General features: G+C 66.8%; 54 protein-coding genes (2 of these 54 cut by a window edge). 24 read left to right on the top strand and 30 right to left on the bottom strand.

Going from position 1 to position 56650, the window contains the following annotated elements; genetic code table 11:
- The 10 genes from KQH53_19305 to KQH53_19350 form a co-directional block, all read right to left on the bottom strand.
- Nucleotides 1-1066, bottom strand: the 5' portion of a protein-coding gene (locus KQH53_19305; protein ID MCB2228830.1) for an AMP-binding protein. 467 nt of this gene lie to the left of the window's left edge; 1066 of the gene's 1533 nt are visible here — the first part of the coding sequence; it begins with the start codon at nt 1064-1066; its stop codon lies beyond the left edge, outside the window.
- A gap of 2 nt (nt 1067-1068) precedes the next feature.
- Complete coding sequence (locus KQH53_19310; GenBank protein ID MCB2228831.1) at nt 1069-1491, bottom strand: VOC family protein; 423 nt, start codon at nt 1489-1491, stop codon at nt 1069-1071.
- Nucleotides 1492-1507: 16 nt separating this feature from the next.
- A complete protein-coding gene (locus tag KQH53_19315; GenBank protein ID MCB2228832.1) occupies nt 1508-1903 on the bottom strand; it encodes a cobalamin B12-binding domain-containing protein in 396 nt (131 codons plus the stop codon).
- A gap of 16 nt (nt 1904-1919) precedes the next feature.
- Nucleotides 1920-3593: a methylmalonyl-CoA mutase gene (locus tag KQH53_19320; protein MCB2228833.1), complete on the bottom strand. Its 1674-nt coding sequence runs from the start codon at nt 3591-3593 to the stop codon at nt 1920-1922.
- A 47-nt stretch (nt 3594-3640) separates the two neighbouring features.
- Nucleotides 3641-4414: an SDR family oxidoreductase gene (locus KQH53_19325; protein ID MCB2228834.1), complete on the bottom strand. Its 774-nt coding sequence runs from the start codon at nt 4412-4414 to the stop codon at nt 3641-3643.
- Nucleotides 4415-4427: 13 nt separating this feature from the next.
- Nucleotides 4428-6467 carry a tripartite tricarboxylate transporter permease gene (locus tag KQH53_19330; GenBank protein ID MCB2228835.1) on the bottom strand — a complete coding sequence of 680 codons (2040 nt, stop codon included), beginning with the start codon at nt 6465-6467 and terminating at the stop codon, nt 4428-4430.
- 206 nt (nt 6468-6673) lie between these two features.
- Nucleotides 6674-7645: a tripartite tricarboxylate transporter substrate binding protein gene (locus tag KQH53_19335; GenBank protein ID MCB2228836.1), complete on the bottom strand. Its 972-nt coding sequence runs from the start codon at nt 7643-7645 to the stop codon at nt 6674-6676.
- A gap of 93 nt (nt 7646-7738) precedes the next feature.
- On the bottom strand, nt 7739-8704 hold the full coding sequence (locus tag KQH53_19340; GenBank protein ID MCB2228837.1) for a 3-hydroxyacyl-CoA dehydrogenase family protein: 966 nt from the start codon (nt 8702-8704) through the stop codon (nt 7739-7741).
- Between the two features lie 102 nt (nt 8705-8806).
- On the bottom strand, nt 8807-9826 hold the full coding sequence (locus KQH53_19345; protein ID MCB2228838.1) for a LacI family transcriptional regulator: 1020 nt from the start codon (nt 9824-9826) through the stop codon (nt 8807-8809).
- Nucleotides 9827-10348: 522 nt separating this feature from the next.
- Nucleotides 10349-11620: an MFS transporter gene (locus KQH53_19350; protein MCB2228839.1), complete on the bottom strand. Its 1272-nt coding sequence runs from the start codon at nt 11618-11620 to the stop codon at nt 10349-10351.
- 257 nt (nt 11621-11877) lie between these two features.
- Between KQH53_19350 and KQH53_19355 the strand changes: the two genes are divergently transcribed.
- Complete coding sequence (locus tag KQH53_19355; protein MCB2228840.1) at nt 11878-12105, top strand: hypothetical protein; 228 nt, start codon at nt 11878-11880, stop codon at nt 12103-12105.
- A 4-nt stretch (nt 12106-12109) separates the two neighbouring features.
- Here the strand turns inward: KQH53_19355 and KQH53_19360 are convergent, their stop codons facing one another.
- Nucleotides 12110-14737, bottom strand: a complete 2628-nt coding sequence (locus KQH53_19360; GenBank protein MCB2228841.1) for an insulinase family protein — start codon at nt 14735-14737, stop codon at nt 12110-12112.
- Between the two features lie 197 nt (nt 14738-14934).
- On the opposite strand from KQH53_19360, the gene KQH53_19365 reads away from it, so the two are divergent.
- The gene (locus KQH53_19365; GenBank protein ID MCB2228842.1) at nt 14935-15435 is read left to right on the top strand and encodes a hypothetical protein; all 501 of its coding nucleotides are present in this window, start codon (nt 14935-14937) and stop codon (nt 15433-15435) included.
- A gap of 515 nt (nt 15436-15950) precedes the next feature.
- On the opposite strand, the gene KQH53_19370 is transcribed toward KQH53_19365, so the two are convergent.
- The 12 genes from KQH53_19370 to KQH53_19425 all read right to left on the bottom strand — a co-directional run bounded on the left by KQH53_19370 (nt 15951) and on the right by KQH53_19425 (nt 23863).
- Entirely contained in the window at nt 15951-16442 is a 492-nt protein-coding gene (locus KQH53_19370) for a hypothetical protein (GenBank protein MCB2228843.1), read from the bottom strand.
- Nucleotides 16443-16466: 24 nt separating this feature from the next.
- Nucleotides 16467-17750, bottom strand: a complete 1284-nt coding sequence (hemA, locus tag KQH53_19375) for a glutamyl-tRNA reductase (GenBank protein MCB2228844.1) — start codon at nt 17748-17750, stop codon at nt 16467-16469.
- Nucleotides 17747-18592, bottom strand: coding sequence for a c-type cytochrome biogenesis protein CcsB (gene ccsB, locus KQH53_19380; GenBank protein ID MCB2228845.1), 846 nt, complete (start codon nt 18590-18592; stop codon nt 17747-17749). Before ccsB ends, hemA begins: the two co-directional genes overlap by 4 nt.
- Nucleotides 18589-19284, bottom strand: coding sequence for a bifunctional precorrin-2 dehydrogenase/sirohydrochlorin ferrochelatase (locus KQH53_19385; GenBank protein MCB2228846.1), 696 nt, complete (start codon nt 19282-19284; stop codon nt 18589-18591). The genes ccsB and KQH53_19385 overlap by 4 nt, the downstream gene beginning before the upstream one ends.
- Before the next feature lie 120 nt (nt 19285-19404).
- Complete coding sequence (locus KQH53_19390) at nt 19405-20013, bottom strand: cytidylate kinase-like family protein (GenBank protein MCB2228847.1); 609 nt, start codon at nt 20011-20013, stop codon at nt 19405-19407.
- A gap of 7 nt (nt 20014-20020) precedes the next feature.
- Nucleotides 20021-20599 carry an ATP synthase F0 subunit B gene (locus KQH53_19395; GenBank protein ID MCB2228848.1) on the bottom strand — a complete coding sequence of 193 codons (579 nt, stop codon included), beginning with the start codon at nt 20597-20599 and terminating at the stop codon, nt 20021-20023.
- Nucleotides 20596-21024 (bottom strand): ATP synthase F0 subunit B, encoded by a 429-nt coding sequence (locus KQH53_19400; GenBank protein ID MCB2228849.1) that lies wholly within the window; start codon nt 21022-21024, stop codon nt 20596-20598. The genes KQH53_19395 and KQH53_19400 overlap by 4 nt, the downstream gene beginning before the upstream one ends.
- A 19-nt stretch (nt 21025-21043) precedes the next feature.
- Nucleotides 21044-21292: an ATP synthase F0 subunit C gene (atpE, locus tag KQH53_19405; protein MCB2228850.1), complete on the bottom strand. Its 249-nt coding sequence runs from the start codon at nt 21290-21292 to the stop codon at nt 21044-21046.
- A 57-nt stretch (nt 21293-21349) separates the two neighbouring features.
- A complete protein-coding gene (locus tag KQH53_19410; GenBank protein ID MCB2228851.1) occupies nt 21350-22570 on the bottom strand; it encodes a hypothetical protein in 1221 nt (406 codons plus the stop codon).
- Nucleotides 22571-22580: 10 nt separating this feature from the next.
- Entirely contained in the window at nt 22581-23252 is a 672-nt protein-coding gene (gene atpB, locus KQH53_19415) for a F0F1 ATP synthase subunit A (GenBank protein MCB2228852.1), read from the bottom strand.
- A gap of 4 nt (nt 23253-23256) precedes the next feature.
- Nucleotides 23257-23634 (bottom strand): ATP synthase subunit I, encoded by a 378-nt coding sequence (locus KQH53_19420; protein MCB2228853.1) that lies wholly within the window; start codon nt 23632-23634, stop codon nt 23257-23259.
- Nucleotides 23635-23647: 13 nt separating this feature from the next.
- Nucleotides 23648-23863: an AtpZ/AtpI family protein gene (locus tag KQH53_19425; GenBank protein ID MCB2228854.1), complete on the bottom strand. Its 216-nt coding sequence runs from the start codon at nt 23861-23863 to the stop codon at nt 23648-23650.
- A 339-nt stretch (nt 23864-24202) separates the two neighbouring features.
- Between KQH53_19425 and KQH53_19430 the strand changes: the two genes are divergently transcribed.
- From KQH53_19430 to budA, 10 genes are all read left to right on the top strand, one after another.
- On the top strand, nt 24203-24415 hold the full coding sequence (locus KQH53_19430; protein MCB2228855.1) for a dodecin family protein: 213 nt from the start codon (nt 24203-24205) through the stop codon (nt 24413-24415).
- 93 nt (nt 24416-24508) lie between these two features.
- Nucleotides 24509-25324: a 50S ribosomal protein L11 methyltransferase gene (locus KQH53_19435; protein MCB2228856.1), complete on the top strand. Its 816-nt coding sequence runs from the start codon at nt 24509-24511 to the stop codon at nt 25322-25324.
- A gap of 525 nt (nt 25325-25849) precedes the next feature.
- The gene (gene ilvD, locus KQH53_19440) at nt 25850-27526 is read left to right on the top strand and encodes a dihydroxy-acid dehydratase (GenBank protein MCB2228857.1); all 1677 of its coding nucleotides are present in this window, start codon (nt 25850-25852) and stop codon (nt 27524-27526) included.
- A gap of 130 nt (nt 27527-27656) precedes the next feature.
- Complete coding sequence (gene ilvB / locus KQH53_19445; protein ID MCB2228858.1) at nt 27657-29411, top strand: biosynthetic-type acetolactate synthase large subunit; 1755 nt, start codon at nt 27657-27659, stop codon at nt 29409-29411.
- Entirely contained in the window at nt 29404-29997 is a 594-nt protein-coding gene (ilvN, locus tag KQH53_19450) for an acetolactate synthase small subunit (GenBank protein ID MCB2228859.1), read from the top strand. Before ilvB ends, ilvN begins: the two co-directional genes overlap by 8 nt.
- Before the next feature lie 40 nt (nt 29998-30037).
- Nucleotides 30038-31030 (top strand): ketol-acid reductoisomerase, encoded by a 993-nt coding sequence (ilvC, locus tag KQH53_19455; protein ID MCB2228860.1) that lies wholly within the window; start codon nt 30038-30040, stop codon nt 31028-31030.
- Nucleotides 31031-31263: 233 nt separating this feature from the next.
- Entirely contained in the window at nt 31264-32658 is a 1395-nt protein-coding gene (leuC, locus tag KQH53_19460; GenBank protein ID MCB2228861.1) for a 3-isopropylmalate dehydratase large subunit, read from the top strand.
- A 283-nt stretch (nt 32659-32941) separates the two neighbouring features.
- On the top strand, nt 32942-33565 hold the full coding sequence (gene leuD / locus KQH53_19465; GenBank protein ID MCB2228862.1) for a 3-isopropylmalate dehydratase small subunit: 624 nt from the start codon (nt 32942-32944) through the stop codon (nt 33563-33565).
- A complete protein-coding gene (locus tag KQH53_19470; GenBank protein ID MCB2228863.1) occupies nt 33562-34554 on the top strand; it encodes an isocitrate/isopropylmalate dehydrogenase family protein in 993 nt (330 codons plus the stop codon). Before leuD ends, KQH53_19470 begins: the two co-directional genes overlap by 4 nt.
- A gap of 3 nt (nt 34555-34557) precedes the next feature.
- The gene (gene budA, locus KQH53_19475; GenBank protein MCB2228864.1) at nt 34558-35340 is read left to right on the top strand and encodes an acetolactate decarboxylase; all 783 of its coding nucleotides are present in this window, start codon (nt 34558-34560) and stop codon (nt 35338-35340) included.
- Between the two features lie 82 nt (nt 35341-35422).
- On the opposite strand, the gene KQH53_19480 is transcribed toward budA, so the two are convergent.
- Nucleotides 35423-35608: a hypothetical protein gene (locus KQH53_19480; protein ID MCB2228865.1), complete on the bottom strand. Its 186-nt coding sequence runs from the start codon at nt 35606-35608 to the stop codon at nt 35423-35425.
- Between the two features lie 55 nt (nt 35609-35663).
- Nucleotides 35664-36587 (bottom strand): AEC family transporter, encoded by a 924-nt coding sequence (locus tag KQH53_19485; protein MCB2228866.1) that lies wholly within the window; start codon nt 36585-36587, stop codon nt 35664-35666.
- 134 nt (nt 36588-36721) lie between these two features.
- On the opposite strand from KQH53_19485, the gene KQH53_19490 reads away from it, so the two are divergent.
- A complete protein-coding gene (locus KQH53_19490; protein ID MCB2228867.1) occupies nt 36722-36913 on the top strand; it encodes a hypothetical protein in 192 nt (63 codons plus the stop codon).
- An 8-nt stretch (nt 36914-36921) separates the two neighbouring features.
- Nucleotides 36922-38856 (top strand): GNAT family N-acetyltransferase, encoded by a 1935-nt coding sequence (locus tag KQH53_19495; protein ID MCB2228868.1) that lies wholly within the window; start codon nt 36922-36924, stop codon nt 38854-38856.
- A 405-nt stretch (nt 38857-39261) separates the two neighbouring features.
- Here KQH53_19495 and KQH53_19500 read toward each other — a convergent pair whose 3' ends face one another.
- A complete protein-coding gene (locus tag KQH53_19500; GenBank protein MCB2228869.1) occupies nt 39262-40245 on the bottom strand; it encodes a LytTR family transcriptional regulator in 984 nt (327 codons plus the stop codon).
- A 403-nt stretch (nt 40246-40648) separates the two neighbouring features.
- Here KQH53_19500 and KQH53_19505 point away from each other — a divergent pair, with 403 nt between their 5' ends.
- Nucleotides 40649-41806, top strand: a complete 1158-nt coding sequence (locus KQH53_19505) for a hypothetical protein (GenBank protein ID MCB2228870.1) — start codon at nt 40649-40651, stop codon at nt 41804-41806.
- A 513-nt stretch (nt 41807-42319) separates the two neighbouring features.
- Here the strand turns inward: KQH53_19505 and KQH53_19510 are convergent.
- A complete protein-coding gene (locus KQH53_19510) occupies nt 42320-43264 on the bottom strand; it encodes a LytTR family transcriptional regulator (GenBank protein MCB2228871.1) in 945 nt (314 codons plus the stop codon).
- Between the two features lie 352 nt (nt 43265-43616).
- On the opposite strand from KQH53_19510, the gene KQH53_19515 reads away from it, so the two are divergent.
- Entirely contained in the window at nt 43617-44774 is a 1158-nt protein-coding gene (locus tag KQH53_19515; protein ID MCB2228872.1) for a hypothetical protein, read from the top strand.
- A gap of 392 nt (nt 44775-45166) precedes the next feature.
- On the opposite strand, the gene KQH53_19520 is transcribed toward KQH53_19515, so the two are convergent.
- From KQH53_19520 to KQH53_19530, 3 genes are all read right to left on the bottom strand, one after another.
- Nucleotides 45167-46021, bottom strand: a complete 855-nt coding sequence (locus KQH53_19520; protein MCB2228873.1) for a class I SAM-dependent methyltransferase — start codon at nt 46019-46021, stop codon at nt 45167-45169.
- A 210-nt stretch (nt 46022-46231) separates the two neighbouring features.
- Nucleotides 46232-46867 (bottom strand): class I SAM-dependent methyltransferase, encoded by a 636-nt coding sequence (locus tag KQH53_19525; protein MCB2228874.1) that lies wholly within the window; start codon nt 46865-46867, stop codon nt 46232-46234.
- Nucleotides 46868-46906: 39 nt separating this feature from the next.
- Nucleotides 46907-48214, bottom strand: coding sequence for a purine/pyrimidine permease (locus tag KQH53_19530; GenBank protein MCB2228875.1), 1308 nt, complete (start codon nt 48212-48214; stop codon nt 46907-46909).
- A 163-nt stretch (nt 48215-48377) separates the two neighbouring features.
- Here KQH53_19530 and KQH53_19535 point away from each other — a divergent pair, with 163 nt between their 5' ends.
- From KQH53_19535 to metG, 8 genes are all read left to right on the top strand, one after another.
- Nucleotides 48378-48533 carry a hypothetical protein gene (locus KQH53_19535; GenBank protein MCB2228876.1) on the top strand — a complete coding sequence of 52 codons (156 nt, stop codon included), beginning with the start codon at nt 48378-48380 and terminating at the stop codon, nt 48531-48533.
- A 76-nt stretch (nt 48534-48609) separates the two neighbouring features.
- Complete coding sequence (locus KQH53_19540) at nt 48610-51615, top strand: phosphoribosylformylglycinamidine synthase (protein MCB2228877.1); 3006 nt, start codon at nt 48610-48612, stop codon at nt 51613-51615.
- Nucleotides 51615-52460 carry a phosphoribosylformylglycinamidine synthase subunit PurQ gene (locus KQH53_19545; protein ID MCB2228878.1) on the top strand — a complete coding sequence of 282 codons (846 nt, stop codon included), beginning with the start codon at nt 51615-51617 and terminating at the stop codon, nt 52458-52460. The genes KQH53_19540 and KQH53_19545 overlap by 1 nt, the downstream gene beginning before the upstream one ends.
- The gene (locus KQH53_19550; GenBank protein ID MCB2228879.1) at nt 52457-53566 is read left to right on the top strand and encodes an HD domain-containing protein; all 1110 of its coding nucleotides are present in this window, start codon (nt 52457-52459) and stop codon (nt 53564-53566) included. The genes KQH53_19545 and KQH53_19550 overlap by 4 nt, the downstream gene beginning before the upstream one ends.
- Nucleotides 53567-53569: 3 nt before the next feature.
- Nucleotides 53570-54244 carry a dTMP kinase gene (gene tmk, locus KQH53_19555; protein MCB2228880.1) on the top strand — a complete coding sequence of 225 codons (675 nt, stop codon included), beginning with the start codon at nt 53570-53572 and terminating at the stop codon, nt 54242-54244.
- Nucleotides 54234-55226: a DNA polymerase III subunit delta' gene (gene holB / locus KQH53_19560; GenBank protein MCB2228881.1), complete on the top strand. Its 993-nt coding sequence runs from the start codon at nt 54234-54236 to the stop codon at nt 55224-55226. Before tmk ends, holB begins: the two co-directional genes overlap by 11 nt.
- Nucleotides 55219-56238: a stage 0 sporulation family protein gene (locus tag KQH53_19565; protein ID MCB2228882.1), complete on the top strand. Its 1020-nt coding sequence runs from the start codon at nt 55219-55221 to the stop codon at nt 56236-56238. Before holB ends, KQH53_19565 begins: the two co-directional genes overlap by 8 nt.
- Nucleotides 56235-56650, top strand: partial view of a methionine--tRNA ligase gene (gene metG / locus KQH53_19570; GenBank protein MCB2228883.1) — the 5' portion only. The gene runs 1558 nt beyond the window's last position; the window shows 416 of its 1974 coding nt (coding positions 1-416); it begins with the start codon at nt 56235-56237; its stop codon lies beyond the right edge, outside the window. The genes KQH53_19565 and metG overlap by 4 nt, the downstream gene beginning before the upstream one ends.

A 56650-nucleotide genomic window follows, 5' to 3' on the forward strand; every position in this document is an offset into this window, starting at 1 on the left:
CCGGGGCCGCCTCCCGTCCCATGGCGTCCACGATGCGCACCGCGTTGTCCACGGACGGGTCGGGGTGCTCCATGGGAACCCCGATGGTGCCGGGCTTCCTAGGCATGGTGCCCTCGCGGGGGCCCATGATGGCCATGGTGGATTCGGTGAGGGAGTAGATGGTCTGAATCTTCAGGCCGAAGCGCTCTTCAAAGGCGGGGTAGATGTCGGGGGGCACGCTGCCCGCCACCATGGTGCGCACCGTGTGCTCGCGGTCGATGGCCATGGGCTCGCGGGCCCACACCCAGGGGGTCACCGCCTGCACCAGCACCATGATGGTGGCCTGGTACTCCACCGCCTGCTCGATGATCCGCGAACCGCTGAAGCGCTCCAGAAGGATCAGGCTGGCCCCGGCGTTCAACACGCCCATGGTGGAATAGACCTGGGCGTTGGCGTGGAACAGGGGGTTGGGGGTCATCACCCGGTCGGCCGCCTGGATGCCCACGGTGTAGGCGTAGGACTGGCCGGTGGTCACCCAGCCGTAGTGGCTGTTCAAGACACCCTTGGGCATGCTGGTGGTGCCCGAGGTGTAGATGCACACGCAGGGGGCCTGCTCGTCCACCGCTATGTCCAGGGGCGAGCCGTCGCCGGTGAGCAGCGCGCCGAACCATTGGTGGCCCGCGGCCTCGCCTTCCGCGCCGGTGACGAAGATCGCGCCCAGGGCCTCCTTGGCGCTGGCCTCCACCTGCTCCAGGAGCGGCAAAAACTTGGGCTCCAGGATCATGGCCTTGGCCCCGGAGTGGCCCAGGATGTAGCCCATCTCCGCCTCGGTGAACACCGGGTTGATGGGCACCGCCACCGCGCCCAGCATGTTCAGGCCGAACCAGGCGTAGAGGAACTCGGGCGCGTTGGTCTGCATGATGGCCACGAAGTCGCCCGCGCCCACTCCCCGCGCGGCCAGGCCCCGGGCCGCCTGGTTGATGCGCTCGAACATCGTGGCGTAGGTGATCTCCTGGCCGCCGAAATACAAAAAGACCTTGTCGGGCTGCTCAGTGGCCCGCTGCTGCCAAAGCTGGGGGATGTTCACGGCTAGTCTCCGGTAATCTCGCGGGAGCGCTCCACCAGTTCGGTGAGCACGTTCTGGGTGTCGGCCGGTTGCAGGAAGATGATGCGCGAGTCGTCGCCGCCCGGACGGGGGCCGCTGTCGCGCAGGGCCACGCCCGTGGCCTCGCACTGGGCCATGGCCTCTTCCAGGCTCTCCACCCGGTAGGCGATGTGGTGGAAGCCGGGGCCCTTGTCCTCAAGGAACTGGCCGATGCGTCCGGCCCCCGGCGCGGTGGGCTCCAACAGCTCCATGAGTACCTCGCCCACCGGCAGGAAGGCGATGCGCACGGAGATGTCCTCCAGGGTTTCGATCTTGATCGGCTTGAGGCCGAAGGCCTTCTCGAAAAGCTTCAGGGCGGGCTCCAGTTGGTGCACCGCGATCCCGATGTGGTCTATCTTTTTCAGCATGATCTTTTTCCCCGCCTCAGCGCGGCAGATGTTTTTCCAGGGCCGTGAGGATGCTGGGCAGGCTGGCTCCGGGCCCGAATATTTCCTTGACCCCCATCTCCTTCAGTTTCCCCGCGTCGTCCGGCGGTATGATGCCTCCGCCGAACACCGGGATGTCCCCGGCCCCCTGCTCCTTGAGCAGGTCCAGGGTCTTGCCGAAGAGGGTCATGTGCGCCCCCGAGAGGATGCTCAGGCCGATCAGGTCCACATCCTCCTGGATGGCGGTGCTCACTATCTGGGCGGGGGTCACCCGCCGTCCGGTGTAGATGACCTCGTAGCCCGCGTCCCTCAGGCCCATGGAGACCACCCGCGCCCCCCGGTCGTGGCCGTCCAGGCCCGGCTTGGCCATCAGCACCCTATGCTTGCGTGCCATTATTTATGCTCCTCCCCTACAGCCCGCTCTCGCGGTACAGGCCGAAGACCTGGCCCATGGTGCCGCAGATCTCGCCAATGGTGGCGTAGGCCTCCACCGCGGCGGTGATGGCGGGCACGGTGTTGACGCCCTCGCGGGCCGCGGCGGCCACCCCCTCCAGGGCCGCGTCCACCTTGGCCTGGTCCCGCGAGGCGCGCAGGGCTTTTAGCTTGGCGATCTGGCGCTCCTGGGCCTCTGCCGGGGGCCGGAAGATGGCGATGGGCGGATCATCCTCCTCGGTGAAGGCGTTGACCCCCACCACCACCTGCTCGCCCGCGTCCACCTTGGTCTGCCACTCGTAGGCGGTCTCGTCGATGGCCCGGCGGAACCACTGGTTGTCGATGCACTTGACCGCGCCGCCTTGGCTCTCCACCTCGGCCAGGAGCTCGCGCACCTTGGCCTCGATCTGCTCGGTGAGGCTCTCCAAGAAGTAGGAGCCGCCCAGGGGGTCGATGGTGTCGGCCAGGCCGGTCTCGTGGGCGATGATCTGCTGGGTGCGCAGGGCCAGCTTCACCGACTCCTCGGTGGGGGTGCAGAAGGCCTCATCGTAGGAGCAGGGGAACAGGCTCTGGCAACCGCCCAGCACCCCGGCCAAACACTCGATGGCCACCCGCACCACGTTGTTCATGGGCTGCTGGGCGGTGAGGGTGCTGCCCGCGGTGAAGTTAACCAGGCTCAGGCCCAGCTTGTCCGGGTCGCTCACCCCGTAGCGCTCCTTGGCCAGGCGGGCCCAGAGGCGGCGCATAACCCGGAACTTGGCGATCTCCTCCATGAAGTTCATGTTGCAGCTCATGAAGGCCGAGAGCTGAGGCAGCACCGCATCCAGGTTTGCCCCCCGCCGGGCCACCTCATCCAGATAGGCCAGGCCGTCGGCCAGGCTGAAGGCCACCTCCTGCACCGCGTCCGAGCCCGCCTCCCTCAGGTGGTAGCCGCACAGGGTGAGCGGCAGCCAGTTGGGATGGTGGTTGGCGCAGTACTCGATGAGGTCGCAGCTCAGGCGCAGCGAGGGCTCGGGCGGGTAGATGTAGGTGCCCCGGGAGATGAACTCCTTGAGGATGTCGTTCTGGATGCGCAGGGTGATCTGGTCGGGGTCCACCCCCTGCTTCTTGGCCAGGGCGATGAACATGGCCAGGCCCACCACGCTCATGGCGTTGGCCACCAACGATATCTGGCGGGGCTGGTCCAGGGGGATGCCCTCGAACACCGTCTCCAGGTCTTGCAGCGAATCCAGGGCCACCCCGATGCGCCCCACCTCGCCGTCGGCCAGGGGGTCGTCCGAGTCCAGGCCCAGCTGGGTGGGCAGGTCCAGGGCGATGGAGATGCCCGCCCCGCCCTGGGCCAGGAGGTAGCGGTAGCGCTTGTTGGCCTCGGCCGCGTCGCCGAAACCGGCGTACTGCATGAACAGCCAGGGAGCCGCGCGGTAGCCCAGGGGGTCCTTGCCCCGGGTGAAGGGGAAGCGGCCCGGGAAACCCAGGTCCTCCACGTAGTCCTGGCCCGCCGCCTCCACGTCCAAGGGCGTGTAGAGCCGCTTCACCGGGATGCCCGAGGGCGTGGCGAAGCTGTCCTTGCGCTCGCCCCGGGCCTGGAGCGCCTTGGCCACCGGCCCCTCTTCCCACAGGCTCAGTTGTTCGCCTAGTCGGTCTTTGCTCATGGCGTCTTTCTCTATAAGGCGGGCCGAGGGTTCACGGCCCGCCGGTCTCAGGCGGAGAAGACTCCGCCGTTCACGTCCAGGGTGACCCCCACCACGAAGCCGGCCTCGGCCGAGCAGAGGTAGAGCACCGCGCCCACGATCTCGCCGACCTCGGGCAAACGGCCCATGGGGATGCCCGCGATGAACTGGGCCCGCTGCTCGTCGGTCTTGCGCTCGTCCCACATCTTCTGGATGCGCGCGCCGCTCAGCACCAGGGCCGGGGCCACCGCGTTAACGTTGATGCCGAAGGGAGCCAGCTCCTGGCCCACGTGGCGGGTCAGGGCGATGATGCCGCCCTTGGCGGCCACGTACTGCACCGGGGTGAACTTGCCCCCGGCGCGGGCGGTGATGGAGCTGAGGTTCACGATCTTGCCCGAGCGGGCCTGCTTCATTATCCTGGCCGCCGCCCGGGTGCACAGGAAAGTGCCCTTGAGGTTGAGCTCCACCACCTTGTCCCAGTCGGCGGTCTCCACCTCGTCTACCGGGGCCTGGGGCACGCCCATGCTGCCCCCGGCGTTGTTTATCAGGATGTCCAGGGAGCCCCACTTGCTCAGGGCTGCGTCCATCAGGGCCTGAACCGAGGCCTCGTCGGTCACGTCGCAGGCCAGGCCCATGGCCTCGCCGCCATTGGCGCATATCTCCGCCGCCGCCGCCGAGGCCAGGGCCCCGTCCACATCGGCCAGGAGCACCCGCGCCCCCTCGGCGGCCAGGGCCGCCCCGAAGGCGCTGCCGAAGCCGCCGCCCCCGCCGGTGACCACGGCGGTCTTGTCCTTGAAGCGCATCGCAAGTCCCTCCTTAGTCGTCCAGCCAGGGCATGGGCGGCAGGGGCACCTCCAGGGCGTACTCGAACAGGAACTTGATCGCCACCGGGGCCACGATGGCCAGGGGCACGATCAGCTTGGGGTTGCGCTCGCCCAGCAGGTAGCAGAAGCCCAGGATGCCGGCCACCGAGGAGATCATGAAGCCCAGGAGATCCAGGCCCAGCAGATACAGGCCCATGCCGCCCACATAGGCGCTCACCCGCCTGACCGCGGTGATCTTCACCTGCGAGTAGCCCAGCGTGCTCCGCTTGCGCCACTGGTTGAACGCCAGGCACACGCAGAGCACGCTGCCCAGCAGGAGCAGGGTGTTGGGGAACAACAGGGCCGAGACCCCGAAGCCGCCCGGCGTCTCGATCTGGCTGGGGAAGAGATAGAAGTAGCACCAGCCGAACACGGCCAGGATGACCAGGGTGCCGGTGATCTGGAAGACGAAGTTGGAGACCCGCACGTGGCCTTCCACCTTTTCCGGCACCGCCGGTTCCAGGTGGGTGGTGGCCTCGCAGGCGGCCGCGTCGGCCTCGGCCTTGCGCTCGCGGTGGCGGAAACGGCTGTAGAGAATGGTGCCCACCGAGAGGAAGGTGAAGATCCACAGGCCGATGGACAGGGGGCTCTCGAACAGGAAGCCGTAGTGCCCCTGGCTGATCTGCATGGCCCGCCGGAAGTTGTCTTCGAGCAGCGGCCCCAGGATGAAGCCGATGAGGAAGGTGGCCCGGGGGAAGTTGAGCTTGTTCAGGGCGTAGCCGATGAGCCCGAAGGTGAAGGCCACCCCCACGTCGAACAGGCTCTGGTTGAAGGCGTAGGAGCCCACCGCGCACAGCACCAGCATCAGGGGGAAGATCACCGTGACCCGGAGCGAGGCCGCCCGGGTGAACACCGGCAAAAGCCCCCGCGCGATGCAGTAGAGCAGCATGTTGGCCATGAGCAGGCCGGCGTACACGCCGTAGACCACGTTGGGCGCCTCTTGGAAGATCAAGGGCCCGGGGGTCAGGTCGTGGATGAGGAAGGCCCCCACCAGGATGGCCGCCTCCACGTCGCCGGGCACGCCCAGGCCCAGCAGGGGCACCAGGTTGGCCCCGCTCACCGCGTTGTTGCCCGACTCCGCCCCGGCGATGCCCTCCACCGAGCCGTGGCCGAACTCCTCGCGGTGCTTACTCTGCCGCCAGGCGGCGTCGTAGCCCATGAAGGCGCCCAAGGTGGGTCCCAGGCCGGGGATGATGCCGATGCAGGTGCCCAAGAGCGAGCCGCTGACCATGGGCCGCACCATGAGCTTCCAGTCGCGCCGGGTGATGCGGGTGTCGTCCTTGCAGGTGGGCGGCGGGATATGGGCCTGCACCTGGCGCACCCGCTGTTCGTACTGGGCCATGATCTCGGGGATGGTCAACAGGCCGATCAGCATGGGGATCAGGCTGATGCCGTCCACCAGCTCGTTCAGGTCGAAGGTGAGCCGGGGCAGCGAGGTGCTGGGGTCCAGGCCGATCAGAGCGATCAGGAGCCCCATGACCGCCGTGATCAGGCCCTTCAACAGGCTCTTGCCCGAGGCCGGGCCCACGATGGTCAGGGCCATGACCGCCACCGCGGTGAACTCGCCGGGGCCGAACTGCAAGGCCACCCGGGCCAGGTTCACCGCCAGGAGGATCAGGATGATGTCGGAGAAGGTGTCGCCGATCACCGAGGCGGTCAGGGAAATTTTCAGAGCTTTGATGGCCTTGCCCGCTTTGGCCAGGGCATGGCCGTCGGCTACAGTGGCCGCGGCCGCCGATGTTCCCGGCGCGCACAGCAATATGGCCGATATGGAGCCGCCGAAGATGCCGCCCTTGTAGGCCCCCATGAGCATCATCAGGCTGGGGATGGGGGGAAGGGTCAGGGTGAGGGGGATGACCATGGCGATGCCCATGGTGGCCGTGAGCCCGGGTATGGAGCCCAACACGATGCCCGCCGCCACCCCGCAGACCAGATAGATCAGGTTGGCGGGGGCCAGCACATCCGCGAATCCGTTTAGCAGTAATTCAAGCATGGCTATCTCGCAGGCCCCTGCCGGGGCCCCTTAGCGGCCGCGAATCCTTGGTTTAAGAATAAGGGTGATCCCTCGCCTGGTGACCCAGGGGAGGGAACTCCGCCCTGGGGGGCCGGGTTCCGGGGCGGCCGGAAACGGCGGGCGGAGAAAATGGTTTTGCGTTGCTTCAGCGGCAAGGAACCACCCATGCGTGCATCAGGTCCGGGTTACTTCTTGCCCAGGCCCAAGGCCTTCAGGTCGCGGCCCATCTCGTCGTAGCCCTTGAGGCAGAACTTCTCGTAATCCGGGCCGCTCATGAACATGGGGGCCATGCCCAGATCCACCATCTTCTTCTGGATGACCTTGTCGGCCACGGCGGCCTTGAAGGCGGCCTGCAGCTTGGCGCGGCGGTCGGCCTTGATGCCGGCAGGAGCGGCGAAGCCCAGCCAGGAGTCGATGTCGGTCTTGTAGCCCAGCTCCCGCAGGGTGGGCACGTCGGGCAGCAGAGGCCAGCGCACCGGCGAGCAGGAGGCCAGCATACGCATCTGGCCGGTCTTCACCTGGGGAGCGATGTCCATGGGGTTGCCCACGATCAGGTCCACGTGGCCGCCCAAGAGGGCCACGGTGGTCTCCTTGCCCGACTTGTAGCGGACCCAGACCACGTTATCCATCTTCTTGCCGGTGACCGCGGCCAGGCGGGGGAAGATGAGGTACTGCACCGGGCTGGGGGTGGCCATGGTGATGCGCTTGCCGCTCTCGATGGCCTTCATCAGGTCGCCGAAGGTCTTGTAGGGGCTGTCGGCCTTTACCGCGATGCCGTAGAGATAGCGGCACACGCCGGCGATGAAGGCGAAGTCCTTGATCTTGTAGTTGACCTTCATCAGGTGGGGCGCCACGCCCATGGGCGAGAAGCTGGTCACGCCGATGGTGTAGCCGTTGGGCTTGCGGGTGGCCAGGTAGGTGGGGCCCACGGTTCCGCCGCCGCCGGCCTTGTTGACCACGGTGATGGGCTGGCCCAGGGGCTTCTCGGCAACTGAGCAGAGCAGGCGGCTGGTCAGGTCGGTGGTGCCGCCCGCGCCGTAGTTGACGATGAAGGTGATGGGTTTGTCGGGGTACTTGGCCAGAGCCGCGCCGCCGCCCAAAAGCAGCATGAGCATGGCGGCCAAGGCCATGAAAGTTGCCAATCTGAAGCTCCGCATTATCCTCTCCTTTGTTATGCGGTTTTACCAACCCGCCTTATTGCCAAGGCGATAAGTCTCCCTCTCCCACGGGCCGGAACTCCCGGCCCGGTTTCACACCAGGCGTTTTTTCTCCAGGCAGAACCCCACGGCCTGCATGATCCGGAGCATGTAGCGGTCGCGCTCCTTGCATACCTCGGCATAGGGGCGGCCGGAGTAGTCGTAGAAGCCCTTGCCGCTCTTGGCCCCCAGCTCGCCCTTGTCCAGGTGCTCGTAGAGCGCCTTGGGGCGATCCTCGATGGGCGGATCGAAGAACTCCTTGTCCAACAGGTTGCGCGCGCTCAGGTCCAGGCCGGTGAAGTCCACCCGCTGCACCAGGCCCAGGAGCATCATGCGTGGGGCTATGGAGGCCTTCACCGCCAGGTCCAGGTCCTCGGGGCTCACGTAGCCCTCTTCCAGCAAAAAGAAAACCTCGCGGTTCAGGTGCCTTTGCAGCCGGTTGATCAAAAAGCCCGGCACGTAGCGCTCGATCTCCACCGGCAGCTTGCCCAGCTTCCTGAGCAGGGCCAGGGTCAGCTCCACGGTGGCCGGGTCCACCCCCGGGTCCTTGACCACCTCCACCAGGGGGATGATGTGGGGCGGGGCGAACCAGTGGGCGATGATCGAGCGGGGCAAAAGCTCCGGCGGGGCCAGGGGGTAGATGTTCAGGGTGGAGGTGTTGCTCCACAGCAGAGCGTGGCTCGGCGCGTTGGCTAGGACTTCCGCGAAGACCTGGGTTTTCACCTCGCGGTTTTCCAGCACCGCCTCCACCACGATGTCCGCCGAGGCCACCGCCTCGGCGATGGAGCCCGCGTAGGTGACGCGCCCGGCGGCGGCCTCGGCCTCGGCCGGGTCCAGGCCGGTCAGATCCACCAGGTTTTCCAGGGTGGCGGCGATGGTGGCCGCGCAGATCTCGGCCGCCTCGGGGCGGGGATCATAGCCCACCACCGGGTAGCCGCCCTGGGCAAAGGCCAGAGCCAGGCCCGGGCCCATGGTGCCCAGGCCGATCACCGCGATGCTTTTCACTTGCTCCAGGTTCATGCTTTCACTTCCCCACGGTACGTATCCGCAAACGTTTGCAGCCGAGTGCAAAATTTTTTCATGCCTTGCGGCCCCTGCGCCGCCCCCCTTGTCGCCGGCGGCTCAGGCCTTGGGGGCCTGGTACACGCCGGTGGATTCCCGTATCACCAAAGAGGACGGAATGACCACATGCTTCTGCTGACAGTGGCCTTGCTCAATTAATTCAATGAGATTGACCGCTGCGGCCCGGCCGACCCCCACCACGGGCACCGTGATGGTGGTTAGGGGCGGGTCGGTGAGCTCCAAAAGGTCCGAGCAGCCGATGGCCATCACCGAGATGTCCTGGGGTATCTTGAGCCCCCGGCTGTGGATCTGGTGCAAGGCTCCGGGGGTGACCGCGTCGTTGATGCAGATCACCGCGCTGGGCGGCTGGTCCATGTCCAACAGATCGCCCATGAGCCGGAAGCCGTCCGTCTTGGAGAAGTCGCTCTCCTTGACATATTTTTCGTTTAATTCCAAGTTGTTGTCCGCGAAGGCCCGCTTGTAGGCCTCCAGGCGCTCGATGGAGTACTTGGAATTCATGAAGCCCAGGATAAAGGCGATGCGCCGGTGGCCCAGGCCGATCAGGTAGTTCACCCCCCGGTAGACGTCCTTCAAGTTCTCCGAGCTGACGCTGGAGATGTCTTGCTCCATGCCCGCCGGGAAGCCGGGCACCACCACTGCGGGGATCTTCTGCTCGATGAGGTAGGGAATGTGCTCGTCGTCGATGCGGTTGGCCACCACCACTATGCCGTCCACCAGGCGGCGGTGATAGAGGTTGGCGTAGTTGTCCTGGGGGTTGATGTTGAGCATCAGGTGGTAGCCCCCTTGGTTGGCCACCGAGCTCAGCCCAAGCAATATATCGGAATAATAGGGATTCTGGAACGCAAACTCGCTGGCGCGCAGGATGACGACCCCGATGACCCCGATGCGGTTCTGGACCAGGGCCTTGGCCATGGAGTGGGGGTGGTAGTTCAGCTCGCGGGCCAGCTTGAGGATCTTCTCGCGGGCCTCGGGGTTAACCCCGGGCTGACCGTTGAGCGCCCGCGACACCGAGGAAAAGGAAACCCCGGCGCGTTTGGCGATTTGCTTGATAGTGGCCATGCCGCGAAAAACAACACCTTTTCATAGGGTCATTCACGTGTATCGCAAACGTTTGCAACAAGTCAACCCCTAATGTGGCGGCCTGGTGATTTGTGAGGCGGCTTCATTTTCAGGAGAGCGCCTGACGGCGGGAGCATCGGATGGTACAATTGAACAAGTGGTTTTCCCAGGCGCAACCTGATGTGCGAGTAGAGGCCCCAGTGCAGATACACATAAGCCCCGAAGCCCGCGACTGGCTGACCGCCCACGGCGGCCAGCTCACCATCGACCCCCCCGCCTCGGGCGGCGGCTGAGCCCCGGCCACCGGGGCGCGGTTCGCGCCCACGCCTCCCCGAGCCGGCACCGAAGGCCTCTACGGCCGTCACCGCATCGACGGGGTGGAATTGTTCGTCCACCGCAACCTGATGCTCACCGCTCCCCGGCTCACCGTGAGCATGGGCGGCATCTGGCGCTGGCGCTGGCTGAAGGTGGACGGAGTGGCCCCCCTGGCCGCCTGCGCCATGTAGGCCCCGAAGGCCCGCCCTACTTTTTCTCGGGGATAAGCTTGCTGTCGGGAATGAACAGGTAGGCCGCTCCGGCCGCGCCCAGGGCCACGGCCATGAAGCCCCACACCGGCCAGTAGCCCGCCACCCCCTGCATGGTGGTGGGCTCGCCTTCCACCAAAAATCCGGCCATCTGCATCACCCCCGCCGCGCCCAGCATGGTGTAGAGGTTGATGCCGGTGAGCGCCCGCGCCGCCAGGTGGTCGGGCAGAAGCTCCTTGATGTGGGGGTACATGATCTGCCCCGCCGAGGTGGCCACGCCCATCCCCAGGAACAAAAGGTCCACCAGCCACCAGGGCGCGCCGTACATCAGACCCAGGGTCAGGGTGAGCAGCGCCGAGGCGAACAGGGAAGGCGCGATCACCCACTTGCGCGAGGCCACCACCGAGTCGCTGATGCGGCCCAACAAGGGCAGTCCCACCATGTAGCCGATGGTGATGAACAACAGGGCGTTGCCCGCCTCCACCGGGGTCATCTTCAGGCCGTAGATGAGATAAGGCCCGGCCCAGAGGCCTTGCAGGGTGAGGATGCAGCCGTAGCGGAAGAAGGTGGCGAAGCTGATGACCCAGTAGAAGGGCCGCTTGAGCAGGCCGCCCCAGCCCTGGAAAGGGTTCCGGCTCTGGGGGGCCGCCGGGCGCTCCGCTCCGGGCGGGTAGTCGCGCACCACCAGCCACAGGCAGAAGCCTTGCAGGGCGTTGAGCGCCGCCACGACGACAAAGGAGCCGCGCCAGCCCACCGCCTGGGACAACAGCACCAGGGGCGTGGCGGCCAACAGCTGCCCGGCCATGCCCGCTCCCACGATCACCCCGGTGATGGTGGCGAAGCGGTTGGCCGGGAACCAGGAGCCCACCAGCACCATGGTGCCGATCATGTTGCAGCTCACCCCCGCGCCCATGAGCACCCGGGCCAGGGTAAGGCTGGCGATGCCCCCGGCAAAGGCGAAGACCAGGGAGCCGGCCACCGCCGAGGCGGCCAGCACGGTCATCACCCGGCGCGAGCCCCAGCGGTCCAGCACCATGCCCAAGGGTATCTGGGCCACGGCGAAGGCATAAAAAAAGGCGGCCGAGGCGTCACTGAGCTGGCTGAGGCTGATGTCCAGGTCGCGGGTCAGCTCCGGCGAGATGACCGTGACCGAGACGCGCAAGAAGGTGGAGAAAAGGAAGCCCCATAGGCACACCACCAGAATGGCCCAGGATCGGCGGTGGTGCCGGGGCGTACCCGGCGATCGAGTCGTGGTGGCGGCGGGCTCCATTGTTTAGAGATTCTACCCGCCCTCGCCCCGGCAATCACCCCTTTTGATGCGGCCTAGGCGCAATCGGCGCGGCGGAGAGCTCGCCGGGTTCCCAGTCGCCCACCGTGCCCCAAAACTCGCCCCCGCAGCCCGCCGTGAGCAGCGCAGCCAGGAGCAGCGCGGCCAGCCCCAGACGAAGCAGGGTACGCTTTTGCTTGCCAGGAGGGGTCACTTTCCTATAACCTCCCGTAAGTTTTAGCACTTGCCTGGAGAGGCCCATGACCGTGCCCCGTTTTCGCAAGTTTTCCCTGGCCTGGCTGCTGCTGGCTTGCCTGTTTTTGGCCCCGGCCTGCAGCGGCGGGGGCGGCGGCGCGGGCGATGCGGTCAACGACGCGGTGAACGAGACCGCCCAGGACGCGGTGGACATCGTGGACCGCCAGGTGAACACCGTGGCCGATCAAAACATCGATGACATCACCAACAACGTCAAGGACGCCGTGAATTAGCCTTTTACTTGGCCTTGCCCTTGGCCTGCGGCCCGGCGATCAACAGCGTCTGGTGGGCCGGGTTCAGGTACTTGTCCACCGCCGCCTTCACCTGCGCGGCGCTAACCGCCTTCACCTTGGCCGGCACCTGGGTGTAGAAGAGCCAGCCCAGGCCGTTCAGCTCGCCCCCGGCCATGGCCATGGCCTGAGCGGCGTAGCTTTGCAGGCCGATGGCGTTCTGGCCCAGGTAGTAGGCCTTGGCCCGCTCCATCTCCTTGGGGCTGGGCGCGGCGGAGCGCATGGCGCTGATGTGCTCGCCCAGGCCCCCCAGCGCGGCGGGCTCCTTGCCCGGCCCCACGCCCATGTAGAAGCCGAACACGCCGCCGCCCAGGGCGGGGCTGTAGAAGGGCTGCACCGAGTAGGCCAGGGAGCGCTTGTCGCGTAGGTCGCTGAAGAGCCGCCCGCCCATGCCGCCCATCACCGCGTCGGCCAGCTCCAGGGGCCAGCGCTTGCCCGAGCCCACCCCGGGCGCGGCGAAACCAATGAGTATCTGGCTCTGGCGGGCCTGCGGCTCGTCGATCAGCTCCTGGCGCGGCTTGGCCGGGGGCGCCACCGGCGGCACGCTGATCTTGGCCGCCTGGCCGCTCAGCTTGCCCATGAGGCGGGTCACCTCGGCCTTTACCTGCTTGGGGTCCACGTCGCCCACCACCGAGAGCACGCAGCCGCCCGGCCCCTTGAGACGGGCCATGGCCCCTTGCAGGGCGGCGCGGTCCAGCTTGGCCAGGCTCTCGGGCGTGCCCAGGGGGTCGTGGCCGTAGGGATGGCCGCCGTAGACCAGGGCGCGGAAGCGCTTGAAGGCCCGCGCGATGGGCGAGTTCATCTGAGCCCGGAGGGCGGCCAGCTGCTCGGCCTTGGCCTTGGCCACCTGGGCGGCCGGGAAGTCGGCCTTGGTCCACACCTGGGTCATCAGCTCCAGGCCGCGCTTCCAGTCGCGGGCCAGGAAGCTGCCGGAAAGCCCCGAGCTGCTCTTGCCCGAGAAGCCGCTGAGGCCGGCGGCCATGTCCTCCAGCTCGCGGGTGAGCGCCTCGTAGCTCAGCTCGCCCGCCCCCCGGGTGACCGAGCGCGACCACAGGGAGTAGAGCCCGGCCTGGCCGGGGCCCTCGGCCGCCTGGCCGCCCGGCGCGGCCAGAAGATAGGCCACCAGGGGTACGGCGTGGGCGGGCTTGACCAGCAGGGTCAGGCCGTTGGGCAGCACAAAGCGCTGGGGCTGGTCCGGGGCCGAGGCCTTGGCCGCGGGCGCGTCATAGGCCTTGGCCGCCACCTGCTGGAGCGCGGCCAGGTCCGGGGCCGGGGCCCCCTCGGGAAGCTGGATCACCACCGACAGCCGAGCGGGTTGCATATACGCGCGGGCGGTCTGGGCCACCTCGGCCGCGTCCAGCTGGTTGAAGCGCTGGGTGTAGGTCTCCACCTTTTCGAAGCCGCCTCTAAACATTTCGAAATAGCCCAGCTCGCGGGCCTGGCCCTGCATGGTCTGGCGGGAGCGCACGAAGCCGGCCGCCAGGTTGACCCGGGCCCGCTTGAGCTCCTCGCCGGTGGGCGGCTGTTGCCACAGGGTCATGGCCTCGCTGAGCAACGCGGGCCAGGCGGCCTGCACCTTGTCCGGGGCCAGGGAGGCCTCCACCTCGAACAGGCCGATGCCCTCCGGGGTGTAGGCCCCGGCGTCGGCGGTGTCCACCAGGCCGCGCTTTTCCTTAAGCCGCGACCACAGGCGGCTGGTCTCGCCCTCGCCAAGCACGGTGGCCCCCATGTCCAGGGGATAGACCTCCGGGCTGGGCAGGCCGGGGGTGGTCCAGGTCAGGCTGATGGTGGCCTGCTTGACCTTGTCGCGCATGATGCTGAGGCGCGGCCCGGCGGGGCGCGGGTCCCGGGGCAAGGTGAACTTGGGCGCGGGCTCCTTGCTCAGCGGCGCGAAGGCCTTTTCGATGAGCGGCAGAATCTCGGCGGTCTTGAAGTCGCCGACGGCCACCACCAGCATGTTGGGGGCGCGGTACCAGCGGGCCTTGTAGTCCAGGATGTCCTGGCGGCTGATGGCCTTGACCGACTCGATGCTGCCGATGATGGGGCGGCCGTAGGGCGTGTCGCCGAAGGCCTGGGAGAAGACCCGCCAGCCCATGCGCCGGTTGGGGTTGTTCAGGTTCATGCGGACCTCTTCGATCACCACCTCTTTTTCCTTGGCCAACTCCTTGGCGTCGAAAGAGGCGTTGACCACCGCGTCGGCCAGGATGTCCAGGGCCTGGGGGGCCGAGGCGCTGGCCGCCACCACGTAGTAGTTGGTGTGGTCAAAGGTGGTGTAGGCGTTCACCTCGCCGCCCAGGGCCTCGATGGCCCCGGCCATCTCGCCGGCGGGCCGCTTGGGGGTGCCCTTGAAGATCATGTGTTCAATGAGGTGGGTTATGCCGTACTCGCCCTTTTTCTCGTAGATGGACCCGGCGCGCACCCAAACCTGGAAGGCGGCCACCGGGGCCTCGTGGTTTTCGGCCACGATGACCGTGAGGCCGTTGGCCAGCTTGTGGCGGGTGGGCGCGGCCCAGGACAGGGCGGGCAGCAACAGGACAAGGGCGAGGGCCAGGGTGAAGGCGAGACGGCGGCGCATTTAGCTCTCCCGGGTCCGGCCAAGGGGCCGGGTAAAAAACAACGTTATCCTTAAATCTAAGGCCACGTGGCTTTTGCTTCAAGCCGGGGCCGCCGAAAGACGGGTTTGGCCCCGCCCCCCAGTTGCCCCTTCAACCCCGGGCATCGCCTGGACTATAATGGGGCATCACGCGAGCCAAAGCCGTTTGGGAGACCCGCATGGATTTCAAATTGAAGTTCGTCTGGCTGGGCAAGCTGTCCTTGCTGGCGCTCTGCCTGCTGCTGGCCGGCGACCTGCTCCTGTTCTGCCACTTCCCCATGCATCTCTACGCCATGTACCTGGGGCTGGCCCTGTGCCTGGTGGTGCCCTATTTCCTGGCCCGCTGGCGCCAGGCCCGCATAGAGGGTCGCCGCGCCGGGCCCCATGTGTACCGCATCCTGCTGGCCACTCTCGCCGGCTTCATCCTGTCCCTGGCCTGGTCCATCGCCTACTTCAACTACGAGGGGGCCTTTGCCGGCCTGGACCCGGAGATGCTCTCCCCCCGCTTGTTGGGGGTGTTCGTGTCCAACTACGCGGTCAAGGCGGCCATGCTGGTGTTGACCCTCATCTGCCTGTCCGACGCCCTGCAACGGGGCAAGGGCAGCGGCGGCAAGCCGGAGCCCTGCGAGATGCCCGAGGAGCCGGAGGAGCCGGAGGTGGCGGAGGAGCCGGAAAGCTGAGGCCTGGGGGAATTTCTTGCCGCGCCACAGGCGCGTCGCCGGATAGCATAGCTATCGGGGGCAGCAGAAAATCAACCTAATCCTGGGGCGGGAGCGATCCTGCCCCGTTTTTATGGGGGCATCGGGCAGGGGCAAACCCCGCCCCTACATTGGCCTGGCCGCTCTGCCAGCGCTTCTTCATTCTTTTCTTCGGTTCATTCTCCCCATACCCCCCACCGTCGGGGTCGCCCCGGGGCCGGCATCTCCGCGCACCGGCTCGGCCTGCCTCCGGCCAGCCTCTGTAAAATTTCTCTCCCCCGCCTCCGCTTGCTCTGATCCGCGACCCCGCCTCGCCAGCGAGCGCCCCTCCCCACCAACCACCCTTATGCCGGCCCAGGGTGATCCCGACAAAAAACGCCTTTTTCTTTTCTCTCTTCTATCTATCTTCTATGCGAAATAGGTGTGGTTGGGGTTCGCACCGCTCTGCTTTTTTCTGGAAAGGATCGGAAATCAGGGAAGGTTACAGGGGGCCGGAATTAAATTTTATTGATTAAAGCCCCTACAGCAGAACCCAGGATATTTTGGGTCCAAGGACTATTCATTACGCTTTTTATTTTATTTAATAACTTGCTCTTGTCCTCTTCCGGGATGGCATGGTTACCTTCAATGGTACGCGCAACAATTTGAAACAAATCACCAACAGAAACATTTAAGTTTGTTTGGTTCGCGTTGTCTCCTATCGCCAAATTTTGTGCTTGCTGAACATTGATGGAGTATTTATTCCTTTGTTGCCTTTGTGGTTCCTTTTTCGCCTGACTCAAAGCGAGTCGCCCGTTGGGAAGAAGGGAAACTCCCCCGTCGGCGTCAAGTTCAACACTGCCTTCATTAAACAACAAGAATGATGCATCGTTAACTGTCTGTATATCTATCCCTAGTTCGTTGCTGATTTCTTCGGATCCAACCACAGCAAAGCTCTCTCTCGTAGCCAGCATCGCCAAAATTTTAAGCTTCACACTTAAAATATCCATTTTATCCTCCCAACTGGCAACGCCCTAGCTGTCCCCATTTTCCTCGATATTGAATATACGTCTAACTAGAGCTAACTGTTCTCTCCTGGTGTCCTCGCTCTTGTCGTGGCTGGCGTGCTTTACGAACATGATGGGGTCGTGGATGAGCTTCTTGACCAGGGCCAAGGTGAGGCGATCCAGGGCGGCGGCCTGCTCCGGGTCGCTGATGCCCAGGTCCTTGAGGGTGCGGCTCAGCTCGGCGGCGCGAATACCCTCGGCCTTGGCGCTCAGGGCGCTGATGGTGGGCACCGCTTCCAGGCCCTTGAGCCAGGCCATGAACTTGACCACCTCCTGGGCCACGATGCTCTCGGCCTCCCCGGCGGCCTCGGCCCGGGAGGCCTTGCCCGCCTCCACCACCGAGCTCAGATCGTCGATGTCGTAGAGGTAGCAGCCGTCCAGCTCGCCCACCGCGGGCTCCACGTCGCGGGGCACCGCGATGTCGATGAAGAACAGGGGCCGCCCGCGCCGTTTTTTAAGGGCCGAGCGGGCCATCTCCAGGGTGATCACCGGCAGCATGGAGCCGGTACTGGCGATCACGATGTCCACCTGGCCCAGGAGCTTGGGCATGTCCTTGAGCTCCAGGGCCTCGCCGCCAAAGGGCCGGGCCAGCTCCACCGCCCGCTCCAGGGTGCGGTTGGCCACCAGAACCCGGCCCGCGCCCTGGCCCACCAGGTGCTCCAGGGCCAGCTCGGCCATCTCCCCGGCCCCCACCACCATCACCGCGAGGCCCTCCAGGGAGTCGAAGATCTTTTTGGCCAGCTCCACCGCCGCGAAGGAGATGGACACCGCCGCCCCGCCGATGTTGGTTTCCGAACGCACCCGCTTGGCCACCTGGAAGGTCTTGTGCAGCAGGCGGTTCAGGACCGCGCGGCTGGTCCCGGCCATGGCCGCCGTGCGGTAGGCCTCTTTTATCTGGCCCAGAATCTGGGGCTCGCCCACCACCAGGGAGTCCAGGCTGGAGGCCACCCGGTAGAGATGGCGCACCGCGTCGGTGTCCTGGTGGGTGTAGAGATGGGGCGCGATCTCCTCGGCGGCCACCCCCCGGCCGTGGGCCAGCCAGCGGGCCACCTCGCCGGGGTCGGCGTCTTCGTCCATCACCGCCAGGGCCTCCACCCGGTTGCAGGTGGAGACCAAAAAGGCCTCGCGCACCCCGGGCAGGGCCGCGCAGCGCTCCAGCTCGCCGCCCACCGCCTCGGGCGGCGGGGCCAGACACTCGCGCACCTTGAGCGGCGCGCTCTTGTGGCTCAGGCCCACCAGAACGAGCTTCACGGCGTGGTCCCCCCGAAGCCCGCCAGGGAGGCGAAACTATGGTAGCTGGGGAACAGCAGGCCCGCGCCCAGGAAGGTGAAGACCAAGGCCGCGAAGGCGATCAGGGCCAGCCAGGCCCCCCGGCGGCCGCGCCAGCCCTGCACCAAGCGGGTGTGCAGCAGGGCGGCGTACAACAGCCAGGTGATCAGGGCCCAGACTTCCTTGGGGTCCCAGCGCCAGTAGGAGCCCAGGGTTATCTGGGCGTAGACCGCGCCGGTGATCAGGCCGATGGTCATGAGCAGAAAGCCCGCCACCAGGCTGGTGTGGCTCAGTGAATCCAGGCGGCCCAGGCTGGGCAGGCGCTGGAAGGCCGGGCCCAGCTTCTTGGCGCGCAGGGCGTGATCCTGCACCAAATAGAGCACCCCGCCCAGGAAGGTGAGGGCCAACAGGCCGTAGCCCGCCATGATGGAGAGCACGTGCAGCACGATCCACAGGCTCTTGAAGGCCGAGCTGGTCACGCCCTCCACCTTGGGCAGCACCGAGGCGGCCAGGAGCATCAGGGCGCAGAGCGGCCCGGCCACCGCGCCCATGATCTTCATCTCCAGGCGCAGGTTGATCACCAGGGCCGCGCCCATGATGGCCCAGGAGAACAGGTCCAGGGACTGGCGCAGGTTGGCCGCGGGCAAGACCCCGCTCGATATCCAGGCGGCGGCCAGGGCCGCGCTGTGCAGGCCGAAGCCGACCCACAGCAGGGCCAGGCCCATGCGGTAAAGCCCATGGCGTTGCTTGAACAGATAGCCCATGGAGACCAGGCCGCCGAAGACATAGGCGGCCAGGGTGGCCCAGTGCAAGGCGGTGCTCACTCGTCGGACCTCCCTTCCGAAGCCAGGCCCTCCGGGCCCAGGCCCAGCTCAGCCAGGCTGAAGCCCGGCCCCAGCTCGCGGGCCAGAAGCGCCTCCACCCCCACGGCGTCGCCCCCCGCCACCAGATCGAACAGCTCCGAGTCCACCAGCTTGTAGAACACCGGGCGGTTTTCCACGGCCGGACGGCCCAGGGCGGTGAGGCGGGCGCGGCAGGCCCTGAGCAGGGCCAGGTAGGGACCCCACTCGGGGCCGAAGTCTTTTTGCAGACGCTGGCGCAGGCGGCGGGCGGCGGCCGGCGAGGCCCCCCCGGTGCTCACCGCCACGGTAAGCTCGCCCCGGCGCACCACCGCCGGCACGATAAAGGAGCACAGGGGCGGCACGTCCACCACGTTGACGAAGACCCGCGCCTCTTCGGCGGCGGCGGCCACGGCGCGGTTGAGCGTCTCGTCGTCGGTGGCACAGACCACCAGCCAGGCGCCAGCCAGGTCTTGGGGCATGAAGCCGCGCTCAATGAACTCCACCTTTGGCCCCTGGGCCAGCTCGCGGGCCTCTGGGGTCAGACGGGGCGAAACCAGGCGCACCCGCGCCCCGGCCTCCAACAGGGAGACCAGCTTGCGCGTGGCCACCTGGCCGCCGCCCACCAGGAGCACCAGGCGGCCGTCAAGGTCCAGCAGGGCGGGATAATAGGTCAAAAGGCTACTCCCCTAAAACGTCTCCGGCCAAGCATAACACCTGACCGGCCCTGGGGAAAGGCAAGCGAAAGGGGCCTCCCGCGCGGGAAGCCCCTTGAAAGCCGTCGGAAAGGGCCCCTTTTACAGGGCGGCCTTGACGATGGACACCGCCTTGTCGAACTGGAAGTCCAGGGTGGCCATGTTGATAACCAGCGAGTAGGCCGTGGCGTCGTCCCAGGAGCGCTTGAAGAAGTGCTTCACGAAGCCCGAGCTGATGCGGTCCTGCCGCTCGCACTCGGACTGGGCGTCGCGGCTGTCGCAGCGGTCCAGACCGGCGCAGCGCCGGGCGCGGGCCTCCAGGGGAGCCACGGTGCGGAAGTGGCGCACCTCCGGCGCGTCGGCCAGGATGTACTGGCTGCCCCATCCCACGATGATCGCGTCGCCTTCCTGGGCCACGCCCAGGATGAGCTCCTTGACCGCCTTTTGGTAGCTGGTGTCGTCCAGGGCCGCCTCGGGCTTCTGGGCGATGCGCCGGACGGTGTGCAAAAACACATCGTCCACCCACTTGAACAGGTGGTTGTCCTCGCCGCGCCGCATGAGCTCGGCTTCGCCTTCGCTCATGTCCAGGCGCTTGGCCAGCTCGGCCAAGACGCCGCGGCCCACCAGGCTGTAGCCCAGCTCGTCGGCCAACCTCTGCGCCAGGGCCTGGCCGCCGGAGGCATATTCCTTGCTGATGGTGATGACGGCCATGGCCTGTTTACCCCTTGGCTGCGGCGTTGGCGGTGAACTCGTCCAACAGGCGCTTCTGGTCGGCGACCTGCACCGCCGCCTTGAGCTTTTCCTCGGCCAGTTCGGCGGCCAGGCCGACGATCTCCCGGGCCAGCTTGCGCTTGGCGTCGGCGAGGTTCATCTCCGCCTGGAGCTTGGCCCGGTCCACGATCATCTCGGACTCGGACTGGGCTTCCTCCACCATCCGGGCGCGCTCGCGCTCGGCGCTTTGGGCCAGGATGTTCTCGAACTCCTCGAGCTCGGCGGCCATGCCCGCGGTCTTTTCCTCGATGACCTTGAGCTGGGCCTCGGCCTCGGCCTTGGCCTTGTTGACCTCTTCCAACTCGGCGGCCACCTGGGCCTTCTGGCTGCTGAAGAAGTCCTTCAAAGGCTTCTTGGCCATCTTGACGATGAGGAAAGCCAGGACCAGGAAGTTGATTATTTTCCAGCCCCAGTCCCAATAGACCTTCCAGGCCGGCGGAGCGGCCGCTTGGGAGGCCAGGGCCGGTTCGGCGGCCAAAAGGAGCGCCGCCAAAAGCGCCAGGGCTGTCAGATGGATGGCTTTCACGAGACCTCCCTGCCCAGCACGCGGCTGGCCATGGTGGTGGCCACCGCCTCGGCTTGGGCGCGTATCTCGCCCTGGGCCTGAGCCATCTCGGCCTGAATGCCGGCCACCAGCTTGTCCGTCTCGACCCGGGCTTTGGCCTGGGCCTCGTCGATCACCCGGCGGGCGTCTTCCTCGGCCTTGCGCCGCACCTCTTCGAGACGGTCGCGCACTTGTTGACGGCCCTGTCCCAACTGCCGCTGGTACTGGCTCTGGCTCTCGGCCGCCTGGTCCTTGAGGGCCACCGCTTCCGCAATGCCCCCCTTGAGGGTGACCGAGCGCTCTTCGATCATCTTGGCCAGTGGCTTATACATTATCTTGTTAAGGATAAAGATAAGCACCAGCAGATTGACGATCTGCACCAGCAGCGTGGCGTTGATACTGATCATGGGCCCGACCTCCTCCGGCCTAGACCACGAAGATCAACAGCAGCGCCACCACCAGGGAGTAGATGCCGGTGGACTCGGACACTGCCTGACCTACCAGCATGGTGCGGGTCAACAGGCCCGCTTCCTTGGGGTTGCGGCCGATGGCCTCGCAGGCCTTGCCCGCCGCGAAACCCTCGCCCACGCCGGGGCCGATGGCGCCCAGGCCCATGGCGATGCCCGCGCCCATCAAGGCGGCCGCTCTCACCAGATCCGCGCCTTCAATGGCCATTTCTCAATTCCTCCAATGATGAACAATTCCCAGGGGCTCCTTGTGGAACCCGTGCGGTTAAATCACAAACAGAAGCAGTAGAGCCACGATCAGCGAGTAGATGCCCGTGGACTCGCTGACCGCCTGACCCACCAGCATCACCCGGGTAAGGAGCACGCTGACCCCTTCCGCGTTGCGGGCGATGCGGTTGACTGTGTAGGCCGCGGCCAGACCCTCGCCCACCCCCGGTCCGATGCCGCCGAAGCCCATGCAGATGCCGGCCGACAGAGGCGCCACCCAGGCCACCATGGTCTCGGAGGCCTCGCGGGGGATGAACAGAAGGATCAGGCTGACCAAAAATCCGTAGATGACCGTGGACTGGGCCACCGTCTGGCCGATGAGCATGGTGGTGGTCACCGGGCCCGAGGATTCGGGCACCCGGGCGATGCCCGCTGCCGCTTCCTGGGCGGTGAAACCGTTGCCGATGCCGGGGCCGATGGCCGATAGGCCGGTGGACAGGCCCGCGCCCAGCAGGGCGGCCCAGGTGGGCCAGGGCGGGCTGTTGGACCAGTCCACGAACATGAGCATGAAGGCCACCACCATGCCGAAGATCGCCGGGGTCTGGCTGACCGCCGAGCCGATGAGCATGTTGGTGCGGATGGAGGTGGCCGCCGCCGGCTGGCGGGCCATGCCCGCGGTGGCGCTGCCGGCGGGCATACCCGAGCCCACGCCCGAGCCGATCGCCGCCAGGCCCACGGAAAGGCCGGCGCCCATGACCGCCGCCCAGCCGGGCCACAGGGGCTGGGCCGACCAGTCGATGAACATGAGCATGAAGGCCACCACCATGCCGAAGATCGCCGGGGTCTGGCTGACCGCCGAGCCGATGAGCATGTTAGTGGTCAGGGCCCCCTGGGTGGGGGGGTTGTCGGCGATGCCCACGCAGGCCTCGGCCGCCGGGAAACCGCCGCCGGCGCCCGAGCCGATGGCGCTGAGGCCCATGGCCAGGCCGGAGGCCAGCAGGGACCAGGCCTCGATCATGGGGGCGCCCTCGACGTTCATGAAGGCCAGGAGCATGGCGATGACCAGGGCAAAGATGCCCGCGCTCTCCGCCACCGCCTGGCCGATGAGCATGTTCTTGAGGATGGCCCCGCTCATGGCGGGGTTCCTGCCGATGGCCCGGGAGGCGTTGCCCGCGGCGTAGCCCTCGCCCAGGGCGGCGCCGATGGCGCCGAAGCCCACCGAGAATCCGGCCCCCAAGAAGGCTGCGGCCTGTACCCAAGTTTCCGTGCTAAAGGCCATGAAGCGATTCCTACTTGGTCTGAACCGAAATGTAGACCAGGGTCAGCATGGTGAACACGAAGGCCTGAATCGTCCCCACGAACAGCCCGAAGAAGGCGTTCAAGGCCGGCGGCAGAATCAGGCTGTAGACCAGGTCGCTCACCACCAGGATGATGATCGAGCCGCCCATGATGTTGCCGTAGAGACGGAAGGAGATTGAGACCACCTTGGACAGCTCACCGATGATGTTCAGCGGGGCCATGAAGAACATGGGCTGAACGTACTCGTTGAGGTAGGCCTTGAGGCCCTTGGTCTTAATGCCGGCGTAGTGGGCGATGAAAAAGCCCAGGATGCCGTAGGCCAAGGGGGTGTTGAGGTCCTTGGTCGGTTCGCTGAGCCCCGGGATGACCCCCAACATGTTGCTGAGCCAGATGAACAGGAACACGGTGATGATCAGGGGGAAGTAATGCCGGTTGTTTTCGTCCAGGGCGTCGTCGACCAGGCCCTTGAAGGCGCTGACCATCACCTCGCCCAAGGTCTGCCAGGGGCCGGGGAGGAAAGCCAGCTTTCGGGTGGACATGAGGCCGAAGGCGATTATCACGCCCATCACGATCCAGGACATGATCAGCGTCTCGGAGTTGAACTCCAAGCGGTATCCGCCCAGGGACAGGTACCAATGCGGTATGTTGGTCAGCTCGTTCACGGCGCTATTTGCTCTCGCTAGGGGAACCCACCAGACGCCCGCCCAGGAAGCGGTCGCTTAGAAGGGTGAACTGAACCATGAAAAGTCCCGCCGCGACGGCCAAGGGGGCCACCCGGGCGGGCATGGACAGAGCCACGGCCAGGGCCGCGGCCATCAGGCCGAAGCGCAGGGCCACCGAAACCACGGTGAAGGCCTGGCCCCGGCGGCGGGCCGGATCCAGGGCCCGGGGCAGCAGCCAAGCCATTACCAGGAAGTTGGCCACCGAGGCCACCGCTCCCAGGGCGACGCCCCGGGCCCAGGGGGCCTGGCCGACCAGGACGAGCACCAGGGCCGCGCCCACGGCGAACAACAGGGCCCGGGTGATCACCTGTTTGATGAACACCCCATTAGGACCCTCAGTCTTTGTCGCCGTCGGGTTCACCTTGATTGTCGTCCTCGGGGTTCAACCCCAACTCCGAGATCTGGCGGTAGACGGTATAGCCCCCTCCCGCTATGCCCAGCAGAATGAAGACCACCATTAAGATCTTCTTGGCGCCAAGCCATTCGCCCAGCCAGTAGCCCACGAATAGGCAGAACAACACCGACCCGGCGAAGGTCAGGCCCACCTGCATTACCAGCGCCAGGTGGTCCCATACGGCTCTTGGCGGCCTGCTGAACATTCCTGCCCGCTCCGGAGATTAATAAAAATCGGTTTAGCGGGCTGACTAGGCGTTTATAGACCCGGTGCCGGTGAGTGTCAAGAACAAAGTGCAATATGGCACAAACCGGTTCGGCGGCCCGCAAATTGCTGAAAAAACATTTCACCTTGTCCATGCAATTATCCCTATGATAGCCTATTGTGGGCTACTGGCGCGGCCGGTTTTTTCCCGCGTCCGGTCCCCACCCCATACCGGTAGACATGGTTCCGTGTGTTCAGCGGAGTGAACTTTTCCGCGAGAGGGAGGTTATTCATGGGAGAGAAACGTGTTGCGCGAGTGACCGAGATCGTGGCCGCCAGCCCGGTGAGCTTCGACGACGCCATCAAGGTCGGTTTTGAGCGGGCAACCCGCACCCTGCGGGGAATCACCGGCATGAAGGTCATCGAAATGCGCGTTTCGGTGGCGGAAAATCAGATCTCCGAGTACCGGGTACGCCTGGAAGTGATTTTCGTCCTGGAGGCCTAGGCCGCCCGGGACCCTTCCGGTAATCAATTCGAAACAGCCAGGGGCTTCCCGCCGGATGACGGGGAGCCCCTGCCGCCCCATGCGCCCCCCATTATGGCCCGTCCACCTTACGACCAACTATATATATACGAGCTGACCGGCGACGCCCGCGACCGGGCCCACGGCCTGGGGCCCGACTATCTGGGCCTGTGGCAGGAGGACGAGACCAGCTTTTTGTTCTTCTCGGCCCCGGCGGAGAGGGAGCTGGAAAGTCTATTGGATGGCGAGGGTTTGGCCCTTCGGCAGCTGCACCGCCTGAGCTACGACGAGTGGCAGGGCGGCCTGGACCTGGAGCCCATGCTGGTGGGCGACCTATTCTTCTGCCCGGCCTGGGCTCCGGAGGCGGCCCCGCCCGGGGCGCGGCGCTTGCTCATCGACCCGGGCCTGGTCTTCGGCTCGGGCCTGCACCCCACCACCCGCCATTGCCTGGAGCTACTCCACCTGCGCCGCCAGGAAGGCCCCTTGGGCCGCGTGCTGGATCTGGGCTGCGGCACGGGCATATTGGCCCTGGCCGCCGTGGCCTGGGGAGCAAGCGAGGTGGTGGCCGTGGATCTGAACCCCCTGTGCGTAACCACCACCCAGAACAACGCTGATATCAACGGCTTGGCCATGAAGGTGGCCGAGGGACCGGCCGGGGATTTTCTGGACGCGCCCGCCGGGCTGGTCTTGGCCAACCTGCCTTGGGCGGTGCAGCGGGGGCTTTGGGAGCCGCCGCGCGACCTGAGCGGCTTTCCCGAGCTGATCGTCTCCGGGGTGATGCGCTCCCAGGTGGGCCCGCTGTCCGATCTGTTGTTCAGCCGAGGATACAAAATCCTTCAGCGCCGCGAGGCGGATTTCACCTGGTTCAGTCTGTGGGCCCGGCGGGATTAGGGCCCCGCACGCGCCCTTGGCCCCGGACAATCGACCGCTATTTTTTCTGGGAAAAATTCTCCGAACAAGACACTCCAAAACGGCTCGCATGTTCAGTTAGAGGCGGTTCCGGCCCCCCGATCTGAGCGCCCGTTCGGGAGAAATTTGCATAACTATGCCGTTACAGGCGCAAAAAAGCGTTTGAATGCGTTGACAACCCCCCTGAGTGGTGGTACCAACAATACACCGACTCAACGGAGGACCAGCCATGAGGCGAAAATCAAACCCCAGCCCGACGCGCAGTTCCGCGTCCCACGCTCCCTTCCGCTCCGCCTCCCTGCTTAGCGCCATCCTCGGCGTACTCTTGTTGGTATCCTCGGTAATTATTCTGCCCCTGTAGGGGCCGCAAACACTCTCAGCTCACAACCTGACTGAATGAAGCGGCCCCGGGGCCGCGCAGCCGATTTTTGTTCGGCGCGCATTCCCGGCCGCATCGCCCCCCACGGACCCCGAGGCCTTGGGCGAGGCTCTAGGAAAGAAAAAAAGATGAAGCAGCGCAGCGATCAAATGAGAAAAGGCGCCTCCCGCGCGCCCCAGCGTTCCCTGCTCCGGGCCCTGGGCCACCGGGACGAGGACATGGACAAGCCCCTGGTGGGCATCGCCAACTCCTACAACACCGTGGTGCCCGGCCACATGCACCTGGACCGCCTGGCCAAGCTGGCCGCCGACGGGGTGCGCGCCGCCGGGGGACAGCCCATGGAGTTCAACACCATCGGCATCTGCGACGGCCTGGCCATGGGCCACGCCGGCATGCACGCCAGCCTCCCCTCCCGCGAGGTGGTGGCCGACAGCGTGGAGTTGATGGCCAACGCCCACAGCTTCGACGCTCTGGTGCTCATCGCCTCCTGCGACAAGATCGTGCCCGGCATGCTCATGGCCGCCGCCCGCCTGGACATCCCGGCGGTGATGCTCACCGGCGGGCCCATGGCCGCAGGCAAGCACCAGGGCGAGCAGGTGGACCTGATCAGCGTGTTCGAGGGCGTGGCCCGGGTGCACTCGGGCCAGTGGAGCGCCGAGCAGCTGCACGCCCTGGAGTGCGCCGCCTGCCCCGGCCCCGGCTCCTGCGCGGGCATGTTCACGGCCAACACCATGGCCTGCCTGGCCGAGGCCCTGGGCCTGGCCCTGCCCGGCGGGGCCACCGCCCTGGCCCAGAGCCCCCACCGGGCCGAGCTGGCCGAGGCCAGCGGCCGCGCGGCGGTGGAGGTCCTGAGGCGCGGGCTGAAGCCCTCGGACATCCTTACTGACGCCGCCTTTGCCAACGCCTGCCGGGTGGACCTGGCCCTGGGCGGCAGCACCAACACCTGCCTGCACCTGCCGGCCATCGCCCACGAGGCGCGGGCAAACTTCGGCCTGGCCGACTTCGACCGCCTAAGCAAACAGACCCCGCACCTGTGCAAGCTCTCCCCGGCCGGGGAGCACCACATGGAGCACCTGGACGCGGCCGGCGGCGTGGGCGCGGTGATGAAGGCCCTGGAGCCCATGCTGGACACCACCTGCGCGGCGGTGGGCGGCCAGAGCATCGCCGACTACCTGAGCGCCGGTCTCTCCGACTACGAGGCCCTGGGCCGCCGGGTGATCAACACCCTGGAGGCTCCGCTCAGCCAAGAGGGCGGCATCGCGGTCTTGCGCGGCAACCTGGCCCCGGACGGCGGCGTGGTCAAGGCGGCGGCGGTGGCCGAGCAGATGAAGGTTTTCTCCGGACCGGCCCGCTGCTTCGATCGCGAAGAGGACGCCGTGGCCGCCTACGAAGCGGATGTGATCCAGCCCGGCGAGGTGATCGTGGTGCGCTACGAGGGGCCCGCCGGCGGCCCGGGCATGCGCGAGATGTTGGCCTTGACCTCGTTGGTATCCGGCGGCCCCTTGGACGGCAAGGTGGCCCTGGTAACCGACGGCCGCTTCTCCGGCGGCAGCCGGGGCGCGGCCATCGGCCACCTCTCGCCCGAGGCGGCCTCGGGCGGCGCGTTGGGCTTGGTGATGGACGGCGACGTGATCGCCATCGACATCCCGGCCCGCAAGATCGAACTACAGGTGGACGAGGCCGAACTGGCCGCCCGGCGCAAGGACTGGCAACGGCCCGCGCCCAAGTTCACCCGGGGCGCCCTGGCCCGCTACGCTTCCCTGGTGGGCAGCGCGGCGGCCGGCGCCGTGCTCAAAGGCAACTAGAGGTTTAATCATGACACCGCTCAAGCAAGCAACCGTCCTGGCGGCGGACAATCAACTTTCCCGTATGCTCAATCAGGAGATGGGCGAGGCCCCCCAGCAGGCGGCCGCCCCCCAACCGGGAGAAAAGACCATGAACGCTCCTACCCAGACCACCGGCACCCCGGACTACACCGGCGCGGACGCGGTGGTGGCCTGCCTCAAGCACCAGGGCGTGGAGGTCATCTTCGGCATGACCGGCGGCTCGATCATGCCGGTCTACGACGCCCTTTTCCGCGACGGCGAGATCAAGCACGTCATCGTGGGCCATGAGCAGGGCGCCGCCCACATGGCCGAGGGCTATGCCCGGGCCACCGGCAAGGTGGGGGTGGTGATGACCACCTCCGGCCCCGGGGCCACCAACCTGGTCACCGGCCTGGCCGACGCCTTCATGGACTCCACTCCCATGGTGGCCATCACCGGCCAGGTGACCAGCAACCTGCTGGGCAACGACGCCTTCCAGGAGGCGGACATGCGGGGCATCACCATGCCCATCACCAAGCACAACTACCAGGTCTCCAGCGTGGAGGAGCTGCCCACCGTCTTTGCCGAGGCCTTTTTCGTGGCCCTGTCCGGCCGCCCGGGCCCGGTGCTCATCGACGTGCCCAAGGACGTGATGACCCAGACCTGCGGCCAGCTGCTGGCCGCGCCCAGCGCGCCCACCGGCTACAAGCCCCCCTACCGGGGCAACCCCCGCCAGATCATCCGGGCCCTCAAGGTGATCCAGGCGGCCCAGCGCCCGGTGATCCTGGCCGGCGGCGGCATCATCACCGCCGGGGCCGATGCGGAGCTCAAGGAGTTCGCCGAGGCCACCGGCATCCCGGTGACCACCAGCCTCATGGGCCTGGGCGCCTTCCCGGCCGGGCACGAGCTTTTCCTAGGCATGCCCGGCATGCACGGCACCGGCTACGCCAACCTGGCGCTCAACCGTTCGGACCTGATCATCTGCGTGGGCAGCCGCCTGGACGACCGCATCACCGGCAAGCTGGAGCAGTTCGCGCCCGGAGCCCAGTTCATCCACGTGGACGTGGACGCCAGTGAGATCGGCAAGAACCTGCCCTGCCTGGTGCCCATCGTGGGCGACGCCAAGCCGGTGCTCAAGGACCTGGCCAGCGGCGCGGCGGAGTGGGAGACCAAGCCTGACTACAGCGAGTGGCGGGCCCAGATCGAGGACTGGAAGGAGCGCTACCACATGTGCTTCGCCTCCAAGAGCTCGGCCATGGCCCCCCAGGCGGTGGTGGAGCTCCTGGGCGACATGCTCGACGAGGACACCGTGGTGGTCACCGGCGTGGGCCAGCACCAGATGTACACCGCCCAGTTCTATCCCTTCCAGAAGCCCCGCACCCTGATCACCAGCGGCGGCCTGGGCACCATGGGCTACGGCCTGCCCGCGGCCATGGGGGCCAAGCTGGGCCGCCCGGAGGCCGAGGTGGTGCTCATCGACGGCGACGGCAGCTTCCTGATGAACATCCAGGAGCTGGCCACGGCGGTGCGCTACCGGGTGGGCGTGGTGGCCATCATCCTGAACAACAACTACCTGGGCATGGTGCGCCAGTGGCAGGAGCTTTTCCTGGACAAGCGCCAGGCCGAGACCGAGCTGCAGCCCCCGCCCTACGCCAAGGTGGCCGAGGCCTTCGGCGGCCTGGGGCGCGCGGTCACCAGCCCCGAGGAGCTGGTGCCGGCCATCGAGTGGGCCCGCAAGGAAGCTCGCGAAAAGCGCCTGCCCGTGGTGCTGGACGTGTCGGTGGAGCGGGAGGCCCTGGTGCTGCCCATGGTCCCCGGCGGCGCGGCCAACGTTGATTTCATCCCCTGCCCCGGGCAGGTCAACGAGGACAAGGACAATGGTTAATCTCAGCCCCATATCGGTTCTGGTGCGCAACGAGACCGGCGTCCTGGCCCGGGTCTCGGGGCTCTTCGCCCGGCGCGGCTTCAACATCCACTCCCTGGCCGTGGGCGAGACCGACGACCCCAAGGTCAGCCGCATCTCGGTGGTGGTGGCCGGCGAGGCGCCCATCATCGAGCAGGTGGTCAAGCAGCTGAGGCGCCTGGTGAGCGTGGTCAAGGTCAGCGACCTCACCGGCCGCCCCCGGGTGGAGCGCGGCCTGGCGCTCATCAAGGTGAAGGCATCGCCCGAGCATCGCGGCGAGCTGCTGCAGCTGGTGAACATCTTTCGGGCCCGGGTGGACCACGTGGACAACGAGAGCCTGATCCTGGAGGTGACCGGCAACCGCGAGAAGCTGGAGGCCTTCATCGACATTCTGAGGCCCCACGGCATCCAGGAGATGGCCCGCACCGGCCAGATCGCCATGGCCCGGGGCAAAGGCCCCATGGCCGACGCCTGGGCCACCCTGGGCGAGGACTTCGAGGAACCGGAAGGAACCTACAACATCAGCCGGGCCGCTTCGCGCCTGGCCGAAGAACTTACCAACGAATAGCCATCAACCGCTTTTTTGCCATATACGGAGAAACAAAATCATGAGCGTTAACATCTTCTACGAGAGCGACACCAACCCCAAGCTGCTGGCCGACAAACGCATCTGCGTGCTGGGCTACGGCAGCCAGGGCCGCGCCCACGCCCGCAACCTGGCCGACAGCGGCCTCAACGTGGTGGTGGGCCTGCGCGAGGGCTCCTGGTCCTGGGACGTGGTCAAGGGCGACGGCCTGGAGCCCGCCGAGGTTTCCGAGGCGGTCAAGGGCGCGGACATCATCTGCTTCCTGCTGCCCGATCCGGTGCAGCCCACGGTGTACGAGGAGTACGTGGCCCCCAACATGAAAAAGGACGCCACCCTGCTCTTCGCCCACGGCTTCAACCTGCACTTCGGCCAGATCACCCCGCCGGCGGACAACGACGTGATCATGGCCGCGCCCAAGGGCCCGGGCAAGCTGGTGCGCGACCTTTATGAGCAGGGCCAGGGCGTGCCCTGCCTGGTGGCCGTGGCCCAGGACGCCTCGGGCTCGGCCATGCAGACCGCGCTGGCCTATGCCTGGGGCATCGGCGGCGCGCGCGCCGGGGTCATCGAGACCAGCTTCGCCGAGGAGACCGAGACCGACCTGTTCGGCGAGCAGGCTGTGCTCTGCGGCGGCCTGGCCTCGCTGATGAAGGCCGGCTTCGAGACCCTGGTGGAGGCGGGCTACGCCCCGGAGATGGCCTACTTCGAGTGCATCCACGAGACCAAGCTGATCATCGACCTGATCTACCAGGGCGGCCTCAAGAAGATGCGCCGCTTCATCTCCGACACCGCCAAGTACGGCGACATCACCCGCGGCCCCCGCGTGGTGCCCGAAGAGGCCAAGGCCGAGATGAAAAAGATCCTGGGCGAGATCCAGGACGGCACCTTCGCCCGGGAGTGGATCCTGGAGAACCAATGCAACCGCCCCCGCTACAACGCCCTGCTGCGCAAGGACGAAGGCCACCAGATGGAAGAAGTCGGCGCAAAATTGCGCGGCATGATGAAGTGGTTGGCCTAGGCGGAGTCCTACTCCGGGCTGCGGCGCGCGTTTCGCCGATCGCCGCCCTCGACGTACGCGATTAGTACGCCTCGGGGCGGCGATCGGCTGCAACAACGCGCCTCGCGCCGGACTAGAACCCCGCACGGGGCGGGCCGTCTTCCTTGCTTTAGTAGGATGGCGGCCGTGATATATTGAGCATTGTTTCCACCAAACCCGACACCGGGCCCTTCCGGTAAGGCAAAGGACTTCCCGTGCCCACGCTGCTTGACAAAATCTGGGACAATCACCTGGTGCGCCGCGAGAGCGGCCGGCCGGACCTGATCTACATCGACCGCCACCTGGTGCACGAGGTCACCTCGCCCCAGGCCTTCGCCGCCCTTCGGCGCGACGGCCGCAAGGTGCGGCGGCCCGACCTGACCTACGCGGTGTGCGACCACGTGATCCCCACCGACTCCACGGCCCGGCCCCTGGCCGACGAGATCGCCGAGAACCAGCTCGCCTCCCTGGAAGCCAACACCAAGGAGTTCGGGGTGCCCTACTTCGGCTGGGGCCAGGAGAACAACGGCGTGATCCACGTGACCATGCCCGAGCTGGGCCTGGTACTGCCGGGCAACACCGTGGTGGCCGGCGACAGCCACACCGCCACCCACGGCGCCTTCGGGGCCCTGGCCTTCGGCATCGGCACCAGCGAGGTGGAGCACGTGTTGGCCACCCAGACCCTGCCCCAAAGCAAGCCGCCCTGCCTGGCCCTTAGGGCCGTGGGCGCGCTGCCCGCCGGGTGCGGCGCCAAGGATCTGATCCTGTACTTCATCGGCTTCTTGGGCGCGGCCGGGGCCACCGGCTACGCCATCGAATACCTGGGCGAGGCGGTGAGTGGCCTGTCCATGGAAGGCCGCATGACCCTGTGCAACATGTCCATCGAGGCGGGGGCGCGCTCGGGCATGGTGGCCCCGGACGAGACCACCTTCGCCTGGCTGAAAGGCCGCCCCTACGCCCCCAAGGGCGAGGACTGGGACCAGGCCGTGGCCTATTGGAAGACCCTGCCCTCCGACCCCGGCGCCAAGTATCAGCGCGAGGAGAGCGTGGACCTCGCGGGCATGGAGCCCATGGTCACCTGGGGCACCAACCCGGGCCAGGTGGCGGGGGTGAACCAGCCGGTGCCCGACCCGGCCTCCTTCCCCGGTGAGGCGGCCAAGGCGGCCAGCGAGGCCCAGGCCTACCAGGGCCTGAAGCCCGGCGACAAGCTGAGCGAGGTGGGCGTCGACTACGTGTTCATCGGCTCCTGCACCAACGGCCGCTTGGAAGACCTGCGCGAGGCGGCGGCCATCGCCAAGGGCAAGAAGGTGGCCGACAACGTCACCGCCCTGGTGGTGCCGGGCTCCATGCGGGTCAAGGCCGAGGCCGAGGCCGAGGGCCTGGACAAGATATTCAGCGAGGCGGGCTTCCAGTGGAGGCAGCCCGGTTGCTCCATGTGCCTGGCCATGAACCCGGACGTGCTGCCCGCGGGCAAGCGCTGCGCCTCCACCAGCAACCGCAACTTCAAGGACCGCCAGGGACACGGCGGCCGCACCCACCTGGTGGGCCCGGCCACCGCCGCGGCCAGCGCCCTTAAGGGCCGCCTGAGCGATCCGAGGGAATTTATGTAGGGAGAAGAGTGGGGGGAGGCTTTTTGAAAAAAGCCTCCCCCCACGCCCCCCTCAAAAAACTTTGCGTATTAATGGCGAAGCTTGCTTTGCCTGCGGCCAAGCGGCGCTTCGCCATTAATACAGAGTTTTGAAAAACCGGCTGCGTTATGGCCGCTCTCGCGGCGGGCGCAGCCCGACCGAGCGCGGCCATAACGCGCGGAGTTCTTTGGGAAGGGGTCCGGGGAAACCTTTTCTTGCAAGAAAAGGTTTCCCCGGAAGCTCTGACCCGCAAGCGAGAAGCGAGATGCAGAAATTCAACAAGTTCACCGGCGTGGTGGTTCCCCTGGACATGGCCCACGTGGACACGGACCAGCTGGTTCCCAAGCAGTTTTTGAAGCGCACCGAGCGGGAGGGTTTCGGCGAGGTGCTGATGTACCATCATCGTTTCGACGATGCGGGCAACGAGGTGCAGGAATTCGTGATGAACCGGCCGCACTACCGGGAGGCGACGATCCTCTTGGCGCGGGAGAACTTCGGCTCCGGCTCCAGCCGGGAGCACGCGCCCTGGGCCTTGCAGGACTACGGCTTCCGGGTTCTTATTGCGCCCAGCTTCGCGGACATCTTCAAGAACAACTGCTACAAGATCGGCCTTTTGCCCATCGAGCTGGAGACGGCCTTGGTGGACGACCTGTTCAAGCGGGTGGAGGCCACCCAGGGCTACGCCATCACCGTGGACCTGAAGGAGCAGACCCTGAGCGGTCCGGGCGACTTCGCCTGCATCTTCCCGGTGGACCCCTTCCGCAAGCAGTGCCTGCTGGAGGGCCTGGACGACATCGGCCTTACGCTCACCCATGAGCAGGCCATCGTGGATTACGAGAAAGAGCACGCGGCGCCCTGGCAGGCGGCGGTGAGCGGAGGACAGCAATGAGCAAGCAGCGGATCGCGGTCATCGGCGGCGACGGGGTAGGCCCCGAAGTGGTGGAGGCCCAGCTGGCGGTTTTGGACGCGGTGGGCGCGCCCTTTGAGTACACCCAGTTCGACGCGGGCGACGACTGCCTGGAGAAAACCGGCAAGGCCCTGCCCGAGGAGACCCTGGCCGGGGCCAAGGCCTCGGACGCGGTGATCTTCGGCGCGGTGGGCAACAGCGCGGCCCAGGTCATTCTCAGGCTGCGCCAGGAGCTGGGCGCCTGGGCCAACCTCAGGCCCTCCAAGGCCTATGAGGGCGTGGATTGCCTCCGGCCCGAGACCGACATGATGATCGTGCGCGAGAACAGCGAAGGGCTCTACATCGGCGAGGAGGGCGAGCGCGGCCCGGGCGTGGCCACCGCCCTCCGGGTGATCAGCGACAAGGCCTCCTACCGCATCGCGCGCTACGCCTTCGAGTTCGCCCAGACGGCGGGCTATGAGAAGGTGACCGCGGTGCACAAGGCCAACGTGCTCAAGAAGACCGACACCGTGTTTCTGGAGGCCTGCCGCCGGGCGGCGGGGGAGTTCCCGGGCGTCAAGTACGAGGAGGCCCTGGTGGACTCGGTGGCCATGCGCATGATCCTCAAGCCCAGCGACTTCCAGGTGATGGTGACCACCAACCTCTTCGGCGACATCCTCTCCGACCTGGCCGCCGGGCTCATCGGGGGCTTGGGCATGTGCCCCAGCGCCAACCTGGGCGACGGCCCGGCCCTGTTCGAGCCGGTGCACGGCTCCGCGCCGGATATCGCGGGCCAGGGCAAGGCCAACCCCACCGCCGCCATCCTCTGCGGGGCCATGCTGCTGCGGCACCTGGGCCACGGCGATAAGGCCGATCGGGTCGAGGCGGCCCTGGCCGCCTGCCTGGCCGCCGGCGAAACCACCGACGACCTGGGCGGCTCCTTGAGCACCATGGGCATGGCCGAGGCGGTCATCGCCCGCCTGGGGGCTTAGGCCATGGGTCCCCGCGCCTGGCTCATCATCCTGCTCCTGTCCTTGGCCCTGGCCGCTCCGGCCGCCGCCGCCCAGGACCGCGACGCCCTGTATCAGGTGTCGCTGTTGGACGCGCTGTTGGCCGGGGACTACACCGGCTCGGTGAAGGTGGGCGAGCTGACCAACCACGGCGACCTGGGCCTGGGCACCTTCGACGCCCTGGACGGCGAGATGGTGGTGGGCGGCGGGGTGGTGTATCGCATCGACATGCAGGGCAAGCCCCAGCCGGTGCCGCCCGAGACCACCACGCCCTTTGCCCAGGTGACCTTCTTCGACGCCGATCTGACCTATCCCGTGCCCAAGGGCCTGGACTACGCGGGGCTCCAGAAGTGGCTGGCCTCGCGCCTGCCCAGCGCGAACTACATCTACGCGGTGCGCGTCACCGGGGTCTTCGACCGGGTCAAGGCCCGTTCGGTGCCCCGGCAGGCCAAGCCTTACCCCACCCTGGCCAAGGCCTGCGAGAAGCAGGCGGTGTTTGAGTGGAAGAACCTGCAAGGCGAGCTGCTGGGCTTCGTCTCCCCGGCCTACATGAAGGGCATCGGCGCGCCGGGCTGGCATTTGCACTTTTTGGGCGCGGCCAAGCAGCGCGGCGGCCACCTGTTGGGCGTGACCATCCGCGAGGCGCTGGTGGAGGTGGACCTGACTCCGCGCTTTTTGCTGGTGCTGCCCCATGGCAAGGAGTTCATGCAGCTGGACCTGGGCCAGGACCGGGAAAAGGCCCTGAAGAAGGTGGAGCAGGGCAAGTAGGCCCCAGACCACGACTGACCAAGCAAAACGGCCAACCCTCTTTAAGAGGGTTGGCCGTTGAATTTTTTTGCGGGAGTTGGGGCTACTTCTTGTTCAGCTTGCTCTTGAGCCGCCAGATCTCCGAGGCATAGGCCGCGGCCACCACGATCACCGCCAGCACCAGGAAGGTCCACCAGGGCGTGGTCTTGTGGAAGAAAAAGCGCCACAGTACGAAGCCGCCCACCAGGCCGGCCCCGGCCCGGATGAGGAACACGGTCATTTTGCTCATGGGGACCTCCTTATGCCGCCTGTTTTAGCATGAAGCGGCCCCGGGCGCAAAAGGATCAGGCGAACAGCATCAGGACGACGGATAGCGATATGAAGCTGAGCAGCGTGGAGAGTACTATAGCCGCGCCGGCCAGGTCCGCGTCGGAGTTCATCTGGGTGGAGAGGATGTAGGCGCTGGTGGCCGTGGGCAGGGCCAGGAACACCAGGGCCACGGCCAGGCCCATGCCGTGGACCCCCAGCAGGCTCAGGAAGGCCCAGCCTATGAGGGGCAGCACGGCCAGCTTGAGCAGGCTGGACACGAAGCTCAGGGCGGTGCGCCCCCTGAGCTTGGCCAGGGCCAGGGAGTTGCCGATGGACAATAGGGCCAGGGGCAGACTGAGCGCAACGGACAAGGCGAAGGAGCGGTCCAGGAACACCGGGAACTTGAGGCCCGAGTGGGCCCAGGCGATGCCCGCCAAACAGGCCAGGATCAGGGGGTTGACCAGGATGGCCTTCAATACCAGCTTGGCCTTCTGGGCCCCGCTGAACTCGGCCTGGGAATACCAGACCAGAGTGCTCACCGCCAGCAGGTTGATAAAGGGGATGGCCACCGAGATGATCACCCCGAACAGGCCGATGCCCTCCTCGCCGAAGGCCGAGAGCACCACGGCCATGCCGATGTAGGTGTTGAAGCGGTAGGAGACCTGGCTGAAGGTGCCGGCCCGGTAGGGGCTCACCTTGGCCAGGCGGCAGTAGAGCAGGCTCAAGGCCCAGGTGGCGGCCACCGCGGCCAAGACCGCGCCCACCAAGCCCAGGGGCAAGACCAGCTCGCTGCCCACCGCGCCGATCTTCCAGAACAACAGGGCCGGGAAGAACACGAAGTAGTTGAGCCGGTCCGAGGCGCTGAAAAAGGCCGGGGGCGCCCAGCCCTTGAGGGCCAGGGCCTTGCCCAGGGCGATGAGCACGAACACCGGCAGCACATTGTCCACGATTTGCGACAAGGAATGGTCCCCTTCCCCCACGGGCGTTGTGCCCTGATTATCCAACCCGCCCCCCCCGGCGCGCAACCCCCGCTCTTGACCGTTGGGGCCCGCCAAGACAAGATAGAGAAGTTAATCGACGCCAAGGAGGCAACATGGTGCAGCATCCCAAGGACCTGATCAAGGACCGCCCCCTCCCCGAGGGCTTCGACCCCGGCAAGGAGCTGTGGGAGCGGCTGATAGACGACATCGCCGAAAATGGCGCTCCCTGCCTGGAAACGGTGGAACGTCTGGTGGACCAGGCCTGCCACCTGCCGGCCAATCTGGAAAAGCCCGAAAAGGAATAGGCAAGCTTATGGCCTGGGCCGACCATTACCGCTCCCGTTTGATGACGGCGGAAGAAGCCCTGGAGCGCCTGCGCTCGGGCAGCGGAGTGCTCATCGGCTCGGGCTGCGGCGAGCCCCGCCATCTGGTGAGCGAGCTGGCCCGCCTGGCGGGCCGCTTCCGCGACTTGCAGGTCATCCAGGCCATCAGCGTGCCCTCGGGCGCGGCCGGGCCCGATCCCTTTGCCGACGCCGAGGGCTTCACCCTGCTGCGCTTCTTCGTGGCCACCGGGGCCCGCCAGGCGGTTAGCGAGGGCGCGGCCGACTACGTGCCCCTGTATCTCTCCGATCTGCCCGAGCTGATCACCTCGGGCCGCTTGGGGGTGGACGCGGTCTTGGTGCAGGTGAGCCCGCCGGATGAGCATGGCTGGTGCTCCTTGGGGGTGGCGGTGGATGTCTTGGGCGAGGCGGTGGAGCAGGCGCGCCTGGTCATCGCCCAGGTGAACCCGGCCATGCCCCGCACCCTGGGCGACAGTTTCGTGCCGGTCAGCCGCCTGGATTGCATCGTGGAGCAGGAGGAGCCCATCCTGAGCTTCAATCAGCCCGCGCCGGGCGAGGTGGCCAAGAAGGCCGCCCGCCAGGTGGCCCGGCTGATCCCGGACGGGGCCACGGTGCACATGGGCCTGGGCACCATGGCCCAGGCGGTTCTGGCCGAGCTGGGCGACCGCAAGAACCTGGGGGTGCACACCGACGCCCTCACCGAGGCCTATCTGCCGCTCATCGAAAGCGGGGTGATCACCGGGGCGGGCAAGACGCTCTATCCCCGCAAGGTGGTGGCCTCTTTCTGCCTGGGCGGGGAGAAGCTTTTGCGCTTCGTGGACAACAACCCCCAGGTGATGATGCTGCCCACCCGCGAGGTCAACGACCCGGCGGTGATCGCGGCCAACCACCGCATGATCTCGGTGCACGAGGTGTTGGAGGTGGACCTGACCGGCCAGGTCTGCTCGGCCGACCGGGGCGGGCGGGTCTATGCCGGGGTGGGCGGCCTGGTGGATTTCATGCGCGGGGCCTCGGCCAGCCCCGGCGGCCTGGGGGTGGTCATCCTGCCCTCCCTGGCCCCGGACGGCTCCAGCCGCATCGTGCCCCGCCTCAGCGCCGGGGCCGGGGTGGCGGTGACCCGCGCCGGGGTGCGCTCGGTGGCCACCGAGTACGGCGCGGTGTACGTGCACGGGTTGTCGCTAAAAGAACGGGCGGTGGCCCTGATCGACATCGCCCACCCCAACCACCGCGACGCGCTACTCACCGCCGCGCGCCAGGAGGGGCTGATCAGCGATCGCCAGATCCTGGCCCCGCTGTTCACCGGGGTCTACCCCGAGCACTACGAGCAAGCCGCCGAGCTCAAGGACGGCAGCCACGTGTTCATCCGGCCGGTGAAGCCCACCGACGAGCGCATGGTGCAGGAGTTCTTCTACTCCATGAGCGACCGCGAGGTGTATTACCGTTTTTTGCACGCCACCAAGGCCTTCCCCAAGAAGGACATGCAGAAGATGGTCAACATCGACTATCACCGCGAGATGTCCCTGTTGGCCCTCACCGGGGATTTCGGCTCCGAGCGCATGGTGGGGGTGGCCCGCTACGTGTTGGGCGACGAGGGAAGCCCCGAGGTGGACTTCGCGGTGGCTGGCGAGATGCAGGGCAAGGGCCTGGGCCGCGCCCTGATGAGCGCGGTGATCAATGTGGCCAGGGACCGGGGACACAAGGTGGTGAGCGCCTACGTGATGCCCGAGAACATCGCCAGCCTGAGCATTCTCAAGACCATGGGCTACGCGGTGAGCGGCCTGGTGAGCCAGGGGGTCATCGAGCTGCATCTGCACCTGGACCAGCCGGTCAAGGAGCCCCAGGTCAAGATGAAATACGACGAGCGCTTCCGGGTGGACGACAAAGAGGAGCCGCTCAGCCGTATCTGAGCCTTTTACCCGCCCCACCAGCGAACCGAGATTGCCGCGCCGCTGCGCTCCTGGCAATGACGGCCATGGCTGCAATTAATTCCCCGGGTGGCCCAGACAGCTTGCCTGTCTGGGTCGCCGAGCCTTGGCGAGGCGACAAGAGGTCCGGCGGGCGGCCTCGATTTCAGGGGGAACCCTCGGTAGGCCCGTCAGCTCTGTTTCAAGCAGAGATTGCCGCGTCGCTGCGCTCCTCGCAATGACAAGGGTTGTTTTTAATTAGTTGAGAAGGTGTAGGGGCGGGGTTTATCCTCGCCCGAGGGTGCTTGGAAAAAAGAAAAGGCGGGGATAAACCCCGCCTCTACAAAGATTTTCTATTACCGGCCGCTATCGAATCTCCCCGCTCCCCGCGATGACAAACTGATTCAGTTACTTGTCCGGCTTGCCTTCGGCCAGGCGCTCCCGCAGCGCGGTCCGGCGGCGGCGGCTGACGGGCAATGCCGCCCCGGCCACGGGCAGCACGGCCAGGTACTGCCCCTCGCTGCGCTCCAGGCCGCTCACGTGCCTGAGGTTGACCAGGTGGGAGCGGTGGATCTGCACGAAATCACGCTCCGGCAGCTGCTCGGTGAGGCTCTTGAGGGTCATGCAGGCGAAGAGGTTCTTGGGGCCCTCGCCGCCCAGGTAGTGGATGCGGCAGTAGTGGTCCTCCACCGTGACATGGGTGATGCGGGCCAGGGAGATACGGCTCTGGCGGCCGTCGTGGCTGATGCTGATCGCCGCCGGGGGGGCCGGGGCCTCGGCGGTCTGGGCCACGGCGGCCGTGGGCTGGGGCGCGGTGCGGGCGGCGGCGGCCCGTTGGCGCAGCACCTTTTGCCAGGCCAGGGCGCTGCGGATCACCGCGAAGGTGGCCACGGTCCAGGCCGCGCCGCAGAACAGGAGCATGTTCAGCAGGCTGGGCCGCAGGTGGGGGGCTTGGCGCAGGAAGGCCACCAGGTCGGGAGCGTAAAAGGGCACCAGGTGGACCATGAGCAGGCGGTGCAGCAAGAAGCCCAGCAAAAAACCCAGCCCCCAGACCATCCACTGGCGGGCCACGGTGCGCTGGTCGTAGGCGCTCCAGCGGGGCAGGAGCAGGCGCAGCGCCACCTCGGCCAGGATGACCCCGGCGAGGTAGGTCAGGGACAGGTGCAGGGCGTAGGTGAAGTAGAAGGTCAGGTGGTCGAACATGAAGGCGTGGTGGCGCAGCAGGGCCTTGCCGGCCAGCACCGCCATGAGGAAGAAGAAGCCGAGCTGATAGTACAGGAGCCTCCGGTGGGCGGGATGGGCGCAGAAGTTGCCCAGGGGCCGCCGCAAATAGGCCAGCGGCAGATGCCAGAGGCCCCGGAGGGGGGGTGGGAATGTTGCCAGGGCGGCCATGGTCGTCTCTTACTGTGGGTGCCTGAGTGGCGGGCAGATGGCCAACTAGTCGCCGTTAAGGAAAATTTTAGCCTAACCCGCCGCTGAGAGCAATGCGTATGCGCGCCTCGCGGGCGGCGAGAGCCCACCGTTGGCGAAAAAGCGCCCGCCGCCCGCGCAGGGCGGCCTCCGACGGCGTAACCTCGCTTGAGACCTCCGCAAGTCTTCCTGATGATTGGCAATACAGGACGCGCTTTCCAGGGGCCTTTTTCGGCCCCGAGGGCGGTTCCTGGCCGTGGCGGCCGCCCCGGCCGGCCGAGTCGGGGGTGAGCCCGGCCCGGAAAGGGTGGCCGCGGGCCCGGCTCCTCTTGGCTGAAGGGGCCGGTGAGAGATCTCAACCAATGTTTCAGGAGGAAGGGTCGATATGAAAAAGTGGCTTATCCTTACCCTAGCCGTGATGCTGGGGTTGGCGGCGGCGTCTCCCGCCTGGGCGGTGGACACCTCCACCTACACCTTTGAGCTGCAAGCTCGTATGCTCACCGACATCGGCTGGTGGAACAAGAGCCAGGAGCTGACCAACAACGGCTCCGACGACGTGGGCACCTGGTTTCTGACCTTGCCCGGCCACAGCTACTTGCAGGCGCGTTTCTACAGCGTAGACAAGAACGTGGGCGGCCGCATCGAGCTGGGCCTCAAGAGCGTGCAGCCCGACGCCACCGTGAGCCTGCGTTACGCCTACGCCTATTGGCGGGTGGGCAACTGCCGCATCCTGGCCGGCCAGACCGACAACTGGTTCGGCTCCCTGGCCTATCACATCCGGCAGTACGTGGGCCTGGAAGAAAACGCCCACCTGTTGATGTTCGGCTGGGGCTTCCTGTGGCCCCACCGCGTGCCGCAGGTGCAGTTCACCTACAACACCGACAAGTGGGGCATCCAGTTCGCGCTGGAGGAGCCGCGCCAGAAGACCAACCTGTTCGACGCGGGCGGCACCACCGACGCCGCCTTCATGTTCCCCCGGGCCAGCCTCACCTTGATGTTCAGGTACGGCGGCTTCATGACCCACCCGGGCTTCAACTTCGTGAACCACAAGTACGAGTCCGGCAGCACCGGCGCCTTTGACGACTCCTACAACACCTGGGCCTTTGTCCTGCCCATCAAGTACACCATCGGCGCCTTCACCCTGAAGTTCCAGGGCCACTACGGCATCAACTTCGCGACCGAGTATCCCTTCTTCCCGGTGGATCTGACCCAGCCCTATCGCAACGGCATCGACACCGGCGGCATCGACGACACCACCATCTACGGCGGCGTGCTGGCCGGGGAATACCAAATCGGCAAGATCATGGTCACCGGCGGCGTGGGCTACGAGAACTTCTCCAACGACGCCTGGTCGGGCAAGAACGGCTACTCCAAGGACGAGAACGTGCGCTTGGGCGCCTTCATCGCCGTGCCCTACCAGTTCACCAAGAACTTCGGGGTGCACCCGGAGTTCTCTTACTACTCCTATGGCGACGACCCCAAGACCGGCAACGGCATGGGCAACGAGTGGCTGCTGGGCGTGCAGTTCCGCTTCGTTTTCTAAACTCCTTTCCAACGCCCGAAATCACCCCATGGGGGCCCGGCGCCATCCGGGCCCCCACTTTATTGGGGTGGGTGAAAAAGTGTTTTTGGTTGGCCGGCGGCTTGTCTGCCGGGGTTGCGTGGCGTCAGGGGCGCAACAAGAGAGGCTTCCGGCTTGGTCCGACCGCATGACAATTCCAAGGAAGATTGCCACGGCGCGGCGGGAGTAGCCGCCCGCTCCGGGCCGCCCACCCGGCCGCCGCGCCTCGCAATGACAGCTATGGCTGGATGGGGCGGGCGGGCACCCGGCTAGGCCCGGCCCAATTTCCTTTTTCCTAACCTCTTTTTTAGGCCTGCGCTCCCTCCTAGCGGGCAGAGATTGCCGCGTCGCTTCGCTCCTCGCAATGACAAGGGTTTATTTGGTTTAGTCAATGCAGATGTAGGGGCGGGGTTTATCCCCGCCCGAGAGAGTTTGGCAAAAGAAAAGGGCGGGGATAAACCCCGCCCCTACACCGGAAAAGACCCTTATTAAGGCCTACTTGTCCGCCTTGCTCTTGGCCAGGCGCTCCTGTAGCTCGCTCCAGCGCTGGCGGCTGATGGGCAGCTCCACCCCCGCGGCGGGCAGCTCGGCCTGGTACTTGCGCCCGTCCTTGCTCAGCCCGCCCAGGTGGCGCAGGTTGACCAGGTGGGAGCGGTGGATCTGGGCGAAATCCTCGGGCGGCAGCTCTTCGGCCAGGCTTTTCAGGGACATGCAGGCAAAGAGGTTCTTGGGGACCGCGCCGTCCAGGTAGTGGATGCGGCAGTAGTGGTCTTCCACGGTCACGTGGGTGATGCGCTCCAGGGGGATGCGGGTCTGGCGGCCGTCGTGGCTGATGGTGATCGCCGCCGGGGGGGCCGGCTGGGCCGGAGCCTGGCCGGCCTGGGGCGCGGCGCGCTTTTGCAGCTTCAGGGCGGTCTGCAACACCGCCAAGCTGGCCAGCAGCCAGGCCGTACCGAAAAAGGCGAATATTTCTATTTGGCTGGGGCTGGCCTCCGGGTGGGTGCGCAGAAACTCCACCAGCCAGGGGGCGTAGTAGACGATCAGGTGGCTGGCCACCAGGCGGTGGAGCAAATACCCCACCACAAAGCCCGCCCCCCACATGACCCACTGGCGGGCCACGGTGCGGCGCTCATAGGCGCTCCAGTCCGGCAAGAAGCGCTTGAAGGCCCAAGCCGCCAGCAGGATGCCGATGAAGTAGTTGACCGCCAGGTGCACGGTGTAGGTGCAGTAAAAGGCCAGGTGCGCGGTGAGGAAGTCCCGCTGCCAGGTGAGGGCCGCGCCGGCCATCACCGCCAGCAGAAAGAACAGGCCCAGCTTGTAATAGAGAAGCTGCCGGTTGGTGGGGCTGGCCACGAACGAGGCCAGGGGCCGCCGCAGAAAGGCGCGGGGCAACCGCAGCAGGGTTTGCCAAGACTCGGGTGGAAACACTTGCGCCGCCATGGCTATGTCCGGATTCCGGGTGCAGCGGCCGTATGGGCCGTACATCCCTCCCTTTGTCCTAGATTATAACCCTACCCCGGGGGCCGGGCAACGCCGGGAGCCCTTTCGTCAATGGGCAGGGCGTCCCATTCGCGCACAAACCGGGCCGGCTGGCGCACAAACCTCCCGCGCCGCGAAAGCCGCCTTGCGGCTCCTGCCTATCTTCCCAATGATTAAACGCACATAAGCCGCTTTCTCCGGCCTGGCGGGCCGGGGTGAGCCCGAGGCAAGGGAGGGCGGCACGTTTCCGGGTGGCTCTTGGAAACGCGAAAAACAAACCTTGGAAGAATCAACGAGAGGAGACCTGGTCACCATGAATAAGCTATTTACCCTAGCCCTGGCGGCGATGCTGGTGGTGGCGGCGGCGGTCCCGGCCCTGGCCGTGGATCCCTCCACCTACACTTTCGAGATGGCCGCCCGTATGCTGACCGACATCGGTTGGCAGCAAAAGAGCCAGGAGCTGACCAACAACGGCTCCGACGACGTGGGCTCCTGGTTCCTGAACCTGCCCGGCCACAGCTACCTGCGCGCCCGCTTTTTCAGCGTGGACAAGAACGTGGGTGGCCGCATCGAGCTGGGGCTCAAGAGCATCGACGCCTCGGCCACGGTCAGCCTGCGTTATGCCTACGCCTATTGGCGGGTGGGCAAGTGCCGCATTCTGGCCGGCCAGACCGACAACTGGTTCGGCTCCACCGCCTACGCCCCCAAGCAGTACCTGGGCCTGCAAGAGAACTCCCACCTGCTGATGTTCGGTTGGGGCTATTTGTGGCCCGGCCGTGTCCCCCAGGTGCAGCTGACCTATGACACCAACAAGTGGGGCGTGCAGTTCGCCCTGGAGGGCCCCCGTCAGAACGACAACTACTACGACTCCGAAGACACCACCGACACCGTCTACCTGTTCCCCCGCGCCAGCCTGACCTTCATGTACAAGCACGGCGGGTTCATGACCAACCCCGGATTCAGCTTCGTGCAGCACCGCTACGAGGCCGGCAACTCCGGCGCCTTTGACGATCCCTACAACACTTGGGCCGTGGTGCTGCCCATCAAGTACAGCATCGGCGCCTTCACCGCGAAGTTCCAGGGCCACTACGGCATGAACTTCGCCACCGAATATCCCTTCTACTCCGCCACCTGGACCAAGCCCTACCGGGCCGAGATCACCTCCGGCGAGATCGAGGACACCGCCATCCTGGGTGGCATGCTCTCCGGCGAATACACCATCGGCAAGCTGATGCTCATCGGCGGCGTGGGCTACGAGAACTTCTCCAACGACGCCTGGTCCGGCAAGAACGGCTTCTCCAAGGACGAAAACGTGCGCATGAGCGCCTTTGTCGCCACGCCGTACCAGTTCACCAAGAACTTCGGCATCCACCCCGAGCTGGCCTACTACTCCTATGGCGACAGCCCCAAGACCGGCGAGGACCTGGGTAACGAGTGGCTGCTGGGCGTGCAGTTCCGCTTCGTCTTCTAAGCTCCTTTCCAACGCCCACCAAATCACCCCAAGGGGGCCCGGCGCCATCCGGGCCCCCTTTTTTGGTTTGTGATTGTGGGCTATTACAGCTTTGGAGCGCCTCCTAGCGGGCAGAGATTGCCGCGTCGCTTCGCTCCTCGCAATGACAAGAGTTTGTTTGCATTGGACAAGGCGGATGTAGGGGCGGGGTTTACCCCCGCCCGAGAGAGCGCCGGACAGAGCAAAGGGCGGGGATAAACCCCGCCCCTACGCCGGAAAGATTTTCTTTCACCAACCGCCTCCTCATCCCCCTGCCCCCTCCTGGCGAACAGAGATTGCCGCGTCGCGGCAAGGCCGCTCCTCGCAATGACAAACCTTGATTGGACGGCGGATTCTGGTGCGCCGCGCGGGCCTCAGACCCAGGCGGTGGCCAGGTGGTAGAGGTCGCCCACCATGAGGCCGTCGGAGCGGCCCGCGAAGTAGCGCTCGTTGATCTGCTCTTTGCCCAGGTCCTTCACCAGGCTGAAGCCCAGCTCGTCCAGCAGGGCGGTCATCTCGGCGGGCGCGAAGTTGGTCAGCCAGGGCTCCCCGGCCGCGGCCGAGAACCCGGCCAGGGCCTTGTAGGCCAGGCGGCCCCGCATGTCCAGGACCTCGGGCGACTGAGGATAGTCCAGGACCACCCCGGAGCCCGGGGGGCAGGCGGCAATGTAGCCCAGGGTGGCCTTGATCGCCTCCAGGGTGAGGTAGGGCGTGACCCCCAGCCAGGCGAACAAGGACGGCACCCCGGGGTCGAAGCCCGCCGCTTCCAGGCCCGAGGCCAGGGTTTGCTCATGGAAGTCCACCGGCGCGTAGCTGAGTTCCGGCGGCGCGGCGATGCCCGCCTGGGCCAGGCGCTCCCGTTTCCAGGCCTGGGTGGCCGGGTGATCCACCTCGAAGACCCTTAGCGCCTCGGGCGGGTGGGGGTTGCGATAGGCGAAGGTGTCCAGGCCCGCCCCCAGGATCACGTACTGCCCCACCCCGTGCTCCAGGCCGGCGGCCAGCTGGTCCTCGGCCAGGCGGCTGCGAGCGGCGGCGAAGGCCCGCAAAAAGCGCGAGGCCGGCGAAGACTCGGCCAGGGAGGGCTTGGCGATGAGGGCGGCGGCCTTGTCCCGCCCCAGCATGGCCAAGGCCAGGGGGTCTTCCAACACCGGGGGGTGGTCCAGGAGCTGATGGGCCGCGCGGTGCAGAGCCATGCGCTCGGCGGTATGGCTGGCTTTATCCTCGATCATGGATTCCCCCTCCCGATTTGGCGCGAAAAATGCGGGCTAAATTTAAAAGTACCGCCGGGGGCGGCCAAATACAGCGGCGATAATCACGGCGGAAATTGGTAAAATAATAGGCAAGAAAACAGGTTTCCCCCCGCTTTGCTCCCTCGCTTTCTCCAGGTTCCCCGGACGCCGGGGCAGGAGTCCGTTTTTTCCTCGCCGCCAAGGCGGCTGCTATGTGACCGCCTTGCTGCACACCGCGCAGTAACTGACCTTTCGCGCGCCTTTCCTGGAGATGACCTCGGTATCCTCCAGGGAGCCATGACCTGCGAGAAGCTCCTTCATGTCTTGGGTGGAATAATATTTGAATACGTCCTTGTTGAGCGGCATCTTTTCCATTTCGCTTTTCTCGTGAAACCCGATGATCAGCCTGCCGCCCGGCTTCAACACCCGATGTATTTTCGCAAGGATTGCTTCCGGGTTTTTCCAAAAATAAACTGTGTTTACCGTAAACACCTTGTCAAAGGCATCGGGCTGGAAGGTGACCTGTGCAAAGTCCCCCAAGTGGATTGCCACCTTGCCCCGCTTGATATGCCGGCGGTTGTTTTTGTGAGCCAAGGCCACCATGGACTTGGAAAAATCGATGCCCTCGATCAAGGCGCCGGTTTCATGGCCGGCAATCCGCTTGATTAGCAGTCCCGTGCCGCAGCCTATTTCCAGGATGTGCTCGTTTGCCGCCACGGCCAAACTTTCAAACGTCAGGTCGTTCAGCTCGGCGTTGCCTTTTTCGAAAACCCGTGACATGTAAAAGCGGCCGAAAACGCCGGTGGGCTTTCTCGCCTGCCTGGAAAAAAACGTCGCGTAATTCATCTCAATTCTCTGCAAATAAAGGCCGCGGAGCGGGTGGGTCTATTTGCCCCTGAGCAGCACATGCTCCATCAGCAAGGCCAGAATCAGGCCCATCACAAAGCCGTTGCCCAGGATGGGCCGCAGATAGGGGTGGATCTGGGACCTGATCTCCGGGGGCATGAAGCTGACCACGATGCTGGCGATGAGGGCCACCCCCAGGGTGGCTCCGCTGGTCCAGGAGGGCGCCCCGCCCTCGGGCAGGAGCACGTGCAGGGCCGCGTAGACGCTCTGGGCCATGAGGGTTAAGAGCACCGCGCCCACCACCGGCTCGGGCACCAGGCCGAACAGGGCCAGCCCGCCGGGCCACAGGGCCAGGAGAAAGGTGGCCCCGGCGGCGGGCAGCAGGGTCCAGCGGCTGGCGCTCTTGGAGCTTATGACCATGGCCGGGCTCACCGAGTAAGTAACCTGGCCCAGCACTCCGCCCAGCCCGGCCAAGACCCCGCCCAGGCCCGAGGCGGCCACGCCCCGGTTGGCCCGCGCGGCCATATCGCCGGTCTTGATGATGCGCCCGGTGCTCTCGATGGTGGCCAGCTCGTTGCTGATCAGGGCCAGGTAGCAGAGCAAGAAGGCGGCGATCACTCCGGGCTCGAACTCCAGGCTCACCGGCATGAGGCTGGGCAGTCCGGCGGCGGCCCCGGCCTCCCAGGCGGGCCAGGGCTCCAGGCCCATGGCGTAGTAGATGAAGCTGCCTGCCACCAGGCCCATGAGCAGGGCGGCGGAGGACCATAGCCCCTTGAGGCGGAACTGGGCCAGGAGCATGATGAGCACCAGGCCCAGGCCGAAGAGGAAAGGTCCGGAGACGGCCGCTCCCGCCGCCGGGGGATGGTATAGCAGGTCGCGCATGGTGGGGGTGAGGCTAACCGCCACCAGGAGCAGGCTGGAGGCCAATACCGGGGGGGTGTAGAAGCGGCCCAAACGGGCGGCCAGGCCGCTGAGCCCGGCCAGGGCGGTGACCGCCCCGCCCAGGGCCATGGCCCCGGCCACCGAGGCGGGTCCGCTGGCGATGGTGGCCAGCACGCCCACGATCAAGACCGCCGCCGGGCCCGCCAGGCCGGGCAGGCGGTGGCCCCAGAGCACCTGCACCACCTGTGTGATGGCCGTGACCAAGAGGAGGCGCTGCATGAACTCGATGCGGCCGGCCGCGTCCAGGCCCCAGGCCAGGCCCACCACCTGGCCCAGCACCAGCAGGCCGGGGATCAGCACCACCAGCCACTGGGCGGCCAGCACCGTGGTGGTGGCCGGACCGGGCCAGGAATCCAGGGAGTGGATGATCTCCAGGCGCTGCTCTTGGGGCTCACGGTTGGACATGGCCCCATTATCGGCCAGGCAGGCCCGCTTTGCCAGGGGCTTTGACGGCCTTGTGCCCGCCTGGGCGGGGGGATAACATTGGGGCGCGGGGGCGAGGAGGTCTGGTTTCGGCAGGCTCCCCAGCCGTCCGGCCACCGGCCTCGACTAGAGGATTTTTTTAAATGTGGGCCAACCGATGATCGAGTTCATACAAAGCCTCCCCCTCTGGGCCATCAAGGCCGGAGCCCTGGCCTTGGGCCTGCTTCTGGCCGTGGGCGGAGGGCTCTTGTTCTTCTGGTGGTTCAAGAAGCTGGCCGCCAAGCTGCCCGAGCGGGAGTGAGCCTTGCCAGGTGGCCAGGGGCTTGTTAAGATGATGTTTTCCCTGAACGAGGCAGCTTCGAATACAGCGAGGACGCATGGCTAGACGCCTGGAGATAGGGCTCAAGCCCCGGCTCAACGACCCGGCGGGCGGCGGACTGGCGCACAAAGCCAAGGCCTATTTGGGCCTGGCCTTGGAGCGGGTCCGGGTGCTCCGGGTGCTCACCTTTGATACCCACCTGAGCGATGCCGAGCTGGAGCGGGTGCGCGGGGAGATCTTCACCAACCCGGTGACCGAGATCAGCTCCTTTGCGCCCCTGGCCGATCAGGTTCTGCCCGGCTTCGACTGGGCCCTGTGGGTGGGCTACAAGCCCGGGGTCAAGGACAACGAGGGAGCCACGGCCATCGAGGCCATGGCCGACGCCCTGGGGCGGAGCTTCGGCGAGGACGAGGCGGTCTACTCCAGCCGCTTGTTCCTCATCGAGGCCCCCAAGCTGAACCAAGAAGGCGCCGAGCGCATCTGCCGCCGCCTGTTGGCCAACGACCTGATCCAGACCTGGCGGGTCATCCCGGCCAAGGACTGGAACCCGGCCCAGGGCATCGGGGTGGTCATCCCCCGGGTGGAGCTGGCCCACCAGCCCAGCGTGAAGAGCCTGGCCATCGGCTCCGACCCCGAGCTATTAACCCTCTCGGCCGAGCGCGACCTTTTCCTCAACCCGGCCGACGTGCCGGTGATCCGGGCCTATTTCAACGACCCGGCGGTGCGCGCCCAGCGCCAGAGCGTGGGCATGGGCGACCCCACCGACGTGGAGCTGGAGTACGTCAGCCAGGCCCGCTCCGACCATTGCAACCACAACACCTTCGGCGGCCGCTTCATCTACCAGGACCTGGTGAGCGGCGAGAAGAAGGTGGTGGCCAACCTGTTCAAGGAGACCATCAAGGAGCCCACCGAGAAGCTGGCCGCGGCCAAGGACTGGGTGGTGAGCGTCTTGTGGGACAACGCCGGGGTGGCCAAGCTGGACGACGAGTTCAACTACGTGATCACCGGCGAGACCCACAACAGCCCCAGCAACATGGAGGCCTACGGCGGGGCCATCACCGGCATCGTGGGGGTCTACCGCGACCCCATGGGCACCGGCAAGGGCTCCAAGCTGGTGGCCGGTCTCTGGGGTTATTGCGTGGCCCCGCGCGACTACGACGGCGAGCTGACCCCGGCCCTGCACCCCCGTCGCCTGCTGGACGGCATCATCGAGGGGGTGCGCGACGGGGGCAACAAGAGCGGCATCCCCACGGCCAGCGGGCTGCTGCACTTCGACCCGCGCTACCTGGGCAAGTGCCTGGTGTTCGTGAGCGCGGTGGGGGTGATTCCCGCCACCATCAACGGCGAGCCCACCGAGCAAAAGACCACCAAGCCGGGCCAGCTGGTGATCATGTGCGGGGGCCGGGTGGGGGCCGACGGCATCCACGGGGTGACCGCCTCCAGCGCGGGCTACAGCGAGAACACGCCAGCGGGCCACGTGCAGATCGGCGACCCCTACACCCAGAAGAAGATGCACGACTTTCTCCTGGAGGCCCGCGACGCCGGGCTGGTGCCCTACCTCACCGACAACGGCGGGGGCGGGCTCTCCAGCTCCGTCGGCGAAAGCGCCCGCTTCAGCCCCGGCGCGGTGGTGGACCTGAAGCAGGTGCCGCTCAAGTACGAGGGCCTGGACCCCTGGCAGATCTGGGTTTCCGAGAGCCAGGAGCGCATGACCGTGGCCGTGGAGCCCGAGGACGAGGCCGCCTTCATGGACCTGGCCGACAAGCACCAGGTGGAGGCCACGGTGATCGGGCGCTTCACCGGCGACGGCAAGCTCCGCCTGGACTACGGCGAGGATGTCTGCTGCTACGTGGACGTGGAGTTCTTGGAGGAGGGCTTCCCCCAGTGGGAGTTCGAGGCCCTTTGGACCCCGCCCGAGGCGCGGGGCCTCAGCGAGCCGGTGATCAGCCCGCCCCAGGACTTTGGCGGCCTGGTCTTGGATCTGTTGGACTCGCCCAACCTCTGCTCGCGGGAGTGGATCAACCGCCAGTACGACCACGAGGTGCAGGGCACCAGCCTACTCAAGCCCTTCTGCGGCCGCGACCAGGACGCCCCGGCCGAGGCCTCGGTGATTTTGCCGGTCTTGACCAGCAAGGTGGGCCTGGCCATGGCCCAGGTCATCGCCCCGGACTACGGCACCATCGACACCAAGGCCATGGTTCAGGCCAGCATCGACGAGGCCTACCGCCGCCTGGTGGCGGTGGGCGGCGACCCGGAGCAGGTGGGCGGGGTGGACAACTTCTGCTGGCCCAGCATCCAGTATCACCCGGTGACCAACCCGGACGGCCGCTACAAGGCGGCCCAGTTGGTGCGCGCCTGCTGGGGGCTCAAGGAAGCCTGCGAGGCCCTGGAGATTCCGCTCTTGTCGGGCAAGGACTCCATGTACGTGGACGGCACCCTGGCGGCGCGCTACGGCTCGTCCCAGCGGGTGAGCGGCCCCTGCACCATGATGTTCACCGCCACCGCGCCGGTGCCCGACCTCACGGCCCTGCAAAGCCTGGAGCCCAAGGTGGCGGGCGACTACGTCTACTGCCTGGGTGTCACCAAGAACGAGCTGGGCGGCAGCGCCCTCTACGGCCTGTGGGACCAGGTGGGGCTCAACGTGCCCTTGGTGGACTTAAAGGCCACCAAGGCCCTGGGCGCTGGCCTGCACCAGGCGCTCAAGGAGGGCATGGTGGCCTCCAGCGCGGTGGTGAGCCGGGGCGGCTTGGCCCTGTGCCTGGCCCGCATGGTCCTGGCCTCGCGCCTGGGCCTGGAGGTGGACCTGGACTGCCTGGAGGTGGGCGGCCAGGTGAGCGCCATGCAGCGGCTGTTCAGCGAATCCACCGGCCGCATGCTGGTCACGGTGCCTTCCAAGCGCTGCAATGAGTTCGAGGATATGCTCGAAGGTGTGCCCTGGGCCCGCATGGGCCGGGTGGTGCGCGGCGGCGAGCTCACCGTGGGCTACAACGGCCAGCGCGTGCTGGCCCTGAAGGGCGACCAGATGCGCCGCGCCTGGCGGCGGCGCTTCGGGAGGATGGTGTGATGCCGGGCGTGGATAACGTGAAAGCCCTGGTGCTCACCGGCTTCGGGCTCAACTGCGACTGGGAGACCGCCCACACCCTGCGCCTGGCCGGGGCCGAGGCCCACCGGGTGCACATAAGCGACCTGACCGGCACCGCCAAGCGCAAGGCCACGAAAACCCTGGATGATTACCAGATACTCGTCTTTGACGGCGGCTTCGCCTGGGGCGACGACCACGGGGCCGGGGTGCTCCTGGCCACCCGCCTGGGCAACCACCTGGGCGATCAGCTGCGGGCCTTTTTGGAGCGCGGCGGCCTGGTCATGGGCATCTGCAACGGCTTCCAGGCCCTGGTGAACCTGGGCCTATTGCCCATGCTGGACGGCTGGAAGCGGCAGGTGGCCTTGGCGGCCAACGACTGCGGCAACTTCCAGGACCGCTGGGTGGAGCTTTTAGTCGAACCTCAGAACGCCTGCCTGTTCACCAAGGGCATGGACCGCCTGGACCTGCCCATCCGCCACGGCGAGGGCAAGCTGGTCTGCGATGAGGCCACCCTGGCCGAGCTGGAAGCCAAAGGCATGGTGGCGGTGCGCTACGGCAACGGGCGCGGCAAGCGGGCCGACGGAAAATGGCCGGCGAACCCCAATGGTTCGCTCAATGATATCGCTGGCATATGCGACCCCACCGGGCGGGTTTTCGGGCTGATGCCCCATCCCGAGGGCTTTTACCGCGCCTCGCAGCACCCGGATTACACCCTGACCCGCGAGCGGGCCCGCCGCAAGGGCAAGGACAGTGACCCCCTGGGTCCGGGCGCGGGCCTGGCCATGTTCGTCAACGCGGTCAAGGCCGCCCGGGAGGGCCTGGCGTGACCCCTGCCGGACCGCCGCTGAACAGCATCGAACCCGGCAGCGAGCTGACCGGCAGCTACCTCCTGCTGCGCTGCTCCCTGGGCACCACCAAAAACGGCAAGCCTTACGGCATGTTGCGCCTGGGGGACCGCACCGGGGAGGTGGAGGCCAAGCTCTGGGACCGGGCCGAGGAGCTACTCTCCGGCCTGGAGCCGGGCATGGTGGCCGCGGTGAGCGGCAAGGTGGATTCCTACCAGGGCCGCACCCAGGTGGTGCTCAACCATCTGGCCCACGACCCGGCCTGCGAGCCGGCCGAGTTTCTGCCCGCCAGCCCGGTGCCCCTGGCCGAGCTGCAAGCCGGGCTGGCCGAGGCCCTGGCCTGGGTGACTCAGCCTGACTTGAAGCAATTGCTCGAATCTGTTTTCGTGGCCGACCGCGAGTTCGCGGCCACCTTTGAGCGCGCCCCGGCCGCCAAGGGGGCCCACCACAACTATGTGCACGGACTCCTTGAGCATACGGTCTCTTGCGCCCGGGCGGCCCGCGCCTCGGCCGCGCTCTATCCGGGCGAGATCGAGGCCCAGGTGCTCATCGCCGGGGCCCTGCTGCACGACATCGGCAAGGTGCGCGAGCTGACCATAGGCCCGCCCATCGACTACACCGACGAGGGGCGCATGGAGGGGCATCTGGCCCTGGGCCTGCGCATGCTTGAGGTCAAGATGGCGGCGATCCCGGAGTTTCCCCCCCGCCTGGCCGAGCACCTGCGGCACATGATCCTGAGCCACCACGGTGCCTATGAGTTCGGCAGCCCGCGCAAGCCCAAGACCGCCGAGGCCTTGGCGCTCAACTTCGCCGACGACCTGGACGCCAAGATGAACATGGCGGCCAAGGCCCGCCGCGAGGCCGGGCCGGGCCATTGGAGCGAGTACCACCGCCTGCTGGAGCGCTTCCTCTACGTGGGCCCCGGCCCCCTGGAGGGCCTGGCCCCCGGCGAGGCGATTGACGAGCCCGTCGAGCCCGGGGAAGCCGCGCCCCCCGAAGAGCCGCCCAAGGCCAAGCGCAAAAAACGCGCCGCGCCCGAGGCCCCGCCGGTCCCGGACCTGTTCGCCGGGTCCGGAGAGGGAAGCTAGGCCGTGGAGAGCGCGGCGCAAAACCGGGCCCCCTTCATCACCCTGGAGGGCGGCGAGGGGGCGGGCAAGAGCACCCAGCAGCGCATGTTGGTGCGCCGGGCCCGGGGCATGGGGCTCCAGGTGCTGGGCACCCGCGAGCCCGGGGCCACCGCTCTGGGCGCGGCGGTGCGCGAGGTGCTCACCATCCCGGGGCGGGACCATCCCCGCGAGCGTGCCGAGCTTTTGCTTTATCTGGCCGACCGGGCCCAGCACGTGCACCAGATCATCGCCCCGGCCCTGGACAGCGGCCAGGTGGTGATCTGCGACCGCTTCGCCGACTCCAGCGAGGTCTACCAGGGCCGCGCCCGGAGCCTGGGGGTGCAGTGGGTGCGCCAGCTGAACCGCTGGGCCTGCGGCGAGGTGTGGCCCTCGCTCACCCTGCTGTTGGACCAGGACCCGGCGGTGGGGCTCAAGCGGGTGCGGGAGCGCCAGTTTCAGCTGGGGCTGACCACCGACCGCCTGGAGAATGAGGGCCTGGAGTTTCACCAACAGGTGCGCGAGGGTTTCCTGGCCCAGGCCGAGGCCGAGCCGGAGCGCATCAAAGTGGTGGACGCGGGGCAGCCCCAGGAAGAGGTGGCCGCGGCCATCTGGGCCCTGGCCGAACCGATCCTAAAGGAGTTCAAACGCAGTGAAGCTTAGCGGAGTGATAGGGCAGCCCAGGGCGCGGCGCCAGCTTGAGGACGAGTTGGGCGCGGGGCGCCTGGCCCATGCCTATCTCTTCGCCGGGCCCTCCGGGGTGGGCCGGGCCACCACGGCGGTGGCCCTGTTCGCGGCGGCCAACTGCGAGGCGCCCGAGGGCGGCACGGCCTGCGGGAGCTGCGGCTCCTGTCGCCGCATCGCCGCCGGCACCCACGAAGACCTGATCGTGCTGGAGCCGCCCAGCGAGTCCCGCTCCAGCCAGATCAAGGTGGAGGCGGTGCGCGAGGCCATCCGGGCCACCGGCTTCGCGCCCTTTGCCGGGGGCACCCGGCTCATCCTCATCAAGCGGGCGGGCCACCTGAACCCGGCCAGCGCCAACGCGCTCTTGAAAACCCTGGAAGAACCGCCGCCCAACAATATTCTGGTGCTCACGGTCAGCGACCCCAAGGAGATCCTGCCCACCTTGGTGAGCCGCTGCCGCAAGGTCAACTTCCTGCCCCTGGCACCAGAGCAGATCGAGGCCGAGCTGGTGCGCCGGGGCGAGGCCCCCGAGGAGGCGCGGCTCAAGGCCGGTCTGGCCGGGGGCAGCCTGGGCCGGGCCCTGGGCCTGGACACCGGGGCGCTCAGGCGGGACCTCTCCCGCCTGCTGGCCCGCCTGGAGGGCGGGGGGGCCCTGGAAGACTGGTCCTTTGCCGAGGAGCTGGTGGGCGACCACCGGGGCTCCAAGGGCATCGACCGCGAGGGCATCAGCCAGGCCCTGGACCTTTTGGCCCTGCACTTCCGGGACGCGGCGGTGAGCGCCGCCGGACGCCCGGAGATGGCCTGTTTGCCCTCCACCCAACGGGCGGGTGACATTTCCGACGCCTGCACCGCCTTTGCGCGGGTGCGCCGGGCCCAGGGGCAGATCCTGGGCAACGCCGCGCCCGAGTTGGCCTTGGTGGTGCTGCTTGGCGAATTAAAGGAGGCCGCGGTACATGGGTAAGACAGTGGGAATCCGCTTTTCCCGCGGCAGCAAGATATACGACTTCGACGCCGGGCACTTCGTGCTCAAGGCGGGCGACAGCGTGATCGTGGAGACCGAGTTCGGCCTGGCCCTGGGCGAGGTGGTGCGCGGCCCCCGGCCCCAGCCCTTGATCCCCGAGGGCGAGACCGAGCTGGAGCTCAAGCAGGTCTTCCGCCTGGCCACGGAAGAAGACCTGGAGCAGCAGGCGGCCAACGAGACCCTGGAGAAGGAGGCCTACCGCTTCTGCCAGGAGCGCATCGCCGCGCGCAAGCTGGACATGAACCTGGTCAAGGTGGAGTGCATCTTCGACCGCTCCAAGGTGATCTTCTTCTTCACCGCCGAGGGCCGCCTGGACTTCCGCGAGCTGGTCAAGGACTTGGTGGGGCGCTTCCGCACCCGGGTGGAGATGCGCCAGATCGGGGTGCGCCACGAGGCCAAGCTCCTGGGTGGGCTGGGCTCCTGCGGCCGCGAGGTCTGCTGCGCCACCTTCCTCCGGGACTTCGAGCCGGTGAGCGTGAAGATGGCCAAGGAGCAGAACCTCAGCCTGAATCCCACCAAGATCAGCGGGCTCTGCGGGCGGCTCATGTGCTGCCTCACCTATGAATTCGAGACCTACAAGGCGCTCAAAAAAGACCTGCCCAAGCTGGGCAAGCGCCTGAGCCTGGCCGACGGACGCGACGCCAAGGTCATTCGCCAGAACGTGCTGGAAAAAAGAGTCACCTTGTACATCCCCGGCGAGGGCGAGCTGAGCGTGGGGCCCGAGGAGCTGGCCAAGCTCATGGGCAAGGGCCCCGACGGCCAGGCCTTGCCCGAGCAAAACAAGTCGGCCGCGCCGCCCAAGGACGGCGGAGCCGGAGGCGCCAAACCCCAGGGACAGGGGCAGGCGCCCAAGGGCGATGGCCGGGATCAGCAGGGCAAGGGGGGCAAGCCCGCCTCCTCCCGCCGGCGGCGCCCCCGCCGCCGGGGCAAGAAGGGACCCAAGACATCATGAGCCAAGCATTCTATATAACCACGCCCATCTACTACGTGAACGCGGAGCCTCACCTGGGCCACGCCTACACCACCATCGTGGCCGACGTGGCCGCCCGCTATCACCGCCTGGCCGGCGACCAGGTGCGCTTCCAGACCGGCACCGACGAGCACGGCGACAAGATCGCCCAGGCCGCCGAGGCCCGGGGGGTCACCCCCCAGCAGTACGCCGACCAGATCAGCGGCATGTTCCGCCATCTCTGGCCCGAGCTGCACATAACCAACGACAAGTTCATCCGCACCACCGACCCGGACCACATCGAGGTGGTGCAGTCCATCCTGCAGAAGGTCTTCGACGCGGGCGACATATACAAGGACTCCTACGGCGGCAACTACTGCGTGGGCTGCGAGCGCTTCCTCACCGACAAGGAGCT

Source organism: Desulfarculaceae bacterium, from assembly GCA_020444545.1.
GTDB lineage: Bacteria > Desulfobacterota > Desulfarculia > Desulfarculales > Desulfarculaceae > Desulfoferula.

Excerpts from the sequence above, each read along its gene's own strand:
- KQH53_19480 (MCB2228865.1), bottom strand. The coding sequence starts at position 35,608 with ATGAGCAAAATGACCGTGTTCCTCATCCGGGCCGGGGCCGGCCTGGTG.
- KQH53_19470 (MCB2228863.1), top strand. The coding sequence starts at position 33,562 with ATGAGCAAGCAGCGGATCGCGGTCATCGGCGGCGACGGGGTAGGCCCC.
- KQH53_19315 (MCB2228832.1), bottom strand. The coding sequence starts at position 1,903 with ATGGCACGCAAGCATAGGGTGCTGATGGCCAAGCCGGGCCTGGACGGC.
- KQH53_19545 (MCB2228878.1), top strand. The coding sequence starts at position 51,615 with ATGCCGGGCGTGGATAACGTGAAAGCCCTGGTGCTCACCGGCTTCGGG.
- KQH53_19520 (MCB2228873.1), bottom strand. The coding sequence starts at position 46,021 with ATGATCGAGGATAAAGCCAGCCATACCGCCGAGCGCATGGCTCTGCAC.
- KQH53_19325 (MCB2228834.1), bottom strand. The coding sequence starts at position 4,414 with ATGCGCTTCAAGGACAAGACCGCCGTGGTCACCGGCGGGGGCGGCGGC.
- KQH53_19505 (MCB2228870.1), top strand. The coding sequence starts at position 40,649 with ATGAAAAAGTGGCTTATCCTTACCCTAGCCGTGATGCTGGGGTTGGCG.
- KQH53_19565 (MCB2228882.1), top strand. The coding sequence starts at position 55,219 with ATGGGTAAGACAGTGGGAATCCGCTTTTCCCGCGGCAGCAAGATATAC.
- ilvC (MCB2228860.1), top strand. The coding sequence starts at position 30,038 with ATGAGCGTTAACATCTTCTACGAGAGCGACACCAACCCCAAGCTGCTG.
- ilvB (MCB2228858.1), top strand. The coding sequence starts at position 27,657 with ATGAACGCTCCTACCCAGACCACCGGCACCCCGGACTACACCGGCGCG.
- KQH53_19335 (MCB2228836.1), bottom strand. The coding sequence starts at position 7,645 with ATGCGGAGCTTCAGATTGGCAACTTTCATGGCCTTGGCCGCCATGCTC.
- leuD (MCB2228862.1), top strand. The coding sequence starts at position 32,942 with ATGCAGAAATTCAACAAGTTCACCGGCGTGGTGGTTCCCCTGGACATG.
- KQH53_19515 (MCB2228872.1), top strand. The coding sequence starts at position 43,617 with ATGAATAAGCTATTTACCCTAGCCCTGGCGGCGATGCTGGTGGTGGCG.
- KQH53_19360 (MCB2228841.1), bottom strand. The coding sequence starts at position 14,737 with ATGCGCCGCCGTCTCGCCTTCACCCTGGCCCTCGCCCTTGTCCTGTTG.
- KQH53_19500 (MCB2228869.1), bottom strand. The coding sequence starts at position 40,245 with ATGGCCGCCCTGGCAACATTCCCACCCCCCCTCCGGGGCCTCTGGCAT.
- KQH53_19310 (MCB2228831.1), bottom strand. The coding sequence starts at position 1,491 with ATGCTGAAAAAGATAGACCACATCGGGATCGCGGTGCACCAACTGGAG.
- KQH53_19430 (MCB2228855.1), top strand. The coding sequence starts at position 24,203 with ATGGGAGAGAAACGTGTTGCGCGAGTGACCGAGATCGTGGCCGCCAGC.
- KQH53_19340 (MCB2228837.1), bottom strand. The coding sequence starts at position 8,704 with ATGAACCTGGAGCAAGTGAAAAGCATCGCGGTGATCGGCCTGGGCACC.
- KQH53_19390 (MCB2228847.1), bottom strand. The coding sequence starts at position 20,013 with ATGGCCGTCATCACCATCAGCAAGGAATATGCCTCCGGCGGCCAGGCC.
- ilvD (MCB2228857.1), top strand. The coding sequence starts at position 25,850 with ATGAAGCAGCGCAGCGATCAAATGAGAAAAGGCGCCTCCCGCGCGCCC.
- KQH53_19525 (MCB2228874.1), bottom strand. The coding sequence starts at position 46,867 with ATGAATTACGCGACGTTTTTTTCCAGGCAGGCGAGAAAGCCCACCGGC.
- KQH53_19490 (MCB2228867.1), top strand. The coding sequence starts at position 36,722 with ATGGTGCAGCATCCCAAGGACCTGATCAAGGACCGCCCCCTCCCCGAG.
- atpE (MCB2228850.1), bottom strand. The coding sequence starts at position 21,292 with ATGGCCATTGAAGGCGCGGATCTGGTGAGAGCGGCCGCCTTGATGGGC.
- KQH53_19425 (MCB2228854.1), bottom strand. The coding sequence starts at position 23,863 with ATGCAGGTGGGCCTGACCTTCGCCGGGTCGGTGTTGTTCTGCCTATTC.
- ilvN (MCB2228859.1), top strand. The coding sequence starts at position 29,404 with ATGGTTAATCTCAGCCCCATATCGGTTCTGGTGCGCAACGAGACCGGC.
- KQH53_19355 (MCB2228840.1), top strand. The coding sequence starts at position 11,878 with ATGACCGTGCCCCGTTTTCGCAAGTTTTCCCTGGCCTGGCTGCTGCTG.
- KQH53_19410 (MCB2228851.1), bottom strand. The coding sequence starts at position 22,570 with ATGGCCTTTAGCACGGAAACTTGGGTACAGGCCGCAGCCTTCTTGGGG.
- KQH53_19435 (MCB2228856.1), top strand. The coding sequence starts at position 24,509 with ATGGCCCGTCCACCTTACGACCAACTATATATATACGAGCTGACCGGC.
- KQH53_19495 (MCB2228868.1), top strand. The coding sequence starts at position 36,922 with ATGGCCTGGGCCGACCATTACCGCTCCCGTTTGATGACGGCGGAAGAA.
- KQH53_19540 (MCB2228877.1), top strand. The coding sequence starts at position 48,610 with ATGGCTAGACGCCTGGAGATAGGGCTCAAGCCCCGGCTCAACGACCCG.
- KQH53_19400 (MCB2228849.1), bottom strand. The coding sequence starts at position 21,024 with ATGATCAGTATCAACGCCACGCTGCTGGTGCAGATCGTCAATCTGCTG.
- KQH53_19350 (MCB2228839.1), bottom strand. The coding sequence starts at position 11,620 with ATGGAGCCCGCCGCCACCACGACTCGATCGCCGGGTACGCCCCGGCAC.
- KQH53_19345 (MCB2228838.1), bottom strand. The coding sequence starts at position 9,826 with ATGGCCACTATCAAGCAAATCGCCAAACGCGCCGGGGTTTCCTTTTCC.
- KQH53_19510 (MCB2228871.1), bottom strand. The coding sequence starts at position 43,264 with ATGGCGGCGCAAGTGTTTCCACCCGAGTCTTGGCAAACCCTGCTGCGG.
- KQH53_19330 (MCB2228835.1), bottom strand. The coding sequence starts at position 6,467 with ATGCTTGAATTACTGCTAAACGGATTCGCGGATGTGCTGGCCCCCGCC.
- budA (MCB2228864.1), top strand. The coding sequence starts at position 34,558 with ATGGGTCCCCGCGCCTGGCTCATCATCCTGCTCCTGTCCTTGGCCCTG.
- KQH53_19370 (MCB2228843.1), bottom strand. The coding sequence starts at position 16,442 with ATGGATATTTTAAGTGTGAAGCTTAAAATTTTGGCGATGCTGGCTACG.
- KQH53_19320 (MCB2228833.1), bottom strand. The coding sequence starts at position 3,593 with ATGAGCAAAGACCGACTAGGCGAACAACTGAGCCTGTGGGAAGAGGGG.
- KQH53_19530 (MCB2228875.1), bottom strand. The coding sequence starts at position 48,214 with ATGTCCAACCGTGAGCCCCAAGAGCAGCGCCTGGAGATCATCCACTCC.
- KQH53_19365 (MCB2228842.1), top strand. The coding sequence starts at position 14,935 with ATGGATTTCAAATTGAAGTTCGTCTGGCTGGGCAAGCTGTCCTTGCTG.